At 52.6% G+C, this 55,632-nt stretch carries 58 protein-coding genes and 3 pseudogenes (1 of these 61 only partly in view); 38 read left to right on the top strand and 23 right to left on the bottom strand.

The features are described from left to right. Together EV294_RS22915 and EV294_RS31130 are read left to right on the top strand one after the other, a co-directional pair. Positions 1–282, top strand: partial view of an enolase C-terminal domain-like protein gene (locus EV294_RS22915; RefSeq protein ID WP_132311080.1) — the 3' portion only. Its footprint begins 870 nt before the window's first position; the window shows 282 of its 1,152 coding nt (coding positions 871–1,152); the start codon falls outside the window, past its left edge; the stop codon is at positions 280–282. 73 nt (positions 283–355) lie between these two features. Next, positions 356–990, top strand: a pseudogene (locus EV294_RS31130) (alpha/beta hydrolase). On the opposite strand, the gene EV294_RS22905 reads toward EV294_RS31130, so the two are convergent. Next, positions 987–1,382, bottom strand: a complete 396-nt coding sequence (locus EV294_RS22905; RefSeq protein WP_132311078.1) for a winged helix-turn-helix transcriptional regulator — start codon at positions 1,380–1,382, stop codon at positions 987–989. The pseudogene EV294_RS31130 and the gene EV294_RS22905 sit on opposite strands and share 4 nt — an antisense overlap. 145 nt (positions 1,383–1,527) lie before the next feature. On the opposite strand from EV294_RS22905, the gene EV294_RS22900 reads away from it, so the two are divergent. Both EV294_RS22900 and EV294_RS22895 read left to right on the top strand, forming a co-directional pair. Continuing rightward, on the top strand, positions 1,528–2,436 hold the full coding sequence (locus EV294_RS22900) for a helix-turn-helix transcriptional regulator (protein WP_132311468.1): 909 nt from the start codon (positions 1,528–1,530) through the stop codon (positions 2,434–2,436). A 69-nt stretch (positions 2,437–2,505) separates the two neighbouring features. Further along, on the top strand, positions 2,506–3,024 hold the full coding sequence (locus EV294_RS22895; protein ID WP_132311076.1) for a DinB family protein: 519 nt from the start codon (positions 2,506–2,508) through the stop codon (positions 3,022–3,024). Positions 3,025–3,092: 68 nt separating this feature from the next. Here EV294_RS22895 and EV294_RS22890 read toward each other — a convergent pair whose 3' ends face one another. Then, complete coding sequence (locus tag EV294_RS22890) at positions 3,093–3,428, bottom strand: alcohol dehydrogenase catalytic domain-containing protein (protein WP_243711762.1); 336 nt, start codon at positions 3,426–3,428, stop codon at positions 3,093–3,095. A gap of 460 nt (positions 3,429–3,888) precedes the next feature. On the opposite strand from EV294_RS22890, the gene urtA reads away from it, so the two are divergent. From urtA to urtE, 5 genes are all read left to right on the top strand, one after another. Beyond that, entirely contained in the window at positions 3,889–5,088 is a 1,200-nt protein-coding gene (gene urtA / locus EV294_RS22885; protein ID WP_243711773.1) for an urea ABC transporter substrate-binding protein, read from the top strand. Between the two features lie 102 nt (positions 5,089–5,190). Beyond that, complete coding sequence (urtB, locus tag EV294_RS22880) at positions 5,191–6,096, top strand: urea ABC transporter permease subunit UrtB (protein WP_132311072.1); 906 nt, start codon at positions 5,191–5,193, stop codon at positions 6,094–6,096. An 18-nt stretch (positions 6,097–6,114) separates the two neighbouring features. Then, the gene (gene urtC, locus EV294_RS22875) at positions 6,115–7,209 is read left to right on the top strand and encodes an urea ABC transporter permease subunit UrtC (RefSeq protein ID WP_132311070.1); all 1,095 of its coding nucleotides are present in this window, start codon (positions 6,115–6,117) and stop codon (positions 7,207–7,209) included. Further along, complete coding sequence (gene urtD / locus EV294_RS22870) at positions 7,181–7,957, top strand: urea ABC transporter ATP-binding protein UrtD (protein ID WP_132311068.1); 777 nt, start codon at positions 7,181–7,183, stop codon at positions 7,955–7,957. Before urtC ends, urtD begins: the two co-directional genes overlap by 29 nt. Further along, a complete protein-coding gene (urtE, locus tag EV294_RS22865; protein WP_132311066.1) occupies positions 7,935–8,636 on the top strand; it encodes an urea ABC transporter ATP-binding subunit UrtE in 702 nt (233 codons plus the stop codon). Before urtD ends, urtE begins: the two co-directional genes overlap by 23 nt. A 293-nt stretch (positions 8,637–8,929) precedes the next feature. On the opposite strand, the gene EV294_RS22860 is transcribed toward urtE, so the two are convergent. After that, positions 8,930–9,622, bottom strand: coding sequence for a Dph6-related ATP pyrophosphatase (locus EV294_RS22860; protein ID WP_132311064.1), 693 nt, complete (start codon positions 9,620–9,622; stop codon positions 8,930–8,932). A gap of 278 nt (positions 9,623–9,900) precedes the next feature. Here EV294_RS22860 and EV294_RS22855 point away from each other — a divergent pair, with 278 nt between their 5' ends. After that, complete coding sequence (locus tag EV294_RS22855) at positions 9,901–10,737, top strand: RMD1 family protein (protein ID WP_132311062.1); 837 nt, start codon at positions 9,901–9,903, stop codon at positions 10,735–10,737. A 65-nt stretch (positions 10,738–10,802) separates the two neighbouring features. Here EV294_RS22855 and EV294_RS22850 read toward each other — a convergent pair whose 3' ends face one another. After that, complete coding sequence (locus EV294_RS22850; protein ID WP_132311060.1) at positions 10,803–12,755, bottom strand: stalk domain-containing protein; 1,953 nt, start codon at positions 12,753–12,755, stop codon at positions 10,803–10,805. 243 nt (positions 12,756–12,998) lie between these two features. Between EV294_RS22850 and EV294_RS22845 the strand changes: the two genes are divergently transcribed. Together EV294_RS22845 and EV294_RS22840 are read left to right on the top strand one after the other, a co-directional pair. Continuing rightward, positions 12,999–13,628, top strand: a complete 630-nt coding sequence (locus EV294_RS22845; protein ID WP_132311058.1) for a 2OG-Fe(II) oxygenase — start codon at positions 12,999–13,001, stop codon at positions 13,626–13,628. A 234-nt stretch (positions 13,629–13,862) separates the two neighbouring features. Then, complete coding sequence (locus EV294_RS22840) at positions 13,863–15,419, top strand: ABC-F family ATP-binding cassette domain-containing protein (protein WP_132311056.1); 1,557 nt, start codon at positions 13,863–13,865, stop codon at positions 15,417–15,419. A gap of 29 nt (positions 15,420–15,448) precedes the next feature. Here the strand turns inward: EV294_RS22840 and EV294_RS22835 are convergent, their stop codons facing one another. After that, positions 15,449–15,997, bottom strand: a complete 549-nt coding sequence (locus tag EV294_RS22835; protein ID WP_132311054.1) for a hypothetical protein — start codon at positions 15,995–15,997, stop codon at positions 15,449–15,451. 93 nt (positions 15,998–16,090) lie between these two features. Here EV294_RS22835 and EV294_RS22830 point away from each other — a divergent pair, with 93 nt between their 5' ends. The 8 genes from EV294_RS22830 to pheA all read left to right on the top strand — a co-directional run bounded on the left by EV294_RS22830 (position 16,091) and on the right by pheA (position 26,404). Continuing rightward, positions 16,091–16,684 (top strand): TetR/AcrR family transcriptional regulator, encoded by a 594-nt coding sequence (locus tag EV294_RS22830; RefSeq protein ID WP_132311052.1) that lies wholly within the window; start codon positions 16,091–16,093, stop codon positions 16,682–16,684. Positions 16,685–17,008: 324 nt separating this feature from the next. Continuing rightward, positions 17,009–18,148 (top strand): hypothetical protein, encoded by a 1,140-nt coding sequence (locus EV294_RS22825; protein WP_132311050.1) that lies wholly within the window; start codon positions 17,009–17,011, stop codon positions 18,146–18,148. Positions 18,149–18,182: 34 nt separating this feature from the next. Next, a complete protein-coding gene (gene wsfD / locus EV294_RS22820; protein WP_132311048.1) occupies positions 18,183–19,718 on the top strand; it encodes a glycan biosynthesis hexose transferase WsfD in 1,536 nt (511 codons plus the stop codon). Beyond that, positions 19,715–21,289 carry a hypothetical protein gene (locus tag EV294_RS22815; protein WP_132311046.1) on the top strand — a complete coding sequence of 525 codons (1,575 nt, stop codon included), beginning with the start codon at positions 19,715–19,717 and terminating at the stop codon, positions 21,287–21,289. The genes wsfD and EV294_RS22815 overlap by 4 nt, the downstream gene beginning before the upstream one ends. Further along, positions 21,286–22,539, top strand: a complete 1,254-nt coding sequence (locus tag EV294_RS22810; RefSeq protein ID WP_132311044.1) for a glycosyltransferase family 2 protein — start codon at positions 21,286–21,288, stop codon at positions 22,537–22,539. The genes EV294_RS22815 and EV294_RS22810 overlap by 4 nt, the downstream gene beginning before the upstream one ends. Positions 22,540–22,557: 18 nt before the next feature. Next, positions 22,558–24,624 (top strand): cellulose biosynthesis cyclic di-GMP-binding regulatory protein BcsB, encoded by a 2,067-nt coding sequence (locus EV294_RS22805; RefSeq protein WP_132311042.1) that lies wholly within the window; start codon positions 22,558–22,560, stop codon positions 24,622–24,624. A 5-nt stretch (positions 24,625–24,629) separates the two neighbouring features. Then, entirely contained in the window at positions 24,630–25,481 is an 852-nt protein-coding gene (locus EV294_RS22800) for a diguanylate cyclase domain-containing protein (RefSeq protein ID WP_132311040.1), read from the top strand. Positions 25,482–25,579: 98 nt separating this feature from the next. Continuing rightward, positions 25,580–26,404 carry a prephenate dehydratase gene (pheA, locus tag EV294_RS22795; protein WP_132311038.1) on the top strand — a complete coding sequence of 275 codons (825 nt, stop codon included), beginning with the start codon at positions 25,580–25,582 and terminating at the stop codon, positions 26,402–26,404. Positions 26,405–26,406: 2 nt separating this feature from the next. On the opposite strand, the gene EV294_RS22790 is transcribed toward pheA, so the two are convergent. Next, a complete protein-coding gene (locus EV294_RS22790; protein ID WP_132311036.1) occupies positions 26,407–26,994 on the bottom strand; it encodes an NAD(P)H-dependent oxidoreductase in 588 nt (195 codons plus the stop codon). A 123-nt stretch (positions 26,995–27,117) separates the two neighbouring features. Between EV294_RS22790 and EV294_RS22785 the strand changes: the two genes are divergently transcribed. Next, the gene (locus tag EV294_RS22785) at positions 27,118–27,558 is read left to right on the top strand and encodes a MarR family winged helix-turn-helix transcriptional regulator (RefSeq protein WP_132311034.1); all 441 of its coding nucleotides are present in this window, start codon (positions 27,118–27,120) and stop codon (positions 27,556–27,558) included. A gap of 39 nt (positions 27,559–27,597) precedes the next feature. After that, positions 27,598–28,701 (top strand): MBL fold metallo-hydrolase, encoded by a 1,104-nt coding sequence (locus EV294_RS22780; protein WP_132311032.1) that lies wholly within the window; start codon positions 27,598–27,600, stop codon positions 28,699–28,701. A 60-nt stretch (positions 28,702–28,761) separates the two neighbouring features. Here the strand turns inward: EV294_RS22780 and EV294_RS22775 are convergent, their stop codons facing one another. From EV294_RS22775 to EV294_RS22755, 5 genes are all read right to left on the bottom strand, one after another. Further along, positions 28,762–29,019, bottom strand: coding sequence for a transporter (locus tag EV294_RS22775; RefSeq protein WP_132311030.1), 258 nt, complete (start codon positions 29,017–29,019; stop codon positions 28,762–28,764). A gap of 158 nt (positions 29,020–29,177) precedes the next feature. Beyond that, complete coding sequence (locus tag EV294_RS22770) at positions 29,178–30,395, bottom strand: cation:proton antiporter (protein WP_132311028.1); 1,218 nt, start codon at positions 30,393–30,395, stop codon at positions 29,178–29,180. A 3-nt stretch (positions 30,396–30,398) separates the two neighbouring features. Then, positions 30,399–30,893, bottom strand: a complete 495-nt coding sequence (locus EV294_RS22765) for a cation:proton antiporter regulatory subunit (protein WP_132311026.1) — start codon at positions 30,891–30,893, stop codon at positions 30,399–30,401. Between the two features lie 86 nt (positions 30,894–30,979). Further along, a complete protein-coding gene (locus EV294_RS22760; RefSeq protein WP_132311024.1) occupies positions 30,980–31,342 on the bottom strand; it encodes a hypothetical protein in 363 nt (120 codons plus the stop codon). A 107-nt stretch (positions 31,343–31,449) separates the two neighbouring features. Then, complete coding sequence (locus EV294_RS22755; RefSeq protein WP_132311022.1) at positions 31,450–31,929, bottom strand: HPP family protein; 480 nt, start codon at positions 31,927–31,929, stop codon at positions 31,450–31,452. A gap of 123 nt (positions 31,930–32,052) precedes the next feature. Here EV294_RS22755 and EV294_RS22750 point away from each other — a divergent pair, with 123 nt between their 5' ends. Then, positions 32,053–32,913 carry a LysR family transcriptional regulator gene (locus EV294_RS22750; protein WP_132311020.1) on the top strand — a complete coding sequence of 287 codons (861 nt, stop codon included), beginning with the start codon at positions 32,053–32,055 and terminating at the stop codon, positions 32,911–32,913. A gap of 57 nt (positions 32,914–32,970) precedes the next feature. Here the strand turns inward: EV294_RS22750 and EV294_RS22745 are convergent, their stop codons facing one another. Continuing rightward, positions 32,971–33,744, bottom strand: coding sequence for an SDR family NAD(P)-dependent oxidoreductase (locus tag EV294_RS22745; RefSeq protein WP_132311018.1), 774 nt, complete (start codon positions 33,742–33,744; stop codon positions 32,971–32,973). A gap of 68 nt (positions 33,745–33,812) precedes the next feature. Further along, a complete protein-coding gene (locus EV294_RS22740) occupies positions 33,813–34,388 on the bottom strand; it encodes a TetR/AcrR family transcriptional regulator (protein ID WP_132311016.1) in 576 nt (191 codons plus the stop codon). A gap of 426 nt (positions 34,389–34,814) precedes the next feature. Between EV294_RS22740 and EV294_RS22735 the strand changes: the two genes are divergently transcribed. Beyond that, the gene (locus EV294_RS22735) at positions 34,815–35,249 is read left to right on the top strand and encodes a MarR family winged helix-turn-helix transcriptional regulator (protein WP_243711761.1); all 435 of its coding nucleotides are present in this window, start codon (positions 34,815–34,817) and stop codon (positions 35,247–35,249) included. Between the two features lie 21 nt (positions 35,250–35,270). Continuing rightward, on the top strand, positions 35,271–35,639 hold the full coding sequence (locus EV294_RS22730; protein WP_132311014.1) for a VOC family protein: 369 nt from the start codon (positions 35,271–35,273) through the stop codon (positions 35,637–35,639). Positions 35,640–35,675: 36 nt separating this feature from the next. On the opposite strand, the gene EV294_RS22720 is transcribed toward EV294_RS22730, so the two are convergent. Continuing rightward, entirely contained in the window at positions 35,676–36,653 is a 978-nt protein-coding gene (locus tag EV294_RS22720; RefSeq protein ID WP_207918181.1) for an S-layer homology domain-containing protein, read from the bottom strand. 131 nt (positions 36,654–36,784) lie between these two features. Between EV294_RS22720 and EV294_RS22715 the strand changes: the two genes are divergently transcribed. The 3 genes from EV294_RS22715 to EV294_RS22705 all read left to right on the top strand — a co-directional run bounded on the left by EV294_RS22715 (position 36,785) and on the right by EV294_RS22705 (position 39,308). Next, positions 36,785–37,660: an SMP-30/gluconolactonase/LRE family protein gene (locus EV294_RS22715; protein WP_132311012.1), complete on the top strand. Its 876-nt coding sequence runs from the start codon at positions 36,785–36,787 to the stop codon at positions 37,658–37,660. Positions 37,661–37,782: 122 nt separating this feature from the next. Further along, positions 37,783–38,541 carry an IclR family transcriptional regulator gene (locus EV294_RS22710; protein WP_132311010.1) on the top strand — a complete coding sequence of 253 codons (759 nt, stop codon included), beginning with the start codon at positions 37,783–37,785 and terminating at the stop codon, positions 38,539–38,541. Positions 38,542–38,582: 41 nt separating this feature from the next. After that, the gene (locus EV294_RS22705) at positions 38,583–39,308 is read left to right on the top strand and encodes an MBL fold metallo-hydrolase (protein WP_132311008.1); all 726 of its coding nucleotides are present in this window, start codon (positions 38,583–38,585) and stop codon (positions 39,306–39,308) included. A gap of 67 nt (positions 39,309–39,375) precedes the next feature. Here EV294_RS22705 and EV294_RS22700 read toward each other — a convergent pair whose 3' ends face one another. Genes EV294_RS22700 through EV294_RS22690 form a run of 3 tightly spaced genes read right to left on the bottom strand, consistent with a single transcriptional unit; the run spans position 39,376 to position 41,883 of the window. Beyond that, complete coding sequence (locus EV294_RS22700) at positions 39,376–39,699, bottom strand: hypothetical protein (protein WP_132311006.1); 324 nt, start codon at positions 39,697–39,699, stop codon at positions 39,376–39,378. Then, the gene (locus EV294_RS22695; RefSeq protein WP_132311004.1) at positions 39,683–41,125 is read right to left on the bottom strand and encodes a radical SAM protein; all 1,443 of its coding nucleotides are present in this window, start codon (positions 41,123–41,125) and stop codon (positions 39,683–39,685) included. Before EV294_RS22695 ends, EV294_RS22700 begins: the two co-directional genes overlap by 17 nt. A 2-nt stretch (positions 41,126–41,127) precedes the next feature. Then, positions 41,128–41,883 carry a prolipoprotein diacylglyceryl transferase gene (locus tag EV294_RS22690; protein WP_132311002.1) on the bottom strand — a complete coding sequence of 252 codons (756 nt, stop codon included), beginning with the start codon at positions 41,881–41,883 and terminating at the stop codon, positions 41,128–41,130. 173 nt (positions 41,884–42,056) lie between these two features. On the opposite strand from EV294_RS22690, the gene EV294_RS22685 reads away from it, so the two are divergent. Further along, entirely contained in the window at positions 42,057–42,821 is a 765-nt protein-coding gene (locus EV294_RS22685; protein ID WP_132311000.1) for an SDR family oxidoreductase, read from the top strand. Between the two features lie 60 nt (positions 42,822–42,881). Here the strand turns inward: EV294_RS22685 and EV294_RS22680 are convergent, their stop codons facing one another. The 4 genes from EV294_RS22680 to EV294_RS22665 form a co-directional block, all read right to left on the bottom strand. Then, positions 42,882–44,981 carry a CocE/NonD family hydrolase gene (locus EV294_RS22680; protein ID WP_165930782.1) on the bottom strand — a complete coding sequence of 700 codons (2,100 nt, stop codon included), beginning with the start codon at positions 44,979–44,981 and terminating at the stop codon, positions 42,882–42,884. Between the two features lie 13 nt (positions 44,982–44,994). Then, entirely contained in the window at positions 44,995–46,155 is a 1,161-nt protein-coding gene (locus tag EV294_RS22675; protein ID WP_132310996.1) for a dipeptidase, read from the bottom strand. A gap of 12 nt (positions 46,156–46,167) precedes the next feature. Beyond that, positions 46,168–47,145 carry an ornithine cyclodeaminase family protein gene (locus tag EV294_RS22670; RefSeq protein ID WP_132310994.1) on the bottom strand — a complete coding sequence of 326 codons (978 nt, stop codon included), beginning with the start codon at positions 47,143–47,145 and terminating at the stop codon, positions 46,168–46,170. Between the two features lie 138 nt (positions 47,146–47,283). Next, complete coding sequence (locus tag EV294_RS22665; protein ID WP_165930781.1) at positions 47,284–48,183, bottom strand: GGDEF domain-containing protein; 900 nt, start codon at positions 48,181–48,183, stop codon at positions 47,284–47,286. Between the two features lie 430 nt (positions 48,184–48,613). On the opposite strand from EV294_RS22665, the gene EV294_RS22660 reads away from it, so the two are divergent. The 4 genes from EV294_RS22660 to EV294_RS22645 all read left to right on the top strand — a co-directional run bounded on the left by EV294_RS22660 (position 48,614) and on the right by EV294_RS22645 (position 50,895). Continuing rightward, positions 48,614–48,907, top strand: a complete 294-nt coding sequence (locus EV294_RS22660) for a hypothetical protein (RefSeq protein WP_132310990.1) — start codon at positions 48,614–48,616, stop codon at positions 48,905–48,907. Between the two features lie 16 nt (positions 48,908–48,923). Continuing rightward, a complete protein-coding gene (locus EV294_RS22655; RefSeq protein WP_132310988.1) occupies positions 48,924–49,856 on the top strand; it encodes an FAD:protein FMN transferase in 933 nt (310 codons plus the stop codon). Next, the gene (locus EV294_RS22650) at positions 49,853–50,476 is read left to right on the top strand and encodes a ferric reductase-like transmembrane domain-containing protein (protein ID WP_132310986.1); all 624 of its coding nucleotides are present in this window, start codon (positions 49,853–49,855) and stop codon (positions 50,474–50,476) included. The genes EV294_RS22655 and EV294_RS22650 overlap by 4 nt, the downstream gene beginning before the upstream one ends. Positions 50,477–50,607: 131 nt before the next feature. Next, complete coding sequence (locus tag EV294_RS22645) at positions 50,608–50,895, top strand: hypothetical protein (protein WP_012772611.1); 288 nt, start codon at positions 50,608–50,610, stop codon at positions 50,893–50,895. A gap of 160 nt (positions 50,896–51,055) precedes the next feature. On the opposite strand, the gene EV294_RS22640 is transcribed toward EV294_RS22645, so the two are convergent. Then, positions 51,056–51,259, bottom strand: a complete 204-nt coding sequence (locus EV294_RS22640) for a LysR family transcriptional regulator substrate-binding protein (RefSeq protein WP_243711760.1) — start codon at positions 51,257–51,259, stop codon at positions 51,056–51,058. Positions 51,260–51,292: 33 nt separating this feature from the next. Between EV294_RS22640 and EV294_RS22635 the strand changes: the two are divergent. From EV294_RS22635 to EV294_RS22615, 5 genes and pseudogenes are all read left to right on the top strand, one after another. Continuing rightward, positions 51,293–51,784, top strand: a pseudogene (locus EV294_RS22635) (adenylosuccinate synthetase); the annotation flags it as partial. Positions 51,785–51,874: 90 nt separating this feature from the next. Further along, the gene (locus EV294_RS22630; RefSeq protein ID WP_132310984.1) at positions 51,875–52,195 is read left to right on the top strand and encodes a luciferase domain-containing protein; all 321 of its coding nucleotides are present in this window, start codon (positions 51,875–51,877) and stop codon (positions 52,193–52,195) included. A 71-nt stretch (positions 52,196–52,266) separates the two neighbouring features. Beyond that, positions 52,267–52,440 (top strand): annotated as a pseudogene (locus EV294_RS22625) (small acid-soluble spore protein H); the annotation flags it as partial. Positions 52,441–52,652: 212 nt separating this feature from the next. Further along, the gene (locus tag EV294_RS22620; RefSeq protein ID WP_132310980.1) at positions 52,653–53,831 is read left to right on the top strand and encodes a hypothetical protein; all 1,179 of its coding nucleotides are present in this window, start codon (positions 52,653–52,655) and stop codon (positions 53,829–53,831) included. Between the two features lie 71 nt (positions 53,832–53,902). Next, the gene (locus EV294_RS22615; RefSeq protein WP_132310978.1) at positions 53,903–54,817 is read left to right on the top strand and encodes a DMT family transporter; all 915 of its coding nucleotides are present in this window, start codon (positions 53,903–53,905) and stop codon (positions 54,815–54,817) included. Here the strand turns inward: EV294_RS22615 and EV294_RS22610 are convergent. After that, positions 54,786–55,331 (bottom strand): HD domain-containing protein, encoded by a 546-nt coding sequence (locus tag EV294_RS22610; RefSeq protein WP_132310976.1) that lies wholly within the window; start codon positions 55,329–55,331, stop codon positions 54,786–54,788. The genes EV294_RS22615 and EV294_RS22610 overlap by 32 nt on opposite strands. Between the last annotated feature and the right edge of the window lie 301 nt (positions 55,332–55,632).

Here is a 55,632-nt window from a genome sequence, read left to right as displayed (position 1 = left end):
CATTGGCTGGAGCTCGGCGCGGAGCTTGACCGGGCTGGACTGAGGTCGGCGCCGCACTGCTACGGCAACGCATACGGCATTTATGCGCTTGGGCATATCGCCGCTGCGATTAACAACTTTGAGTTTGTCGAATACGACGATATAACCATAGAGGGAATGGACGCGTCCGCTTATCGGGTAGAGGACGGCAAGTTTTATGTACCGGATAAAGCGGGCTTTGGCCTCGAATTTGACGGGGAGCTGTTCGCAAGACAGGCTTTGGCGAATGGCTGGAGCCGTTAACCTAATAAACCGTAAGATCAGTGCCGCTAGCTTTTGCGGTTCTGGTCTTTTTTTGTAAGTAAGCCACTTAAAAGTGCCGTCTTACGGCTTTAACGCCATCTCCGATCGCGTTGAGCTGGCCGCGGCTACCGGTCATGCGATAATCTCCGTCGATTATCGCTTGGCGCCGGAGCATAAATTTCCCGTGCCCGTAGAAGAAGCCGTCTATGCGGCGCAGTGGGTGTATGAACAGGCCGCGTCGCTGGGACTGGATTCGAACAGAATTGCCGTAGCCGGGGGAAACGTCGGGGCAGCCTGGCCGCCGTTGTGGCGCAGCAGGCAGTAAGCAGGGGGAGCTTCTCCATTGCGGCTCAAATCCTGCTATGCCGGTTGATGGACTGGGCGGGAGATTATGCCTCGAAGCGTGCATACGGTGAGAGCTATTTCCTCGATTCGGCCCTGCTGGACTATTGCGCGGGACACTATTTGAACTCCGATGAAGAACGAATGAACCCGCTCGCTTCGCCGCTCTATGGAGTTGCCGCGGGCGTGGCGCCGGCAATCGTTGTGACGGCGGAATATGATCCTTTGCGCGATGAAGGGGAGCGATACAGCCGGCTGCTTATCGCAAGCGGGGTCGAGGTGACGCATAAGCGTTATGCCAGCATGATCCACTTGTTTTACGCCCTGACGGATGTATTCGAGGATGGGAATGACGTTATGCGTTAATTAATCAGGTGCTCGGCAGACTGAATAGGGGGACGATTGATGGCGTCGAAGGCTTTTCTTGCTCTTAGCACGGAATCGTAATGGGCGTCGGTCCATTGATGCAGTATCCGCATCGGGCCGATCAGGGTCTGGCCAAGAGGCGTCAGCTCATACTCTACGGTAGGCGGGACGGTTGGATGGACATACCGCACGACAAGGCCGTCCCTCTCCAGCTGGCGCAGCGTCTGGGTAAGCATCTTTTGCGTGACGCCCTCGACCCGTTTTTTCAGATCGCTGTACCGCCGTTTGCCCGATTCCAGCTCGTAAAAAACAAGCACCGTCCATTGGCTTGAGACAATTTCCAAGGCGCGTCTGTAATGGCAGGGAGACTCCGTCTCTTCAAATTCGTTCATACCATCCACTCCTGTCTGTCGAAATACGGTCATGATCGTTGACAAAGCTTATATCCTGTAATATATTGATTCCCTCTTCGGATGGAAACACCTGTTGGCTATTTTTTAAGAATATATAAACGAACGGACGGGCGGTAGATCCTTGATGAAGCTGGAGCGTTTGATCTCCATTATCTATAAGCTGCTGAATAACGATGTGCTGCCGGCCCATGTGCTGGCCGAAGAGTTTCAGGTATCCCAGCGAACGATATACCGGGATATTGACGTCATTTGCGCGGCAGGCTTTCCGGTTGTCTCGTATCAGGGGAACAAGGGCGGCTTTGGCATGATGGAAGGCTTCAAGATGGATAAAAGCCTGCTTGGCTCCTACGATGTAAATGCCCTTGTTACGGTGCTTAAGGGGCTGTCGACCGTCTTTGAAGACGAACGGGCGCAGGGAACAATCGAGAGGCTGCAAACCGTAGGAACCGAGCAGCGGATGCCAAGTCTAGCTGTGGATTTCGATACGCGCAAAACGGATCCCGAGACGCTGCCATTATTGCGTTCGGCGATTACGCAGCGAAAAGTGGTCCGGTTCGACTACATTAACGCGAAGAATGAACGGACCACCCGCGAGCTGGAGCCGGTCAGGCTTCATTTCAAATACGGCAGCTGGTATGTTTACGGCTATTGCTTGACGCGGTGCGAGTATCGGGAGTTCCGGTTGTCCCGCATGGTGGAGGCGTTCAGGACCGAACGCGGCTTTGAGCCTCATCAGGAGGTGCCGGAGGAGGCGGGTCCTTTTGCGGGGAATGAGAGCCTGGTTGAGGATGTCGTGGTTAAGGTAGGGCCGCAAGCGTTGGCGGATGCGATGGACCATTTCGGCTACGTCCCGAAAACCTTTCATTCCGATGGCGGCATGACGATGCGGATTCCCGTCTATAAACCGGCCGAGGCAAGCTGGCTGTGGTCGATTCTACTTGGCTTTGGCAGCGGCGCGGAGGTGCTTGAGCCCTCCGGGCTTCGGAGCATTATGAAAGAGCAGCTTCAACAAACGCTGAAGCTTTACGAGTAGTATGACACACTGTTGTCATACTACTTTTTTTATACTGGCTTCATAACCAGTTAAAAGGAGTCGATGATCATGAAAAATTATCCGGCGGAAATGTTGAACTACCACTTTTGGGCAAGCCAAACGATCCTGGGGAGAATGAAAGAGCTGCCAGCCGCGGTGCTGCATCAAGAAGTAAATACCTCTTTTCCGACCATTGCTCACGCTTTGAATCATATTTACGCGGTAGATAAAACATGGTATATGGTGCTCACGGGAGCGGATATGGGAGCGGCGCTGCAGGAATGCATGCCGTTAAGCGGCCGAATTCTGGAGACGGTGGATGAATATGTTAGTCTCTTTGCCGAGCTGGCCGGGCAATACAACGAGTGGCTCGGAAGCGGGCCGGACGCGGAGCAGGCTATCACGCTCAATAATCCCTATGCCGGAATCCGCGAGACAACTTTAGCGGAAATTATGCTGCATACGGCTAATCACGGGTCCTATCACCGGGGCAATATATCCACGATGCTGCGCCAGCTCGGTTATGCTTCCACGATGAACGACTATGCTCTTTACTGGTACCGGCAGCCTGTATCCGCTGCTTTGTAGAACCTTGTTGCAAACCGGGATCGCCTATCTGTCCGAGCTTTACGGCTTGGGGATGGGCGATCCGAGGTTTATTCGGGTAAACATACGTATTCCGCGTAAGTTCCGAAGCGACGGGGACTAATGCCGAATACCTCATCGCCTTTCTTGAACAACGTTACGTTCTTGCCGACCGTATCGATTTCACCGGCAAACTCGACGCCCAGAATGGGAAACTTGGGATTTCTAAGCCCATAGAGAAACCGGATGAAAAAAGGATCCGCTCTTCGGAAGGAGCAATCCGAGGGGGTTACGGCAGCCGCATGTATCTTTATCCGTATTTCATTCTCCTTGGGAACGGGCATCTCTACATCCTTGAACTGAAGGATCTCCGGCGTTCCGTATTTCTCGCATACAATCGCTTTCATAACAATTCCCCCTTTGCTGCCTTACCAATTTACGCATAATGTAAATTAAAGTATTCATTATGTCAAGTTAACTTTACACAAATGGGTCTGGATAGGCTTTCGCTTCCTTAGAAGGGTAGTCATACCTTCTATTCTATTGGTATAAGTATGGAAATTAACATAACACATTTTGTTAATTTAATGGTATAAACTACAAGATTTTGAGCTGATTAAATCATGAAAAATGCCGAAATTCATCGAAAAATACCCTTTTAAAACCGATTAATGAGGCGAATTTCCTCATTTTCTAATTTTAATGTCATGTATATTGACGTTAGGATTTGGCCGCCCCTATAATGAGGTTGCGAACAATGGTAACACATTCCAATTAAATGTTCGTAATTAGAAAGAAGAACTGGGGAGTGAAGAGATGAAAAAGAAATGGTTTTATCAGACGGGGCTTGTTGCGGTTGCGCTTAGCATGCTGCTTGCAGCCTGCGGCAACAATGAAAAACCGGCATCCACGACAACCGAGAGCAGTTCGGCGGAAGCTTCAGGAGATACGATTAAGGTAGGGGTCCTGCATTCCTTGAGCGGTACGATGGCGATCAGCGAGGTATCCGTTCGCGATGCGGAAATGATGGCGATTGAGGAAATTAACGCGGCGGGCGGCGTGCTTGGCAAGAAGATCGAAGCCATCCAGGAGGATGGCGCATCGGATTGGCCGACCTTTGCCGAGAAGGCGCGCAAGCTGCTCTCCGAGGATAAAGTCGCAACGGTGTTCGGGGGATGGACGTCCTCCAGCCGCAAAGCGATGAAGCCGGTATTCGAAGAATTAAACGGGCTGCTCTGGTACCCGGTGCAATACGAAGGGCTCGAGGCTTCCCCTAACATCTTCTATACGGGCGCTACAACGAACCAGCAGATCGTTCCTGCCGTGGATTGGCTGCTTGAGAACCGCGGCAAGAAATTTTACCTGCTTGGCTCGGACTACGTCTTCCCCCGTACGGCAAACCTGATCATCAAAGAACAATTGAAGGCAAAAGGCGGCGAAATGGTCGGAGAGGAATACACGCCGCTTGGCCATACCGACTACAGCACGATTATCAGCAAAATCAAAGAAGCAAAGCCGGACGTTGTATTTAATACGCTTAACGGCGACAGCAACGTAGCCTTCTTCAAGCAGCTGAAGGATGCGGGCATCACGGCCAAGGATATTACGACGCTGTCCGTATCGGTAGCGGAAGAAGAAATTCGCGGCATCGGCGTAGACGTGCTGCAGGGTCATCTGGCGGCTTGGAACTACTACCAAACAACGGATACGCCGGCGAACAAGACGTTCGTCGAGAATTATAAGAAGAAATACGGCGAAGACCGCGTGACGGCGGACCCGATTGAAGCGGGCTACACCGCGGTATACCTGTGGAAGGCTGCGGTGGAGAAGGCGGGCTCGACCGACGTGGATAAAGTCAAAGCGGCGGCGAAGGATCTCGAGTGGGATGCTCCGGAAGGCAAAGTGAAGATCGACGGCGAGAACCAGCATATTTACAAAACGGTCCGGATCGGCGAGGTGCAGGGAGACGGACAATTCAAGGAGCTGTGGAACTCCGGGGATGCCGTTATGCCGGATCCGTTCCTGAAAGGCTACGACTGGGCGGCAAGCATCAAGCCTACGGATTAACGAGCGGAGGCAGGCAATACGGCAAGGATGAAGGGAGAGTATTGGGCAGAGGTATGCTTCGGATACTCTCCTTTTGTATAACCCCGAAGGAGTTGAAGGCATATGGAGGTCATTACCTTGCAGCTGTTTAACGGGCTGAGCGTCAGCTCGATCCTGCTGCTGATTGCGCTAGGCCTGGCCATTACGTTTGGGCTCATGAAGGTCATCAATATGGCGCATGGCGAGCTCATTATGATTGGCGCTTACTCCACGTACTTGACGCAAAACATGTTTAAAGACAATTTGCCGAAGTCGATGTTTGACTGGTATTTCGTGCTCGCGATACCGGTCAGCTTCCTCATCGCCTTCCTATTTGGCCTAATCTTAGAGATGAGCCTGATCCGGTTTTTGTACGGCCGGCCGCTCGACAGCCTGCTTGCCACTTGGGGTGTCGGTCTGGTGCTGCAGCAGCTTGCGAGATCGGTCTTTGGCGCTCCTAACGTTGCGGTAACGAGTCCTACCTGGCTGGATGGCGGGGTCAGCTTCCTTGGCGCGGTTCTTCCCTATAAAAGGCTGTTTATTATCGGGCTTGTTATCGTTACGCTGCTTGCGATGTACTTCTATATTTACCGCAGCCTCGAGGGGCGCCGGATGCGGGCGGTTATGCAAAACCGCGACATGGCGGCATGCCTTGGCGTATCCACTCGCCGCGTCGACGCGATGACCTTCGCGATTGGTTCGGGCATTGCCGGCATCGCCGGCTGCGCGCTGACGCTGATTGGTCCGATTGGGCCATCGCTTGGCACTTATTATATCGTGGATGCGTTTATGGTGGTTGTGCTCGGCGGGGTCGGCAAGCTGGTGGGTACCGTGCTTGGCGCGCTCGGAATCGGCGTCTTTAACACGATGTTCGAATATTGGACGAATGCATCGCTTGGCAAAGTGCTCGTGTTCATCTGCATCGTGGCTTTCCTGCAATGGAGGCCGATGGGATTCGTCGCCATGCGTTCGCGCTCGCTTGATTCATAGAGAGAGGTGGAGAAGCAAATGTTGACGATGCGAAAACGTTCTCCCCAGCGTTTATGGCTGCTCGCCTGTTATGTCGCTGCTGCCGCTGCGCTGTTCTCGGCTCCGCTTTATTTAAGCGATTTCCGGTTAAACCTGCTCGCGAAGTTTCTGGCGTTTGCCATAGTAGCGCTTGGTCTGGATCTGATCTGGGGGTATACCGGCATTCTTAGTTTGGGGCATGGAATCTTCTTTGGATTAGGCGCCTATGCGATGGCGATGTATCTGAAGCTTGAGGCAAGCGGCGGGAAGCTGCCGGACTTCATGGGCTGGAGCGGATTAAACGAGCTGCCTATCTTCTGGAAGCCGTTCGAAAGCTTTGGCTTTGCGGTGCTGATGGGAATCCTCATACCAGCCGCGTTAGCGCTGTTTCTGGGTTTTTTCACCTTCCGCAACCGGATTCGCGGCGTGTACTTCACGATCTTGACGCAAGCTCTCGTCATTATCACGACAACGCTGCTTGTCGGACAGCAGGCTTATACGGGCGGGACTAACGGCGTTACGGGCTTCAGCAAATTATTAGGCGAGCCGATTGCTTCGCCGGATACGAAGCGGATGCTGTACGGGGTGACGGCGGCCGTGCTGGTGGCGGTGTTTATCCTATGCCGTTACGTGGTGAAAAGCCGGTTCGGGAAGGTGCTTCGCGCGATCCGGGACGGGGAGAACCGGGTCCGGTTCATCGGGTATAATCCGGCGGTCTACCAGATGGTTGTGTTTACGATGTCGGCGGCTATCGCCGGCATTGCGGGCATGCTGTTTGTACTGCATGTCGGCATTATCTCGCCTTCCATGATGGGGATTGTGCCTTCGATTGAGATGGTGCTGTGGGTTGCGATCGGCGGCCGCGGAACCTTGATCGGCGCAGCGCTTGGGGCGGTGCTGATGAATTGGGCAAAAAGCGAGTTCAGCACCACGTATCCGCAAGGATGGACGTATTTCCTCGGCGGCGTATTTATTCTGGTCGTCGTGTTCCTGCCTAACGGGGTGGCGGGCCTTGCCGCCAAGCTGAAGTTCCGCAAGAAGAAAGAGGAGAGGGGTGAGCCGGAGCATGAGCGAGTCGAGTATCCTGCAATGTAATGAGGTGACTGTAGCTTTTGACGGCTTCAAGGCTATTCAGGGAATGAGCTTGCATTTGCGGAAAGGGGAGCTCCGTTTCCTCATTGGGCCCAACGGTGCCGGCAAAACAACGATGCTGGACGTGATCTGCGGCAAAGTGAAGCCAACGGCGGGGACGGTTACCTTCAAGCAGTCCATCGATATCGCGAAGAAAAAAGAACATCAGATCGCCGAGCTTGGCATCGGACGCAAGTTCCAGGCGCCGTCGATTTTTCCGTCGATGACGGTGTTCGAGAATCTGGAGATCGCCATGCGCCAGAAGCGCGGCGTATTTACGGTGCTGTTCGCCCGGATGAAAGCGGAGGAGCGGCAACGGATCGAACGGCAGCTTGAGATGATTGGGCTGCAGGATAAGGCGGATTGGCGGGCGGGCGGCTTATCGCATGGCGAGAAGCAATGGCTGGAGATTGGCATGATGCTGCTGCAGGAGCCGGAGGTGCTGCTGCTGGATGAACCGGTTGCCGGCATGACGGACAAGGAGACGGAGAAGACGGGCGAGCTGCTGCTCGAGATCGCCCGGCAGCGTTCCATCGTGGTTGTGGAGCATGACATGGAGTTTGTCCGCAACTTTGCGAGCAAGGTAACGGTTATGCATGAAGGAAAGCTGCTGAAGGAAGGCTCGATGGAAGAGGTGCAGCGGGATGACCGCGTAGCGGAGGTATACCTGGGGAAAAGGCGGGATGCGGATGCTAGCCGTTCAACAGCTTGAAGCGGGATACGGGGAAAGCGTGATTTTGCGAGATGTGACGCTGAGGGTCGAGCCGGGGCAGGTCGTCTGCTTGCTTGGGCGCAACGGCGTCGGGAAGACCACGCTGATGAAGAGCATTATGGGGCTGCTTAAAGCGCGGAAAGGTACTGTTGCCTACAACGGGAATGAGCTGACAAGGGCCGCTCCCGGCCGCCGAGCAAAGAGCGGAATTGGCTATGTGCCGCAGGGGCGCGAAATCTTCGGGCAGCTGACCGTCTACGAGAATATATTGGTCGGCCTTGAAGCCGCGCGCGAGAAGAAGGCGGTACGCTCTATTCCGGAGGAGGCAATCGCCAAGTTCCCGGTGCTGCCCACGATGTATAGCCGGCGCGGCGGCGACCTGAGCGGCGGACAGCAGCAGCAGCTGGCGTTCGCGCGGGCGCTCGCGTCAAAGCCGGAACTGCTGCTGCTCGATGAGCCATGCGAGGGTATTCAGCCCTCTATCGTGGATGACATCCGAGATGTCATCCGCTCAATAAAGGCAGACGGCAAGACATCGATTCTGCTTGTTGAGCAGAGCCTCGATTTTGTGAAAAGCGTCGGCGACTACTTCTATGTGCTGGATAAGGGGGCAATTGCCTGGGAAGGCGGCTTGGAGGATTTGGGCGACGAAGTGATTAAGAAGTATTTGACGGTGTGAGGACGCGGAACAACAGTGCCGAAATTCCTTAACTATAAGGAAGGTCCTGCAGGCTGCAGGCTAACTGCTAGCTGGGGGACGTTGCACGATTTGCAGGATATTTGTTTAATTCGAACAGTCTTGACGAAAGAGATTGCACAGAATGCAGTATATTTCGCGAATTTGTAAGCAATAGGATCCATTTTCTACAATATCCTGCACTTCGTGCAGGATATTTCCCTTTATCGAGCTGGATCGCAAAATTTTACTGCACTCTGTGCAACGTAGGCGAACTGCTGTGTTTCTAGCATTCCTTATGCCTCTATCAGCTCCAAAGGCAAAAAGGCGTAATCGCCGTGCTTGACAATACTGCCTTTGCGGACCGGGATGGGATGCTTGAAGAGAGGGCCGTCGATGACGGTCGTATGGAATTCGCCGCCTTCGCCGCAAGGATCAACGCCTCGAGACATAAGCTCCTGGATGTAGTCGTGAGTCAACACGCGTCCTAAATCCTCTTCCTTCATTCCCAACGTTAAATTGACAGTGACGACTACGGAGGTAAATCCGAGATGGATAAACTCTTCGACGGCCTCTTGATGATCCATTTCCCATAACGGCATTCCCAGCTTTAGACCGGCGATTTGCGTAACCTTGTCATGCCAGCAGTCCTGGACAGGCATATCCAAGTCTCCCGTGACTAACGCTTCAGCGCCCTGATGCTTGGCCTTTTCCAGAAGGGCTATAAATTCCTTTTCGTAATCCTCCCAGCTTGCGGCGGCCGTATATACGGGCAAGCCGATGGATTCCGCTTGGGCGCGGATTAGCTTCGGAGGCATGCCGTGGGATCGGGAGCGTTTTCCTTCTTCCTCCATCATGACGATAAGTCCAATCGGCTCCCCAACCTGCATCGATTTGTACAACGCAAGGGTGCTGTCTTTTCCTCCGCTAAAAGAAGCTATGAATTTACGCCCATGGGCACCGTTTTTCCAGTTCACCGTTTCTTTCATGTACTTCGATCTCCTTTTATTGTGCTCAGTGAATTGTAACACAATCTGCCGTCCCGTATACGAACGCGGCCGCTTAGGTACGCTGGATTTGCCCCAGTGAAATCAGGATAAAGCTGGTATCTTTCAATATTTCAATGCAAGCTAGCGCATAGGCGGAAGAGGCTGGGATCCCGGATTCCGGCTTTTTTTAGCCGAGCGGAATGGGTTATAAGAAAAGAGGACAGGGAATAATGTGGTAATACGCCAAAATTTCAGTTCGACTGAAAAGAGTGATGGAAATGAAGGAAATGACCTTTAAAGCTTACGCCATAACGAATGAAATTGATTTGAATCAAATCGCGATCCATTGCGGCATTCCCAAGAAATACACCTGGGAGCAGCCTTTGATGTTGAAAGGGGACATACTCGCTTCCATCCTAAAGCATCCGGTAGCCGATTCGCAGCAGGTACTGGTGTTTTCCTTCGGCAGTATTGTATTCGTTAATCATTCACGTTCCGAAGATATAAAGAGCTGTATGAGCTACCTCCAGTCCTTCGAACCGGATATTGATCTATTGAATGCGGATCGGTATACCGATGACTACCGGCTTCATTACGGAGAGATCGAGACGTTCGAGCTGACCGATGAGTACGTGGAAGTGCCCGAATACGAGATTTTCCATCCCGAGCTAATTTCTACGGTGCTTGCGAAGTCGGTTGCGCTCGAGAAAGTAGAGGAGCAGCTCGGGAAAATTCATGACAAGCTGGAAACCATGATTGAGCGGCTGGAAAAAGGAAAGCTGAGAATCGGCAACAAAGAGCTAGCCAGAACAACGGCAATCATCTTGCGTTACGAGTACAACACCCTTGGCTATATCATGATTTTGGATAAGCCCGATATTACGTGGAGCAGCAGCCAAGCCGGCGAATTTTACGACAGTATGCTGGAGTTTTTCGAGCTGAATGACCGCTATAAAATATTAAAAAGCAAAACGGAATTTCTGCATCACATTATGGAAGGCTTCTCGACAATCAGCCATTCGATACGCGGATTGTTTGTTGAATGGATTATTGTAATCCTCATTGTCATAGAGGTTATTCTGACCGTGCTGCAAATTGCCGGCGTACTGCCATAACACCTTTCATGAATTACAAGCCAAAACCTCAGTTTTGAACAAACTGAGGTTTTGGAGTTGCCTATTTAGCTAGTATAAATTGAAGTTACTATTCCGTTAACGAAGGTCACGTAATTGAAGTAGCCATATCCCCATGTCTCAACGGTTATACCATTGCCGCTCAATCGGCTGGTTGATGCTGGTTGACCTATGGAGAGAAGGACTTGGTCCTTTGTCATCCCCGTTGCGACCTTCTCCTCTTTTATCAATGTCCATGTCGAAGTGGACCATTTGTATTTTTTGTAGGGGTCATAATTAAGGAAATAATAACTGCCCGTAAATAGATTAACCACATTGTCTCTAGCCATTTCATAACTTTTCAGTTGCGTGCCATTTTGTTTTTTGAACACAATTGTAAAGTAATAGCCTTGACTATCCGGAATGATATCAGTAATCGTTACTTTATTGAATCTCTCCCAGCCTTGGAAGTGATTGACCCAATAAGATTTGCCGATGTAAGAAGCCAAGTTCCCTTGCAATTCTTTTTTATATATTTTCGCAGTATCCGGCGTCTCTACAGATAAAGTTGCATTACCAAATGAGATATGTATGATTTTATATTTCGAATCCCACTTCAAGGCAGCGCCGAACACTTTGCTTAACAGAGCTGCAGGGAATACGGTTGTATTGTTCTCGCTTCGAACGGCTGCGTTCATGGTCAGATTGTTGCCGTTGACCTTCGCATTGGAATCGCCCTGCTTCAGTCTGATGGTAGTAGTTCCTACTTGAATATCAAAGGTTTTGCTGGAAGAAGTATAAACAACTGTCCCCCCAAGCGCTTTGAATACGGATTGAACCGGTAGGTAAGTAATACTGTTCCTCTGTATTGCATTAGAAAGATTGGATGGAAGGCTGATGGCTATCGTTAAGGTTTTGGTCAAGCTTCCCGATGTAACCGTAACTTTGGTTACTCCGACTGCCAGAGCTTTAAGCGTACCGTCTGAATTTTTCTTTAATAAGTAAGGTTTTTCAATCGTTGCATTCGCTTGACTTAAAGGAATTGTTTTCTTTGAACCGTTAGAATAGCTCTCGGTAATCGTAGCTTTTATGCTGTCTCCAACATAAGACTTCGTTGAGGAAACCGTGAAATTGATTCCTGACAAGCTGGGACTTTCAATATTCGTTATTACTCCATTCTCATATTGTTTCCAGCTCCCGTCCGATAGCTGGTATGCAAAAGAATTCTTGCCCTTCGCATTCGCTGTTCTCGTAACTCCGCTGCCGATTTCATGAATTTGATCCGTCAGTTTATAGCGGTCGTTATATTCACCTGTTACCCATACCGTTCCATCCTTTAATGTAACAAGCAGTAAATTATCTGTAGTATATTCAATATAAGCTGCGTTTTGCGTTATGACTTCGGGCAGGATGCTGATTGTGGAACCGCTCGTATCATAATGAGTGAGGTCATATTTGGTTACTGTCCCGCTGTTATTCAGCACAACGGTATCGCCGTGGGCAGCCACATCGATAGCAATGATGGAATTAATGCCCGTACCCGCTGCCAGAGGCATCTTAAGAGAGCTGCTTCTAATTTCACCGGTGTTCGATACGGTTGAGAACATACTGTCATTAGCGGCAATCAATGCGATTCCATCGTAGCCCTGTTGACGTTGTCCACCGGCCGACCATACCGTCCCATCTTGTTTCAGATAATATCCATTGGCAATTTGTTTAATTTCGGTTTGCTTGGTATCCACATGAGGAGCAGATATATAATCCCAAGTGACAAGCTCTCCGTTTTTGGTTACACCATAACCGTTATAGTCGTTGTCTCCCGCAATCGCGATTACGCCAAGATTTTTCTGTACGCTGCCATTCCTATTGTTGGCCCAGATTGAACCGTCATCCAGTAACATGCCTGAGTTTACGATGGATACAATATGAGCTCCGTTTGCGGCATTGATACTTTGTCCTTTAAACATTAACAATGTAATTATTAGGAAAAAAGACATGAAATACACAATAAATCTTTTCACTTCAGAAATCCCCTCTCTATTGTTAGGGCATAATATACCATAATAATTTAGAAGAATACTATTTCAATGATTGGAATAAAGGAGGTAATATTTTCAAATCGCTTGCTTTGTCATGATTATGAACAAGCCTGACATTGCATGAATATAAAGGGATTGCCGGTTAAGACGGAGAATTACTTAATCGACTGATTTAATGCCTAATCGAATACGTCCTCAGTATTCTATATTGGAGGAACTAAGGCGATGACCATTAAAGAGCAGACGATCGTAACGTCTTCGGGGAGCAAGATACTAACCAAGGACAAAGAGATTCGTATCGTTGGGAAGTTGGATGAACCGCTTATTTTGATTCTGGAAAATGTATTGAGTCCCGCGGAATGCGACTTGTTGATTGACTTGGCAGCAGCTAGAATGCAGCGTGCCAAAATTGGGAGCTCTCACGATGTCAGCGAAGTCAGAACAAGCAGCAGCATGTTTTTTGAGGAAAGCGAAAATGAATGCGTCGGACAAGTCGAAGCCCGGGCGGCCGAACTGATGAATATCCCGGTCTCCCATGCGGAACCGCTGCAGGTGTTGCGGTATCAGCCCGGAGAACAGTATCATCCTCATTTCGATTATTTCACGCCCGGCAGCAATAGGAACAATCGGATCAGCACGCTGATTATGTATTTGAATGACGTGGAGGAAGGCGGCGAGACGTATTTCCCTTCTCTTCATTTTTCGGTAACGCCTAAGAAAGGCAGCGCGGTATACTTTGAATATTTTTATAACGATACCCGCCTGAACGAGTTAACGCTGCATGCGGGACATCCCGTAGCAGCCGGGGAGAAGTGGGTAGCAACCCAATGGATGAGAAGACAAAGATATCGTTAAATCTGTAGCCGTATAACGAGTCGGATATCCGCTTAGGATGCCGGCTCGTTTTATTTTATAGCATCGTTTTTTTATGTCCCTATGCATGCCGCCATGATTCTGGAGGCTAAGAAACCTCGCTGTATCCGCTGCTGCCGGGAGTTAGATGAGCGGATGTGTGGTACAATGAATCGACTCATTCGAGAGAATGCGTCATCATTAAATATGTTCATACATGAATGGAGATAAAGAAGAATGAGTTTGTTGACGGTGGAGCAGTTATCGCATACGTTTGGCGACCGCGTATTATTTAAGGACGTGAATTTTCGGCTGCTTGAGGGAGAGCATATCGGCCTGGTAGGCGCGAATGGCACTGGGAAATCGACGCTTATGAATATTTTGACGGGCAAGCTGCTGAAGGACGAAGGCAAGGTGGAATGGACGCCCCGCGTTCGTTACGGTTATCTGGACCAGCATACGAAGCTTGAGGCGGGAAAGACAATCCGCGATGTGCTTAAGGACGCGTTCCTGCCGCTGCTTGTGTTAGAGGAGGAGCTTAACGAGATTGCCGCGCAGATGGGCGAAGCCGATCCGGACACGCTGGAGCAGCTGCTGGCGCGCATGGGGGAAATTCAAGAGGAGCTCGAAATCGGGGATTTCTATTTGATCGACGTGAAGGTCGATGAGATGGCTAACGGTCTGGGTCTGAACGCAATCGGCCTTGACCGTGACGTTACGGCGCTTAGCGGCGGCCAGCGGACGAAGGTGCTGCTTGCCAAGCTGCTGCTCGAGAAGCCTGGCGTCTTATTGCTTGATGAGCCTACCAACTATTTGGACGAAGAGCATATTAACTGGCTGACGAACTATTTGAAAAATTACCCTTATGCCTTTGTTCTTATTTCCCACGAGACCGGCTTTATGAACCAGGTCGTTAACGTGATTTATCATCTTGAATTTACGCGGCTGACGCGATACACCGCCAACTACGAGAAGTTTCTGGAGATGGCCGAGCTGAACAAAGCGCAGCATATCGACGCCTACGCGAAGCAGCAGGAGTATATTAAGAAGCAGGAAGAGTTTATTCAGAAAAATAAAGCCCGCGCATCCACGTCCGGGCGTGCGAAGAGCCGCGAGAAGCAGCTGGGCCGCATCGACCGGATCGACAAGCCGGAGGAAGCGGCGAAGCCCAGCTTCAGCTTTAAGGAGTCCAGAACAAGCGGCAAGACCGTATTCGAAGCGCAGGGAATGGTTATCGGCTACAATAAACCGCTCCTGCCCAAGCTGGATATGGTCATTGAGCGCGGCGATAAGATTGCGATCGTAGGCTGCAACGGCGTGGGTAAATCCACGCTTCTGAAATCGATTCTTGGCGTTATTCCGCCGCTGGAGGGCAAGACCTACCTTGGCGATTATTTATCGCCTGCCTATTTCGAGCAGGAGGCGAAGGCGCCGACAATGACTCCGCTGGAGGATGTATGGGATGAGTTTTCTTCCATGAACCAGCATGAGGTTCGGGCAGCGCTTGCCCGCTGCGGGCTCAAGAACGAGCATATTACCCGCCCCCTTAATCAGCTCAGCGGGGGAGAGCAGGCGAAGGTTCGTTTGTGCAAGCTGATGATGCGGGAGAGCAACTGGATTCTGTTCGATGAACCAACGAACCATTTGGACATCGTTGCCAAGGCTGAACTGAAGCGTGCGCTGAAAGCCTACAAGGGCACTATCGTTCTTGTTTCCCACGAGCCTGATTTCTATGAGGATTGGGCGACGAAAACATGGGATGTGGAGGCCTGGGCTCTGCAAAGCCAGAGATAAGATAGAGTAAAGCAAAGAAAGAGCATAGCTTAATCGCTATGCTCTTTCTTTGCTTTGCGCGGCCATAACGTGTAACTGAAGCTCATCAGAAAATCGATGGCAAGGATAATGGACCACTTCTGAATGACCGACAGAAGACTTGCCGTCCGGGTCTCGTCGCCGATCCATAGTATGATGCCGTACAGCAAAGCGCAGCCGATCAGCCAGGCAAGCAGATGACGCAGCCATCCTGTCCGCTCATTCCGCGCATGTTCCGCGCCATGCTTAACCTTAGGTTCCGGGGGAGGACCTCCGGCGAACCGATGAGCAAAGCGGATATCCGCCCAGCGGATCATCCGGCTTCCGAATGCAATCGAAACGCCGATATAAATGGCTGCGAGGCCATGAACAAAGCTGGCTTCTCCGCCTTGACGCAAGTCGTATGCGGTGGCGGCGAGCAGGACCAGATCCACAACCGGCGTGCAGGCCAGCAGAATGGCGCCCAGCTTCTTGCGGCGCAGAAGGTATCGGCATGCCAGACCCGCAAGCACGAACACCCAGAACGCCATTTCACAGCCGATAATGACAGAGACGACCATAGAGGTATGAATCCGCTCCTTTTTTAGCACAATTGTATTATTAAGATTATAACACAGTTGTGCTAAAAAAGGACGGGGGATTATAATAGAGCCATGCCTAAAATTGTCGATCATCAAGTACGCAAGGAGCAATTGGCGGAGGCAGCCTGGCAGGTAATCCGCCGGGAGGGCTTGGACAAGCTTTCCGTACGCCGCGTAGCCGAGGAAGCGGGCATATCGCTTGGTTCGCTGAGGCATTATTTCGATACGCAAGCCGAGCTGCTGACCTTCTCCATGCGGCTTCTGTCGAAGCGGGTGAATGAACGCATCCGGAAGCTGGACTATACCGATGATATGCGTCGCAATATGGAGATGGTTATCGCAGAGCTGCTGCCATTGGACGAAGAGCGTACGGCGGAAGCGGAGCTGTGGCTTTCCTACGTCGGGAAGACGATTTCCGACCCTGCTATTCGCGAGCTAAGTCTTGAAGTGCATGACGAGTTGTATGCCGGCTTTCGGCAAATGCTCGATACGTTGATTAGCCTTAATCTGGCCAAGGACGGAATTGATCCCGGAGAGGAGACGAAATTACTGCATGCCCTTGTGGACGGTCTGGTTGTGCACCGGGTAATGGTTCCGGAGCGGATTGACGCGGTGGAGATGGAGCGTATGGTTTCCCGTCATCTGGACCGAATCTTCAGAGGCTGATTCTCTCAAATGCGGCAGCCGTATAGAAGCGGAAATCAGCCCCTTGCCGGGGCCGGTTTCCGCTTTTTTCCTTTGTTGTTCTATCATTTGAAATAGATCGCGGGTCTGAAATAAATGAGAGCGTTTAACCCGGCCAAAGCTCAAAATTTAGTCAAAAATTCTCATATTTTAGCAACATTTATCGGTTATGCTTGAATCAAGTCCGTTTTTCGCGGCAATTGTTAAACTTCCTTTAATTGCTACTCGTCTTGGGAATAACGCAAAAGGTATGATATTTAAAATGGGAATAGAGTAACAGATTTAATATATACGGGGTTGAAGACGGTGAATAAACGATGGGGCTTTGCGGCCGTTATGCTAGTGATCCTGCTGGCCGCGTATTGGGCGTACAGCAGCAGGGACGGCGGGGAGGAAAATAGCAAAGACAGCGTGGCTCTGCCCTCGAAATTTGGCGATACGCCTCAGCTTATAACGCATCGGGAGGAATTGCAGCAATTCATCGGGCAGAAGCTCATGGGAGCAGCCGGCGTCTATACGAATTACAAGGAGACGGATGAAGCGGCGGAAACCGCTACCGGGCATGAGACGCTAAGCGAGTCGGCCGGCCTGCTCATGCGTTATTACGCCCTTACCGGGCAGAAGGAAGCTTTCGATGCCGTATGGTCGCGTGCTAAAGAAACCCTCGCAGCGGATTATGGCTTCAGCTATCGCTATAGTCCTCTTCACGATAAAAAATATACCGTTAACGCCGTCGTTGACGATCTGCGGATTATCCGCGCGTTGTACGAGGCCGAGACCGCTTTCGGCAGCGGCGGTAACTATGGGCGGGAGGCTGCCCGTTACGGAGGACTCGTCTATGAGCACAATGTCCAGGGGGGCAAGCTGTACGATTTCTATGACGAGGCCTACGGAACAACTAATGATTTCCTAACCTTATGCTACGCCGATTTCCGGTCCATCCGGCTGCTTGGAGCTCCGTCCAAGGATAAACGGGCATTGGAAGAAGGGCTGCTTACTATCGTTTCGGGCGGGTATTTATCTGATAGGTTTCCTTTTTACGAAACCCGTTACGATTACAAATTGGGCAAGTATAGCGATCATGAAGGAGAAATCAATACCATTGAGTCGCTGCTGACGGTATTGTCGCTCGCCGAAGTGGATCGGGAGCGTACCGCTAGCATTACGTATCTCAAGCAGGCAGTGGAAGCGGGAACGCTTTACGGACGTTACAGCCGGGACGGCAAGCCGGCGACGGATATCCAATCTACGGCCGCTTACGCGATTGCCGCGATGATTGGCTCGACATTGGGAGATCAAAAGCTTTATCGGGAGAGCATGGAGCGCATGGAGCAATACCGCGTGGAGGATCCAGCAAGCCCGATTGCCGGAGGCTTTGGGAATCCGGCAACGGAAGACGTCTATTCGTTCGATAATTTGACGGCTTTATTGGCGTATGCCTATTAAGACTTCATAGAGTGCGTAAGGAAAGGGGCATGGCATGAATAAGCTGCAGCGCATGAAGCTCGCGCAAACGATAATCGCATGGCAAAAGAACATATCTCCGGCCTCGTTGGCTGCGTTTGGCGTTGCGCTTATTTTGCTGATCGAGCTTTTCATTCCGCCTTATATCGGAATGGCGGATAACGGGGACTATTACCGGATCTTATACAGCAACGGGTTGTACTTCAGCGCACCCGAATATACCGGTCAGACGCTCGGATATTTTGTCAAAAATTTCGGAATTTTCCAATACTACAACGAGAACAGCGCCCTGCTGTATTCCTCTCAGACTCTATTCGTCCGTCTGTCGCTTATGATCAGCGAGTGGTTTGGTTATGACCGGCAGTTCGATATCCGGATTCAAGCGGCGTTATACGGCGTGCTGTATGTCGGTGCGGTGTACCTGCTCGTGAAGGCTGCCGCCTGGAAGGCTTCGCGCCGTGCGGGTTACGGATTGGCGCTTGGGGCTATTTTCGTATTCGGGGATATCGGATACCTTGCGTATTTTAACTCTTTCTATAGCGAAAGCGTCGTGCTGATCATGCTGATGTACCTGTTCAGCGCGGGGATGCTGCTGTACCAGCGGCAGTACAACGATTATTTCCTGCTGTTCCTCTTCGGGGCAAGCGCGATGATCCTCACCACAAGCAAGCAGCAGAATGCGCCCATCGGCCTCATTGTCGCGCTGGTGGCGGTCCTGTTTGTCTTCCTGAGGCGGGACAGGATCTTCCGTACGCTCGTCGGTCTGCAGGCGGTTGTCCTGATTCTGACCGCGGTGGGAACGTATGTCCTTATTCCGGAGCAATTCGTCAACATCAACAAGTACCACGCGATGACAAGAGGCGTATTGATGACCGCGGATAATCCGGAAAAGGCGCTCGATTTCTTCGGAATCGACAGGCAGTTCGCGGTGCTTACCGGCGCCATTTATTATGACCAATTCTCTCCAATTCCAGTCGAATCGGAAGAGATGCAGACGCAGTTTCTGGACAAATACGGCTTCCCTTCCATCGCCAGGTATTACTTGACTCATCCCGAGGCGGCGGGAAGGATTTTCGAGACGGCAGCGCACAATGCCTTCTCTAACCGGACCAAGCTCGGAAATTACGAGAAATCGGCGGACAAGCCGTTTGGCGCGCGCACGATAGCCTTCTCCGGTTATAGCTATTTGAAAGAATGGGCCGCACCGAAGACTTCCGGGTTTGTAGTCTTATGGATGATTGTCATTGTAGGGCTGTACAGCACATCCTTCTACAGGGCCGTGAAGGAGCGAACGCTGCGGCGGACTCTTCGGCTGTCGGTCATTCTCATGATGATGCTGTCGGGACTGTGCGCAATGGCGGTTTCCGTTATCGGCGCCGGGGACGCGGACCTCGCCAAGCATGAATTTTTATTTGCGGCGGCGTTTGATCTGGTGACCTTCTGGGTTATTGCGGACTGCGTCTGCCGCCGCTTATGGGGACCAAACGCGAAGAGGAATGCAGGCGAGGAGGACTCCGAGCCTTCCGCGCAGCTACAGGAGGGACGGCAATGAGATGGCTGGCAGGAATCAAACTGTATTTGTTGATCGCGCTTTGTCTTTCCCTGCCGGCGGCTGTGCTGCTCCGGGCGCCGGTACCGGCAGCGGCCGCGCAGGATTCGGTCAAAGCGGCCAAGGTGCTGCTCGTCTATGACAGTCTGGGGGTGGATACTCCCGCGGCGGGTAATATAGAGACTTTGCAGCGGCTGCTGCTTTCCTTGGGCGCGACGGTGAAGACAGTCTCTTCGGATGCTTATAAGCCCGAAATGGCCGAAGATTATGCGAAGCTGATTACCGTATGCAACACGGAGGATTTATGCGGATCCATGACGCGCGATATAACGTCTTTTGCGGGCGGGTGGCTTCATATTGGGCCTAACCCTCCCGAAATGGTTCGCGGGAAGCTTGCTCTAAAGACGGATATGGCGAGCAGGCAGTCCTTAAAGCTGTCGGACGGCGGCCTGTTCGAGGAGCATATCTACGTTAATCGTCTTGCCTACATAACGGAAGGAAATGGCGAGACTTACGGACAGATGACCTTCTCGGAGGGAGCGCTTCAGTCTCCATTTGCCGTATCGGCGGGCGGTTATGCTTACGTACCGTATTTCCAATCGGGCAACCTGAGCGAATTGGCGGTTGCTTCCGTTCTTCGCGCTTGGCTTGGGGTAGAGGCTCCGACGCAATCCTATCTGCTTGTTCGCGGCATCACGCCTTTCATTGATCCGGACAAGCTGGAGGCGCTATCGGAGCAGCTGTATAATGCCGGAATTCCGTTTCTCGTAAGCGTAAGCCCGTTGTTTCAAAATACGGATTATCCGGCGATGCAGCGATATTTGGCTGCTCTGCAAACCGTCCAGTCCTACAACGGCAGCGTGCTTGTGCAAGTGCCGACGCCAACTTCGGCGGGGCAGGATCCTTCCATTCTGAAGTCGCAGATGAACGGCTTTCTGAATCATCTGGCCGATGCGGGTATTGCCCCTCTCGGGATGACGGGAGATGTGAAGCGGGCACAGGAGAAGGAAGGACGGGAAGCGGGGTTTGCGTTCTCGGATACGACCATCCTGTTCGCCAATGAATCAGGGGGAACGGCCGGGCAAACGGAGGCCGTTCGGCCTTTTGCGGCATCCCCGTATACCATTCCTGCGAAGGTGCTGCTCCGGATCAGCCGCGAGAACAAGATCTGGCCGGCGTTTCCCGTAAATCTGGCCGTGACCTTTGACTGGTTCGGGAGCGACGCCAGTCAAGAGGAGGCCGTGCGGGAGGCTGCCGGCAGCTGGCTGCCGTTTGCGGACTTCAAGTCGGAGACGCATAGCCTCAGCAGCAGCGCGCATAAGGCCGAGTCGCGCAGCGGAGCCCTTCTGCTGGATGGCAAGCCGGCCGATCTGCAGGAGCAGGCGGAGCCGGAAGAGCAGGCTGCCGTCGTTACGAGGCCGGAGCAAAAGGTCACGTTTCATGGGTTGTTTTCGGTGCAGAGCCGGATCCTCATTGTCCTTATCGTTACAACCTTGATGCTGTTCGCCGTGTTCCTCTTGATCGGATACCGGCTTTATAAGAAAAAATATTACAAGTCGGGAGGTGGCCTATGACGATACCGGATATATTAATGGTCATTTGCGTGCTCTGTATCTGGTCTCTGCTGCTCGTTAATATTGCGCTGATTATCGCCGGCTACTTCTACTATATAAAGCTGGAGAACGAGAAGCCGCCCGAGCTTCCTCCGGGGGAAGAGCCTTTCGTGTCGATAATGGTGCCGGCCCACAACGAAGGCAAGGTTATTGTCAAAACGGTAGAGTCGCTGCTTGCCCTCGATTATCCGCATGACCGTTACGAGATTATCGTCATTAACGATAATTCCTCGGACAACAGCAGCGTGCTGCTGGGTCAGCTGCAGGAGAAGTATAAGGGGCGCAATCTGATTATCATCAATACCGATAACATTACCGGAGGCAAAGGCAAGTCCAACGCGCTTAACATCGGCTTCACCCGAAGCAAAGGCGAGCTTATCGCCATCTACGATGCGGATAATACGCCGGAGCGGACGGCGCTTCGTTATCTGGTAGCCGAAATCGTCAATGACGACAAGCTTGGGGCGGTGATCGGCAAATTCCGGACGCGGAACAGGGACCAGAACCTGCTTACCCGGTTTATTAACATCGAGACGCTGTCGTTCCAATGGATGGCGCAAGCGGGCAGGTGGAAGCTGTTCAAGCTGTGCACGATTCCGGGCACGAACTTCATCATGCGCCGCCATATCATTGAGGCGATTGGTGGCTGGGATACGAAAGCCATCGCGGAGGATACCGAGATCAGCTTCCGGATCTACATGATGGGTTACCGGATCAAGTTCCAGCCGAAGTCGGTTACCTGGGAGCAGGAGCCCCAGACGCTCAGGGTGTGGTTCAAGCAGCGGACGCGCTGGGCGAAGGGGAATATTTACGTCATCGTCAAAAACGTCCCGCTGCTCTTCCGGCCGGAAGCGCGGCGAATCCGCTTCGACATCCTTTATTTTCTGGCTATTTATTTCTTGCTTGTCACCTCGCTCTTAACGTCTGACGCGCTGCTCATTCTGCATGCGCTCGGTTACGTGCATACCACGATTGAGGGACTAAGCTTCTACTTATGGATACTGGCCATTACCTTGTTCGTGGTAGGGACGTTTATCACGCTGATCACGGAAAAAGGCGAAATGCACCCTTCGAATCTCGGCATTATTTTGCTTATGTACGTTACTTACTGCCAGATGTGGATGCTTGTTGCCGCCAATGGCATGTTCCAATATTTGAAGGACGTGATTTTTAAACGCGAGGCCAAATGGTATAAAACAGAACGGTTCTGACCGGAAGGAAGTGAATTTATGAGAAAAGCCGGATTTACGGTTATCGCACTGATTGTAGCGCTGCTGGTCCTTGGCGCGGGGACGCTGTCCGCTGCTCCGGGAGTGCAGAAGACTTACGAGACGCCGATGTCGGAAACCTCGCTTCTTGGCACCAATGCGTATGCGCAGCAGTTTTTCCAGGTGCCGGATTACTGGAACGTGGAAAGCGCCACGTTCAGGCTGGACTATAAAGTTTCCCAGCTTACCCTTAATGATTTATCGGTTGTTACGCTTAAGCTGAACGGCAAGCCGTTCTACACGTTAAAGCCCGGCACCGAGACGAATCAGAAGGTCACCCGTTCAATCGGGCTCCCGCTTGAGTATTTGAAGAGCGGCGTTAACGAGCTGACCATTGAGGGCGTTATTCAGACGAGAAACAACTCGGATCAGATGTGCGTTCCTACGCAGGATCAGGGCAGCTGGCTGCAAATTTTCGACAGCTCGGGCGTTGACGTGAAATACTCGGCGAAGCCGGTAGGCGCGAGCATTAGCGATTTCAACCGCCATTTCCTGGGCCTCGACACCATTCAGGATGGACAAGCCGGCGTCTTTGTGCCGGAGGAGGGCGACCTGAACGAGACGGAAGCTGCCGTCTACGCATTATCCGGATTAACGGGCGTTAGCCAGGATACCTCGCATCCGATTCCTCTCCTGCCGTACCAGACGAGCAGCCTGCAGGGGAAAACGCTTCGTATTCTGGTAGCCTTGTCCCAGCATCTTCCCGCAGACATTCGCTCGAAGCTGAGCGAAACCGCGCTGCGGGATAAGGCATTGATTCAGCTGATCCAGAACGATCAATCTTCCTTGCTGGTCGTGACCTCCGATAATGCGGATATGCTGAAAAAAGCCGGACGGTTTATCGGCAACCCGGCCTTGATGGAGCAATTGCAAGGATCGTCGAAGCTGGTGGACGAGTCGACCGAGGTGAATACGCCGGCTCAAAGCATCAGCCGGTATTATCCCCTGACGGATTCCGGCGATAAGCTGACGGGCCCGTCGCACCGGGAGAAAAGCTACTTCATTACGCTGCCGAGCAACCGCTCCATTGCGGAAGCGAGCAAGCTGAGTCTGGATTTCCGCTATGCGACGAACCTGGACTTTGACCGTTCGATGGTGACGGTTCTGGTGAACAACGTTCCGATCGGAAGCAAGAAGCTGTCCGCGGAGCTTGCGGGCGGCGACAACCTCGAGCTGACGATTCCGAAGAACCTTGGTATCTCGGGCAACTTCACGATCACCACGGCGTTTGACCTGGAGATCAAGAACGCGGTATGCACCGGCAACCAGGACCAGATGCCGTGGGCCTTTGTCTCCAAGGATTCCGTGCTTCAGCTGAACACGAAGGACCGTACGGACATGCTGTTCAACAACTATCCTTATCCGTTCCTCCGGGACGGCAGCTTCAACCGGGTAGCCGTTGTCCTGCCGCAAACCCAAGACAACTACACGTATGCGGCGCTCTCCAATCTGTTTAATCTGATGGGGCAGTTCGCTACCTCCAACACGGGCGAAATCCGTTTTTACAAGGACGATGTCAAGGACAGCGAGCTGAAGGACCGGCAGATTATCGCGATTGGTTCCTATGCGGATAACCGGTACATCCGGGAGAATAACGATAAGCTCTATTTCCAATACGACAAGCAAGGCGAAGGCTTCTTGTCCAATGAGAAGATAAGCATTGAAGAAGGCTACGGCAAGCGAATCGGAACGCTGCAGCTGATCGACTCGCCATACGGCAAGGGGCATGGTTTCCTGGCTATTACGGGCAGCAGCTCCGAATACGTCTATCTGGCTTCGAAGCTGGTCGGGAATGCCGGCAGCCTGTACAAAATATTCGGAGACGGGGCCATGGTAGACAAGGACGGCGAGGTGCATGCCTTCCGCTTCAAGAAGGAAGCGGTATCCGAGGCGCCTGCCGTCGTAACGCAAGTGCTGGAACGCGGCGACGTGGTAAGCTTTATGATCGCGTTTATGCTTGTGCTTGCTCTGGTGCTCGTATCGCTTGTGCTTCTTGTCCGCAAGCACCGGAAGAAGAGAAGGGGGTAGGAATCATGAGGCGTAACACAAGCTTGATGTCGGACGGCGGCTTTCTGCTGCTGTTCATCGCGTGCTTTGTCTGCATCGTGTTTACAGCGCGTGATCCTAATCTTTATCTGCATAACATCATTTTCCTGAACGTCGCGTTTCTAATCGCGATTGTCACTTATTTTACGACGATTACAACCGGGCTCATCTTGAATATCGCGTTTGTGTTCGGATACGGTACGTTCACCATCTACCAGACCGTCGTGCAAGGGGGCGTGGTGACCAGCCAAAGCTATTTCTGGCTGATCATGACGCCGGTACTCACCGCGATTACCTGGATGTTCACGCTGGCAAGCAAGCAGCTGCAGGAGGAGAATGAAGCGCTGCAGAAGAAGAATGCTTCGCTCGCCACGATGGATGAGAGCACCAACCTGAAAAACATGCTCTCCTTCCAGAAGGACACGACGGTATTTATGGCGTTGTCCGACCGGTATAAAATTCCGCTGACGCTGCTTGTCCTGAACGTAAAGTACTGGAACGAGCTGAGGCGGATGATTGGCGAGGAGCAGCTGAACGCTGCCGTCTATAACATTACGGCGATCAGCCAGACCAGCATTCGGGCGAATGATTCGCTCTACATGCTGAGCCAGGAGAATCCGACCTGGGGCCTTCTGCTCTTCACGGACCGGGACGGGGCGGATATCGTCATGAATCGGCTTCGCAGCAGGCTGGCGGAGATTAACGAATCGGAGAGGTCGACCAGCAACCGCTTCGAGCTCAACCTGAAGATGGGCGCTTACGAATACAACCGGGAAGAAACGCCAACTCCACTGGAGTGGATTACACGGGCCCGCAAGGAATTGGAGTACGACGTATAACGGCAAGAACCGGAACAGGCAGATGCGCGAATTCGCATGCTGCCTGTTTTTCTATTAATATGAAGATAGATATGAGAACGATTAAAGGAGCTTGAAACATGAACAAAGTGGCTTATTTAGGACCTAACGGCACCTTTTCCGAAGAGGCGGCCTTGAAGTTTTTCGAAGGAACGGATACGCAGTGGGTGATGCTGAGCTCGATTCCGGACGTGCTGGAGGCGGTCAGCCGGGATGAAGTAGACAAATGCATGGTGCCGATTGAAAACTCGATTGCGGGCAATATTCATATGACCATCGACGGTCTGCTGCTCTATAACCTCAGAATTGAGGCGGATGTCGTCTTTAAGGTATCGCTCCATTTGATCGGAAATCCCGGCAGCACGATGAGCGGTATCCATACGGTAAGATCCATCATGCCTGCCATTAATCAATGCCGCCAGTTCATTAAGGAGCATGCTTTGAAGCTTGAGTATGCGGACAGCACGGCCCATGCGGCCTTGTCGGTCAAGGAATCCGGCGATGCCGGAACGGCCGCGATCGGCTCGGCGTCGGTGGCCGAGAAGTACGGCCTGCAGATTCTGGAGATCGGCGTGCAGGACCATTCGGCGAATCATACCCGTTTTATCGTGGTGAGCAAGAAGCCTTCCGAGGATACGGGGCAAAAGAAAACGATGATGCTGATTACTCCGAACGAGGAGTATCCGGGCGTATTGTCTTCGATTCTAAACGTGTTTTCCGCTCTTGCGATCAACTTGTCTTGGATCGAGTCGCGGCCAACCGGGCGAAAGCTCGGCGAATACAGGTTCCTCATCGAGACGGAAGCCGGAGGCAATGAGCAGCGGATGGATAAAGCGATTAAAATTATCGAAACCTTTGGTCATGACGTTCATGTGCTGGGCAGCTACGCAACGACGATTTTGTAGCGCTACTGCGCAACGGTTTTGAAATAACGATAGATTCGCTCGAGCTTCTGCTCTTGCTTGCCCTGCTTCTTCTCCATGCCGCCAAATTCGAAGAATTTCACTTTCTTGATGCCGACAAAGCTGAAGAGGGCTTTGCGCATAAGCACCTTATGGGCATTGTTCAGCCAGAACAGCGGATAAAGGGCCGGACCTTTCATGGTGGATATGCATACGACCGATTTACCCTTTAAGAGGCCTTCGGGAAGGAGCTTTCCATTGTCGCGGTAAGCGAAGTTGGAAGCGAACATCCGGTCAATGTAGCCAAGCAGCATCGCCGGCGGCCGTCCCCACCAGATCGGATAGACAAACACGATTTTCTCGGCCCAGAGCAGCTGTTTGCGGTGTTTGTCGAGCTCCGGATCGGCATGCATATCCCGTCTTCGTTTAGTCTCGTTAAAGACGAGCAGCGGGTCGAAGGATTCGGCATACAGGTCAAGCACCTGTATCTCTTCGATATGCGCGTTTTCCTGCAGGCCTTGGATCGTTTTCTGCAGGAAGGAATGGCTGAGGCTGTTAGGATTCGGATGCGTGTAAATAATAAGGGTTTTCATCTGACACCTTCTTTGTTATCATTTGATAAGAAGTTAACACGCTTTGAAAATAGTTGTCAATAGATAATTGTTATTTGATAACAAATTATTGTCTTCAGCCCGGATTTAAGGAGATGGTCCAGCATGGATTCCAAGGATAAAATATTCCGGCAGATGGTGTCCCATATCGCAGCTTCCCACCAATTGCATTACGACATGACGAAGGGAATGCCGATGGACGATATCACACCCCTGCAGTATGAGATATTGGAGTTTCTGACGGTGAAACAGCCGATTACATTAAGCGAAATCAGCGAATGCAAAGGCATCTCGATGCCGAATACGAGCCGGGAGATTCGCAAGCTGACGGAGAAGGGGCTTTGCGAGAAGGTCGAGGACCCCGAGGACCGGAGGAAGCAGTACATCCGGCTGTCCGCGCTTGGCAAAGAAAAAATGGGAATGGCCTTCGGTCATATGAGACAGCTGTTCCTGCAGCAAATCGAGCATGTGCCGGAGGCGGATTTAGCCCGGATTTCCGAGGCGCTTGAGGTGCTTGAAGCGACGATCTTCCGCGCGAATTCATAAAGTCCGATTCCTATTAAAACGTAAGAGGTGATAGTCATCATGGCCGTGTTTATCTTCATTGCTGTAGTCGTCATTCTTCTTGTTGTCTTGTTCTTTGGCCTGTATCCGGTATTTGGCGGCAAGCCGGGGGAGCAGACGCTGGCGCGCATGAAGCGATCCCCTCATTATTCAAACGGTAAGTTTGAAAATGTATTGCCCTCCGAGATGTCCATGTCGCTGCGCGAGAATCTTGGGCTTCTATTGGAATTTGCCCGGGGCAACAAGCTGGCTTCGCCGGAGAAGGAATTAGCCGTAATACCTTTGCATCCGCAGTCGTTTAAGGACAAGGCTGCCGGACAAGCCAAGGTGACCTGGTTTGGCCACTCGGCGCTGCTGCTGGAGCTGGATGGCAAAAGGCTGCTGCTCGATCCGATGCTGGGCCGCGCTCCGTCGCCCATTCCGTGGATTGGCGGCAAACGGTTCAGCGCAAGCCTGCCGATTGAAATCGAGGAGCTGCCAGCCATCGATGCCGTATTGCTGTCCCATGATCATTACGATCATTTGGACTACGGCTCCATTAAACGTCTGAAGGACAAGGTAGGCCGCTTTTTTGTTCCGCTTGGCGTTGCCGCCCATCTCGAGCGATGGGGCGTTGCTCCGGACCGGATTGAGGAATTTCATTGGTGGGAGGAAACCGTTTGGGAAGGGATTCATATGGCCTGCACGCCCGCCCGTCACTTCTCGGGGCGTGGTTTGACGGGCCGGAACGGTACCTTATGGTGCTCTTGGGTTCTGCATGGCCGGGAAGCGCGGATTTTTTTCAGCGGGGACAGCGGTTACGGTCCGCATTTCCGGCAGATTGGGGATCAATACGGCCCGTTTGACCTTACGTTAATGGAATGCGGGCAATACGATAAGCGGTGGGCGGCCATCCATATGATGCCCGAGGAGTCCGTGCAGGCCCATCTGGACGTAAAGGGCGATGTCATGATCCCCATTCATTGGGGAGCGTTCCGGCTCGCTATGCATGATTGGCGGGATCCGGCGGAGCGTGCGCTCAAGAAGGCCAGGGAGCTGGGCGCCAAGCTGGCTACTCCTCGGATAGGAGAGCCCGTCCCGATCGGAACGGGAACCTATCCTTCCGACGAATGGTGGCGTTCGTAACCATAAGCAAGACCGTGTTCCAGCATAAGGAGGAACACGGTCTTTTTAATTGGCGGGTTCTTAAAACAAGGTAGGTATAGGAGGGCAGGAAACAGCCTCAATCAGTCTGCTGTCTATACCGTAATAAAGCCACGTAAAGCCATTCCATCTAAAGCCGGACACGCCGAAGGATTCAACGCTTGTTGGAAAATACCAGAACTGCTGGCCGTCCCGAAGCCACACATAAGTATAATTATTTATGCAGTCGATGACGTAGGAAACAGCAGGTTTGGGAGGAACATAGGGTGGAGGAGCTTGTAAGAATTGTCTTGTCGTCATACCTGTTTCACTCCTTATTGCTGAATGACAGTCTGCTTCGTACTTATGTTACGTAGGTTAATGTTCCATCGCTTGTTTGAAAGCCTACTGCCTTGCCCCAAAATCATGAGCGAAAGCCGTGCTCCAGATTGAAACACGGCTTTTTGCTGCGTCTATTTTTATTTCGACTGCGACGTGCTCGCCTGCTTGCGGTCCCACCGGAAGAGACGGTTCAGCAGATGAAATATCACCTTGTTTTCTTTGGTGAGAAGAGGTCCCAGAATGGCCAGAATCAGAACGTATAAGGCGGCAAACGGCTGAATGACAGCCATAAGGGCACCCGCTTTAGCCATATTCGCCATAATGATGGAGAATTCTCCGCGCGATACGATGGTCAATCCGATATTAACCGAGGCTTTGGGAGACAACCCCGCGCTTCGCCCGGCAAGCATGCCTGCCGTCAGATTGCCGATCAGCGTGACGGCGACGGCTGCCAGCGACAGCCATACCGCACCGCCTAGGGCGGTGGGATCTATGGTTAAGCCAAAGCTGAAGAAGAAGACGGCTCCGAAGAAATCCCGGAAGGGGAGGATCAGCTTCTCGATCCGCTTCATATGCTCGGTCTCGGCCAGCACAAGGCCGAACAATAAAGCGCCAATCGCTTCGGCAACGTGGATCGTTTCGGAGAGACCAGCCACGAGGAACAGGCCGGCGAAGATGACAAGCGCAAACAGCTCGTTGGACCTGATATTGAGCAGCTTATTCAGCATGGGCGCCGCTTTGCGGCCGAGGGTAAGAAGAGCAAGCATAAAGACCAGCGCGATAACCGTGGATAGAATAATGCCGCCAATCGAGGTCGAACCGCTTAAGATAAGGCCGGACAAAACGGAAATATAGACAGCCAGGAATACATCCTCGAACATGATAATCCCAAGAATCATCTCCGTCTCCGGATTGGCCGTGCGCTTCAAATCAACCAGCACCTTGGCGACAATAGCGCTCGAGGAAATCGTGGTAATCCCGGCCACAACAAGCGTCTCCTGAAACGGAAAGCCGCTTAGCCATCCGAACAGGAGGCCTAAGGTGAAGTTGATGGCGATATAGATCGTGCCGCCGACCGCGATTGAGCGGCCGGATTTAATCAGGCGTCCAACGGAGAACTCCAGTCCAAGGTAGAAGAGCAGGAACAGGACGCCAAGCCTGCCCATAAACTCGATGAGCGGAGCGCTTTCGATAAAACGGAAGTCGAAATGCCAGAACTCCACCGAATGGGGACCAACGGCCATCCCGATCAGAATATAGAACGGAATGACGGAAAAACGGATTTTTGCCGACAGCAAACCAGCCACGGCGATTAGCGCGATGGCGAGGCCAACCTCAAGTATGATGTGATCCATCCATTAATCACATCCATTCATGAGGATTTTTTTCAATTCTTTATGCTGAGCTCGTTCTCCGGCAACAACAATCGTATGATCGGCAGCCAGAACAATCTCGGGACCGGGATTAATCTGCTTAGCGTGATTGGCGGCGAGCAGGGCGATAACGGTTGTTCCGGTATTTTTGCGGATGTTAAGCTCCCCGATTGTTTTGCCGATGCAGGCATAGTGGGACTCGAGTTTGTACCACTCGATAATTAGCTCGTCGAGCGCGACCTCGATGGTCTCCAGCATCTTAGGCTTATACGTCATCCCGCCGATCATGGCGGCAGCCATCCGGGCTTCATCGTCATCAAGCGTAATCATGGAGATGCTGCTCTCCGGATTTTCGTGGTGGAAATGATAGCATTCCCTGCGGCCGTCGTTGTGCACGATAATAACCAGCTGGTCGCCGCTGCGGGTATTCATCTGAAATTTTTTTCCGATGCCGGGCAGATCGATTTCACGGATATTCATAAGGGAAGTACCTCCTCGAGTATGATCGAAATCTATTCCTTTGTTTCATGGACAGCACAAATCAGACGGAAGAGATGGGATGATCCTTAAACGATGGAATAAGAAGTCGTCAGCTTGAGGGGCATGAGCAGGCGTTTGAGCCGCTCCAGGAAGAAGAAGGGGAGTAAGAAAACGCGCTTCGCCAGGAAAAACCGGCGGGGGTAGCTGACCCAGCTGTAGATCACGGCCAGCAAAGCAAGCATGGCGAAAAGCTTGGTGGCAGGAGAGATCGTTACGCGCTTAATGGCCTTCATGCTGTTCGGCAGGCTGTGCTCGATATGCGTGCGGCTGGATTTCGATACGTCGAAATGGCCGTTGCCAAGCATCATCGTTGGCATGCTGAACAGAACGAAGGCGCCAAGCAGGAAGAGAAGAAGCGTCATGCGACCGGTGGAACGGTATGTTTTCATGGTTGACGCCCTCCTTTGCGAATAGATTCTGCTCTGCCATTACGAAGCTTATGCGTGAATCAGGCTTTACCTGTTTTACGCGATTGCCGCAAAAGAGGTTTCACCCATTATTTGGAATCTGCGCTCGCTTTGGTCTGCTGAATTTGAGAGGATTGAAGAACAAAACGGTATGCGGCGCTTAATCCGACGAGAAGCAAAGCTCCGGCGAGTACGGGCGTAAGGAGGAAGGACCAGCCTGCTCCGGCCAGAATGACGACCAGGGGGTCCGCGCCGGCCGGAGGATGAATGGTTTTCGTTACTTGCATGAGCACAATCGACAGCGCAACCGCAGCAGCCAAGGTCCAGGCATGCTGGCCGAATGCATGCAGGAATGCCAGCCCGGTAAACGTGCTGATAACATGGCCTCCGATCACATTGCGGGGTTTTGCCAGCGGACTGTCCGGAAGGGCGAATACGATAACGCAGGAGGCGCCAAACGGGGCCATTAACAGCGCAAGCCCGGTCGTATTTTCAAACAGGAATAAGATGAGGACGGCGGCGAAAGCGCCAATAGCCGGCCATAAGAAGCGGATTATACGGTTAATCATGAAGCATCGGTTCTCCTTTACGATTGAATGCTTCGATGGTATCATGTGCTTAACCATTTGAAAAATGAATATATACGATAATAATCATTTCGAAATAAAATATCTTGGAAGGCGGGATATCGCGTGCTGGATCAATGGGACGGAAGATCGCTGCGTACTTTCTTGACGGTGATGGACGAAAAGAATTTCAGCCGGGCCGCGGATAAACTGGGCTATGTGCAGTCTACCGTGACGACTCATATCGCGCAGCTGGAAAAGGCAAGCGGCAAGAAGCTGTTCGACCGTCTGCCGAGAGGCGTGGAGCCAACGGAAGCCGGGGCCGCGCTGGCCCGGTTTGCAAGACAATTTGCTGCTTTAAGCGAGGCGTTGGAGGAGGATTTGCTTCGCACGGAGCAGCCGCGAGGGGTGCTGAGGGTCCGTGCTTTGGAGGCGTATTGCGTGACAAGACTGCCCGAGCTGCTTGCTTCTTACGCCGAACATTACCGGGAGGTCGATCTGCAGCTCTCGACGGGCTTTATGGAGGATATGTGCGGCAGGGTTCTCGATCAGAAGGATGATCTGGGAATCGTCCCCCGAGACCCGGGGCATGACGGTCTCGAATTTGTCCCGCTGGCCGTTGAAGAGTTAGTGTGGGTAGGGCCTACGGAAGGCAAGGCAGGCGCTAAGCAGGTGTATATCAGCTATGGGAATGCCTGCTTGTATCACGAGCTTGGCGAGTCGTCCCTCCGTGAAGCGGGGTACACGCTGCATGACCGCAGAAGCTTCCCGAGCGTGGAATTGATTAAGCGTATGGTTCAGTCGGGTTTCGGGATATCGTTATTGCCGAAGGCGAATGTAGAGGAGGAGCTGCGGACTGGGAAGCTGACCGTATTGGATTTTCCCGTGCCAAAGCCCGTTCATCAGGGGTTTATTTATTTGAAGGGCAAGCAGCTTCGTCCGGCTGCGGCAGCTTTTATCGATTGGGTCCGTACGGGCTTGACTTAAATAAAAAAGCCGTTTCCGGGAAGGCCTTCATCGGAAACGGCTTTTTGGGCAAGACTGTTATTGAAGGTAGATAGGAGCGCCTAATGGAGCTCCGTCGGCACCGCCATCCACTTGAAGCTGGGCAGCTTGGACGAAGGAGGACTCATCCGAGGCGAGGAAGAGCACGGCATTGGCAATCTCGTCCGGCTCGCCGAGACGGTTAAGCGGAATGGTGCGGGAGAGACCGGCTTCCAGCTTCGCCATCTGCTCCGGCTCGGAGGCTTTCCAGATCGGAGTTTTCGTAGCTCCCGGCACAACCGTGTTGACGCGAATGCCGCGCGGAGACAACTCGGAAGCGAATACTCTGGCCATGCTGGCGACGGCGCCTTTGCTAGCCGCGTAAGCCGCCCGCGTTGCTGCGCCCGTTGTGGCAAGCACCGAGCCGACGAGAATGATGGAGGCGCCTGCTTGCAAATGCGGTACGGCCGCCTGCACCGTAAAGAAGACGCCGGTCACGTTTACCCTCAGAATCTGTTCGAAGTCTTCCAGCTTCGTATCGCCAAGCGGCGTGCCGCCGGAAATGCCCGCATTCGCGAAGACGATGTCCAGCTTGCCGAAGCGTTCGATAGCTGCCGCAACCGCTTTTTCCGAGCCGGCCGGATCCGCTGCTTCTGCCTGTACGGCGACTGCGTTTTCCTCGCCAAGCTCATTGATCGCCGCCGTTAACGATTCCTGATTGCGTCCCGTGATAACGACCTTTGCGCCTTCCTGAACAAACCGTTTCGCCGTAGCGAGCCCGATACCGCTGTTGCCGCCTGTAATTAAAGCTACTTTACCGTTTAGTCTTGTCATTGTAATCACAACTCCTTATTATTTTATTTCTTATTTTGAGAATGATCGTTCTAAAATATTCAAAAAAATTAGTCTAGAATCGACATGGTTGTCCCAATAACCTGTTTTAGTTTCTCTGTATGGTTTTGCGTCTTCACCATTACCCGCAACCCGATGAGCGCGTTGTTTAGGTAAGGGGCTATAGTGTCCGCGTCAAGCGAGGCTGACAGCTCCCCGGTTTGCTGGCCTTTCAAAATCAGCTTGCGAAAAAGCTCTTCCGTGCCGGACCAGCTCTCGTTAACATATCCTTTAAGCTCGGGATCATGCAGCGCAAGCTCCACAGCGGTGTTGACCATGAGGCAGCCTTTTGGCCGTTCCTCATTCTGCTCGATAACGGCTTCCATTACGGAACGAATCGCAGCTTTCGCAGACAGGGAGGACTGCGCCTTTTGCTCGATGGAACTCCAGACGGTGTCGCCGTAGCGCTTTAAGGCCATTAAATATAAGGCATGTTTATCGCCAAACGTATCATAAATGCTTCTTCTGTGAATGCCCATATGCTCGACAAGATCCTGCATGGAGGTTTTCTCGTAGCCTTGCGACCAGAACAGCTTCATTGCCTTCAGCAGGACGGCATCTACATCAAATTCTTTGCTTCTGGCCAAGTGTTCACTGCCTCCTTTCTGAACACAGCTTACCATATTGAGAACGATCGGTAAAGAATTATTTTTTACTGACCGTTCTTGAAATAAGGCGAAGGCACCAGGATGTCCAATAATATGTTTGTATATATTCTTGGCGAAGCATGTGATTTGGCATGAAGTTTATTCGGTCTAGCCATTGTTCTTATTATGAATTTTCTTGCGCAAAATCTCCCGGTCGTAGGCGTAACGACAGGAGAAATTTAATCTTATTCATGGGCAGCATTGTTATTTGTGCTTGACCTATATACGGTGTTTCGCAGCAGACGAACGAGGCTTTAGTGGCCTCTTTTCCGGATATATTATTTAAAATAGTTGCAATAACATTCTAATTAATGTATGATTCAATTAGTTGCAATAACATTCTATTTATGAAGGGAGGATACTCCATTGAGCGGACAATCCGAATCTCACGGCCAGTATATTTCGGCGATTTACCGTCATATGCAAGTGCTGATCTCGGCTGAACTAGCGCCATACCGGATCGGGAGCGGACAGTATATTTTTCTGATGGCAATAGCAAACACGCAGCCGGCTACGCAGAAGGGATTAAGTGAAAAGCTTTTTATTGATAAGACCACAACAGCAAAAGCGATCGCCAAGCTAGAGGCTGAAGGTTATGTGCGAAGAGAGCCGGATCCTTCGGATAACCGTTACCATTTGCTTTACTTGACGAAAGAGGGTCAAGAAGTAGTCCCTCAAGTCCAGGAGGCTTTAAATCGGGTAAAGAGCAAAACCAGGAGAGGAATCAGCGAAGAGGAGTACGACATATTGTTAACGCTGTTGAAGAACGTGCTTTACAATTTGACCGATCATGTCAATTAGAATTGGGGAGGATGAATAGCCATGCTTGCACAGCCGTTTATCGTAGTGGAGAACTGCAAGGAGGAAATCAAATTTTATCAGAGCGTATTTGGCGGTGAGGTTGTGGTATTGCGTAAACAGGGCGATACCGTTCTTAATGCGGATCTGCATGTGGAGGGGACTACTCTGAAATTTGCGGATACAGCTGCGGCGAAGCCTATGACGAAAGGCGACTATGTTAGAGTGTTTTTGAAAATCGATACCGAGGCGGCTTTCCGACGGATCTATGGAGAATTGGCAGTGAACGGAATCGTGCAGACGGAAATGTATGAAGCTCCGTTTAACGGTTTACTTGCTATCGTAACGGACCGGAACGGTGTGTGCTGGGTTCTATCGTTTTATCGGGAATAGAGAAAAGGTGCGGGAGAAGCTCCCGCACCTTGATCGTTATGGCATTGGTATGCACATAGAATCATAGGGGTCACAGTTAGGGAAGCCTCCGCCACCGCCAGATGGGATGTCGCCGCCGGTATCACCGCCAGTATCGCCACCGGTATCACCGCCGGTATCACCGCCGGTATCACCGCCGGTATCACCGCCGGTATCACCGCCGGTGTCGCCAGTGTCGCCGCCGGTATCACCGCCAGTGTCGCCACCGGTATCGCCGCCGGTATCGCCGCCAGTGTCGCCACCGGTTTCGTTGCTAGGAGATGGTGTAGGCGTAGGCGTAGGCGTCGACGTCTGCACCGGAGTTGGCGTTGGTGTCGGAGTTGGCGTTGGCGTAGCCGGCGGCACGTATTGCTGCTTCGCCTCATACGCCCCTGTCAGAAGCAGGTCGCGCGTAGCGTTGGTTTGTCCGCCAAACTTTCCGTCCGCGCCGTTATTCAGTATTTTTAATTCGAGAGCCAGCGCGACGTAGCCTTGCGCCCAATCGGATACGGTCGTATCCGCCCCTGTTTTTGTTTTGGCGTCATCGTTTTTGCCAAGGACTCTGACCAGGAAGGTTGCCAGCTGCTCCTTGGTCACTTTGCCTGCAGGGTCGTAAATGCCGGCTCCATAGCCCTCCGTAACGCCCGCTGCTTTCAGCGCTTCAATGTATGGAAGGGCGTATCCGTTAGCGGCATCATCGGCCTTCACATCCTTGAAGCTGGACGTCTTCAGCGAATCATCCGTTTTGAGCCCCATAATAAGCGAGGCCACCTTCGCGAACTGGGCCCGGTTCATTTCCTCCTTCAATCCAAAAGTGGTGTCGGAGACGCCGTCGAAGATTCCCGCGCTGATCATGGCATCAAACTTGGCTTTGGTTGCCGCGTCCAGGTCCTTCAAGTCCGTGAAATCGGCGGAAGTCTTGCTGTTGGCAAAGCTTAATGAAGCGTAGGAGCAGAGAAGTATAACTAAAGCAATGCCTGCGATTTTCTTTTTCATCACTATCATTCCTTTCCCTAAGAATGCAATCCTTGCCGTTCAGACAATCAATTGCAAAACCCCATCATCCGGGTTCATACTGTTTATATCGGAATTGTGAAGTCATTCTTAGATACGGGCGGAGGATAACAATGAAAAAATATGAGGCGGAATGCCTATTGGAAGAGCGGAATGAGCTGGGGGAAGGCCCGGTATGGGATGAACGGCTTCAAGAACTGCTATGGGTCGACATAGAAGGACGTCAATTACAACGGTACCGTCCAAGCGATGGAAGAAAGCTGCGGGTCAAGGCGGAGAAAAAAATCGGCGCGGCGGTTCCGGCAGAGGATGGCACATGGTTAATCGCTCTGGAGGACGGCTTTTACCGGTTGAATCTTGAGACGGGCAGCGTTACCTTGATGACCCGCACGGAGGAAGAGACGGCGACGAACCGGCTGAATGACGGCAAGTGCGACCCGGCAGGGCGGTTCTGGGCAGGGACCATGAGCTCCACGACGAACCGGAACGGGCATCTCTACGTGCTGGAGGACGGCAAGTTATCGAAGCGTTTAGACGGGATTGGATGCTCCAACGGGCTGGCGTGGACAGCGGACGGAACGGTGATGTACTACATCGATACCTTCGAGAACAACGTATACGCGTTCGATTACGATGCTGCCAGCGGAGATATCGCTAATCGGCGGATTGCGATCCGATTCCCGGAAGGGGATGGCAGTCCGGATGGCATGAGCATCGATTCGGAAGGGATGCTGTGGATTGGACATTGGGGAGGCTGGCAGGTCGGGAGATGGAACCCCTTAACCGGCGACAAGCTGGCCACGATCCCGATCCCCGTGCGGAATGTTACTTCCTGCGCATTTGGCGGCGAAGATTTGGACGAGCTGTACATTACGACAGCCAGGATCGGCAATGACGAGGAGCAGCTGAATAAACAGCCTCTTGCGGGAGCCATTTTCCGCGCCAAGCTGGACGTTAAGGGATTGCCCGTGCAGCGGGCGAGAGGATAACTCGAAGGGCAGGGCTTGCGGGAGCCTTGCTCCTTTTGTTTTGTTTTTTCGCATACTGAAACAAAGGGACCTTTCGTTGAAGGGATGGACGGGCTGTTTTATGCTGATTAAGGGGGAACAACATGCCGGGCTACGAGGTCTCGAGCTTGAAGAAGGGGCTGCAAATGGTCGATTTGCTGAGGGAGCGGCGCCGTCTCAATCTGACGGATATTTCCAAAGCAATCGCAGTGAATAAAACAACGGTATTCCGTCTGCTGCACACCTTGGAAGAAATGAAATACGTCATCAAGCTTGGCAAGGAGTATGAGCTTCACCCCCGGTTGTTTCAGGAGAGACAGTCCGTCAGGGAGACGATCAAATGGTCCAAGCTGCAAGCCCTTTGCCGCCTGGGTGAGCAAGCGAAAAAGGACGTATTCGCAGGCACGCTTGAAGGAGCCGCCGTAATGGTTCGCCTGGCGTATGAAGCGGAAACCGGACAATTGGCGGATCGCGAAATAACAGGCCCGGTACCGGCCTGCCAAACGGCTGCGGGCAAGGCGATATTGGCCCAGCTGAGCCGCTCCGAGCAGCTTAGGCTATTCACGGCGTGCGAACCTGGGCAAGCAACGAAGCATACCTTCACGGACCCGGATTTGTTTCTTCGCCATTTAGCGGTGATCAAGCAGCAAGGCTTCGCCGCGGATTACGAGGAGTATTATCCCGGCTTGTTATGCGTGGCTTCGCCTGTATTCTGCAAGGACAAAGCAGTTGCTTCCATCGCGGTTGCGGACCGCCTAGACGTCATGCCGAAAAGCGAAATGAGAAGCTTAACGCGCAAAGTTATCAATGCCGCTAAGGAAATCACGAGAGAACTGAATACGTACGTCAGTTCTTTAGAATAACCGTGGGAGGGATTGGGCTGCGTATAGCACAAGGAATGGACATGCTGGAGATAAAGATGAAGCTGGCCGGGCGCATGATGCCGATTCATCCCGTCGTCCTGCTTGACGAAGAAAGTTGGGTGCTGATTGACACGGGCATGATCGGAAATGCGGAGGATATCCGTGCCTTCGTGTCTGTGCAAGAGGAGATTTCGAAACTGCCGCTCAAAGCGGTCATTCTTACTCACCAGGATATTGACCACATAGGCGGTCTGTCATCCTTCCTGGAGGAAGAGGGTAAAAAACGGCCATTCGATGTATACGCCCATGAAGCGGACAGAGCCGTCATTGACGGGGAAGCGCCGCTGCTGAAGTTTCCTGCCGACCGTTTGGAGGCGGAGCTCGAGGCATGGCCCGGCAGCTTAAGCGAGCAGTATAAAAGAGTGCTCGGGCAGCCGTCCCGGCCTATCGTAACCCGCTTGATGGCGGAGAGGGAGATCCTTCCGTTTGGAGGCGGCTTAACCGTCATTCATACGCCCGGCCATACGCCGGGACATGTCAGTCTTTATCATCAGGCAAGCAAAACGTTAATTGCAGGCGATGCGCTTGTCATTCATAACGGCGAGCTGCTGCCGTCTTCACCGTATTCGACGGTGGATATGGAGCAGGCTTTGCAGTCCGTGAAAAAATTGCAGGCTTATGACATTGAAGCGGTCGTTTGTTATCACGGAGGCCTGCTGCGAGGCGGGATAAATAAGCGTATAGATAAATTAGCCGCTTTGGTATAGGCAAAGGCCGGGAGTCTCCGCTAAGGAGGCCTCCCGGCCTTTTTTCAACCGTCACAGAGAAGTTCTCTTAAAGTGAGAGATTGCCGCTGACCAGAAGGCCGAAGCAAGCCGCATTCACCAGAAACGTAATGCCGGCGCCGATGAGCAGGCCTTGAACGATGCCGGTTTTTTTGCGAAACACGAGTATAGCCGGAAGCAGGTAGACAAGCTGGGCAATGCTGATAAAGAAGAAGCCGATCGGGAAAAGGAACAGCAGGCAATGCAGCACGGCCAATATTCCGATCCCCAGAAATACGTGCTTCACATGGTGAGGCGATTTTTCGTAAGGCGATTTGTTTGGGCTTCCCGGTTGCCGGTTATCCCCGTTATCCCCGTTATTGACTCCAGTCATAGAGCTTCCCTCCCGGACGCATATCGAATTCCTCTCTCAACTCAGCGAGCTTCTGCTCCTGCTCTGCCGTTCGGTAGAACATATTGTAGGTATCAAACGGAATGATTCTGCCGTCCGGATGCGCGATATGCACGCAGGATTTTTTGACCGAACGGACATCGAAGTTGTACGGATCCAGAAACTGCATGATGATGACCCGGAATACATTGTCGTAGCCGATAGGCTCGGGCACGGAAACGAGCGGCAGGCAGCAGAGCAGGCTCTTCAGCGATAAAGCGGAAGAAGTAGGCGAATGAGCCGTCGAGAACAGCTCGAAGATGCGCGACTTCAGCGTTTCGTCCTGCTCGAACACGATGGTGTTGCGGCCGCCGTCCAGCAAAATTTGAGGATCGATTAGCCCCGTTAACGGAATAGCCTCTCCTCCAAGCTTTAATGCATACCCCATCGCAAGGCAATCCGGATGGCAAGGAACAGGAATGACATCCTCCGCGCGGAAAATGCCCGATTGATCAATGATGCCCTGCCGCACCTCGCTTAGCGTAAGGCGGTCCTTGGCAGGATCGAACTCCTCCAGTCTTCCCGCAGCCTGGATCGGCTGAAACGTTACGCCGCGCACGGCGCGCTGCTTCAAGCCGAACTGGATAATGTCGCCAATCTCGTGATCGTTCAGGCCTTTCTTCAGCGTAACCACCAGCGTGGTCGAAATGTTGAACTCGTTCAAATGCTCCAGCGCTCTGCGCCGCACATCGCGAAGGTCCACGCCGCGCAGCTCCCGGAGCGTCTCTTCCTCGAAGCTGTCGAACTGCAGATAGATTTCAAAGCCCGGCATATATTGGGCAAGCCGTTCGGCGAACTTCCTGTCCTGGGCGATCCGCAGACCGTTGGTGTTCACCATGACATGCTTGATGGGCTTGCTCTTCACCAGATCCAATATTTCGAAAAACTGCGGGTGGATCGTAGGCTCGCCGCCGCTGATCTGCACGATATCCGGCTCGCCTTCGTTACGGACGATCGCGTCCAGCATGAACTCGATCTGCTCAAGCGAACGATAGGAGCCCGCATGCGGGGAGGATTCCGCGTAGCAGATCGGGCACTGCAGGTTGCAGCGCTCGGTAATCTCGAGCAGCGTCAGGCAGCTATGCTGTTCATGGTCGGGGCATAGCCCGCAGTCGTAGGGACAGCCGTAGCGGATCGGAGTGTTCCATACCTCCGGCATTTCCGCGGGCTTCAGAAACTCCCGGCACTTTTTGTAATACTCGGCATCGCTTGCGATTAGTACCTTTTCGCGGCCGTGCTGTCCGCAATATTTCAGAAGGAATACCTGATTATCCTCAATAATCACTTTCGCTTCAACCTTGCGAAGGCATTTGGAGCATACGCTGTTTGTCAGCTCGTAGAAAATATAAGGTCTGTTTTTAGTTGTCATCGTTACAATTCCTTTCTATGTGAGCGTTGCGGCCGTACAAGCCACTTGGATAAGAGAACGGCGTAATAGATGAGTCCGGCGATACAGGCAAGCTGAATATTGTTTAGCCCTAGATAGAAGTGCGGGGTTGGCTTAATGAAATCGATAACGAAGCGGAACAGCAGATAACCGGTCATAAACAATTGGAAGATGGCTCCGTCCGGCAAGCTGCCTTTTCGGTGGAAGAGGAAGGCGCCAAGCAGCAGGAGAAAAGCAATCTCGTACAGCTGCGTCGGATGCCGGAGCACCCCGTCGCCGAAATCGATTCCGGTGATCCAGTTGGTAGCCACGCCGTACGTATGATCGTCAAGGCCGGTCAGGAAGCAGCCGATTCGCCCGATGATCATGCCGACGATCAGAGGCAAAGCCATGTCGTCGCCCGTGGAGCGGGAATAGCCAATGCGCTTCTTCGTCCATTCGACGCCGATAAGGCCGCCAAGCAGTCCGCCAACGATCGTTTTGCCCTCCATGAGATAGGTGTAGCTGTTCCAGTTCTCAAGCGTCAGGCGAGGGTCCTCGAACCAATACAGCAGCTTGGAGCCAACCGCCGCGCCCATGATGGCGCCAACGATGACCCACATGCCCTGCACGATCGGGATTTTGTCTTTGCTTCTTGTGTAGAGGTAGACGCGGAAGCCGATAAAATAAGCGAGTGTTTCAAATACCGCATGGGGATGCAGCTTTACAAATCCAAGATCAATCCAGACAGGGAAAGTCATGATGCGCTCCAATCTATCGTATTGGCTTATTTTGTATAGATTCGCTTATCGAGACAGAAATCCCTTTCGATTTCCATAAGCTTTCCTCGGCCCCGGAATGAGACCGCAACATTACAAAACGGCTCCTATGGTACAAATAAGGATGTAAAAAAAGGGAGGAGCTGAACAAGGGAATGAGCAGATTAAACGGAAAAATCGCGCTGGTAACCGGTGCGAGCAGAGGGATTGGCCGCGCTATTGCGCTGCGGCTTGCAGAGGAGGGGGCGACGGTAGCCGTTCATTACGGTTCCAATCACGATGCGGCGGCCGAAGTCGTGCGGCAGATCGGGCAAATGGGAGGAGATGCCTTTGCCATCGGTCAGGAGCTTGGTACGGCTGCCGGCGCTGCTAAGCTTCTGGAGGATTTGGACCTGGCTTTGGAGCGGCGTACGGGAGAGAAGTATTTTGATATTCTCGTCAATAATGCAGGCGTGGCACTTGTGACCGCTATCGAGGAAACAACGGAAGCCGCCTTTGACCATGTGATGAATACCAATGTAAAGGGGCCGTTTTTCCTTATTCAGCAAGCGTTGCACAGGTTAAGAGACGGCGGAAGAATTATAAATTTGTCCTCTGCCGTAACGCGGATTTCCTTGCCGGGAGTCGCGGCGTACAGCATGAGCAAAGGGGCTGTCAATACGCTGACGTTATCGTTATCTACCCAGCTTGCTTCCCGCGGGATAACCGTTAATGCCCTGCAGCCCGGATTTGTCGCCACGGACATGAACAAAGCTATGCTGCAGGATGAATCGGGCTATCAATTCGGCGCCGGGTATTCGAGCTTCGGCAGATGGGGGGAGCCGTCGGATGTTGCGGATGTCGCTGCGTTTCTCGCTTCTTCCGACAGCCGCTGGATTACGGGGCAATGCCTGGATGTAAGCGGCGGTTCGCATTTATAAGTAGGAGAAGAAAGGCCGGGAATCTCTCTCTCTGGAAGAGAAACCCGGCCTTGTTTCGTATTATTCGCCAAGTACGGGAAGCAGTACGTGGCTTGGGTATTGTTCGGAGTGATAGATCGTCTGCGTAGCCGGGACCGGCTCCGGATCGTCATACGGGTTCAGACCCGTATTGGAATTCGGGAATGCAACAAGCTTGCTGGACGACGTGATCGAGAAGCGGACGCGGTGTCCGGCAGGGAACTGATGCGCGATATTCGGAAGGAAAATATCGAATTTCGCTACCTCGCCGGGCGTCAGCAGCTCCGGCTTGTCATAGCCGTGACGGTATTTGGCACGGACGATGTAGCTGGAGAGCAGAATGGAGTTGCCCGCTTCATCCACGTCGCTGAGCGCGACAACCCAGTCGGTATCGACCGCCGAGCTCGCCGCGTAGAGCACGGCGGACAACTCGCCGGCAATCTTAAACGGCTGCTCCAGCTTGTCGCCGGTATAGCAGAGCACGTCCTGGCGCAGTTCGATCGTGCGGCGGTTTTCCGGGATCCGTTCCCCGGAATCCACGACTGGATCCGCCGGGTTGTAGACATAAACGTCCGGCGTGCTGCTTTGCTGTGGGCGCTGCAGCGTAAGCTTGCCGTCGCCAAAGGCTGAGTTCGCCCGTCCGCCGCCTCCGAGATAGAATGGCGTTACCGTTGATTCTGCCGGCGTCCAGTCCGCCGAAGTCCGCCATTTGTTCTCGCCTACCACGTAGTAGCGGGCACGGGGCTCCTCGTTAATGCCGTTTGGCATCCCCTTCAGGAAATGGTCGAACCAGCGGAGGACGTTAACGTCGTAGTCGTAGACAACGGCATCCTCGCCAAAGGCGGTGCCCTCCAGGTCGCGGGCGCGGTTTGGACCGTGCTCCCAAGGGCCAAGCCAGATTTTCCGGTTCGGAACGTCGTATTCGGATAGCAGGCGCCACGTTTCCGATACGCCGGGACTGTCGCCGTCATACCAGCCGGAGATGACAAACATCGGAGCTTTAATCTGATCCGCGCGCTCCGAATGGGTGCAGTTCTTCCAGTATTCGTCGTATTCCGGATGCTGGCTCCAAAAATCCCACGGCCCGGAATTTCTGCCGATCATCTGCTGCGGAATCTCTCGGATCGGCCGCGCTTCAACGGCTTTGAAAGGGTCGACGGTAATGCCGCCGAAGATTTCGAAGTCCGTCCGGGTGCCAACCGACTGGGCAAGCGTCCAGGAGAGCAGTGGCCAGGAGCAGACGGTGCCGCCGCGGCGGACCGTGTCGACAAACGGAGATCCGACGTTAACCTCGTTCACAACCGCCTTCAGGTTCGGATGTCCGCTGGTGGAAGCCGCCATTACGACGTAACCGAGGTAGGAGGCTCCCCACATGCCGACATCGCCGTTCGACCATTCCTGGGAAATAATCCAGTCGATCGTATCGCTGCCGTCTTCGCGTTCGTAATAGAACGGGACAAGCTCGCCTTCGGAGTCGGCGCGGCCCCGGACATCCTGGTTCACAACGGCATACCCCTTATTCGCCCAGCGCAGGAAATGCTCTTTCTTGCCGGCCCGGTCATAGCAGGTGCGGACGAGAATCGTCGGCAGCTTTGCGCCAGGCCGAATGCCTTCCGGCAGATAGACGTCGGTTGCCAGCTTCAGCCCGTCACGCATCGGAACAAGGAACGTGCCGAGATCGTTTACGCCGTATTCGGGCTTGGACAGCAGGGGATCGTCGTACACGGCAAGCGGGGTGAGCTTCTCCAGCCCTTCCTGCACGATAATCTCCATGCCGTAGCGATTCGGGCAGAGGAAGGCGATAACGGCGCCGTCCAGCGTTACGATATCTACGGCGGTGTCTTTCCGTTTGGCCCATACCTGCGAAGCGCGTCCCTGCTCATCGGTGTAGGTAAGGTGACGGTGATAGATTTCGCCGTTAGCGGTCATAACGCGCTCTCCGGACCATTCCGCTTGGTTGTAGAACGGGAGGTTCTCGCGGATTTGCTGAAGCGGGAGAATATATTTCGCCTGCGGGTCCAGGATATGCTCCTGCATCCGCGTGCGCCGTCTTCGGTCTACTCTTGCATGCATCACTTTATCCTCCGTGAATCGAATCCTGCCCTCGTAAACGCCTGCGCAATAAAAGCTGTAAGTCGTCATTTTGCCGCTCCTCCTATCCCCATACCTGTTCGAAAATACGCAGCCAGTTGCCGCCAATGATCTTGCTGACCTCTTCATCGGAATAACCTCTCGCGACAAGTCCGCGTGTAAAGTTAATGAACAGGCCGTATTGCTCGAGTCCGTCAACAAGCTCGGTGGACGGTCCGTCTCCTCTGGCAAAGCCAAGCTTGGGGGCGATATGCTCCTTGAAATAGACAAGGGACCAGTCGACGTCGCTCATGGGCCAATCGGTACCGATGCCGACATGGTCCACGCCAACCAGGCGAACGATATAGTCGATGTGATCGAGCACATGGTCGATAGTTGTGGCATGCGGATCGCCATGAACGAACCATGGCATCGCAAATACGCCGATTACGCCGCCCGTGGCGGCAATCGCGCGAAGCTCGGCATCGCTTTTGCAGCGGCGGTGAGGATAGATCGCATGGGCGCCCGTATGGGAAGCAATAACGGGCTTGGCGGAGAGACGGCAGGCATCCAGCGTTGTTTGCTCGCCGCAATGGCTGGTATCGACAACGATGCCCAGCTCGTTCATGCGGCCGATAAACGTCATGCCGAAATTGGAGACGCCGCCGTTGGCCAGCTCCATGCAGCCGGATGCGATGGCGTTCTGATTATTATAGGTTAATTGAAGCACCCGAAGGCCAAAGCCGTGAAGAGCCTCGAGCAGGTCGAGGTTCTTGCCGAGACCGCCCGGATCCTGCGACGTGACGATGCCGGCTTTAAGCCCTTTGCGCTTGGCTTCGCGGATATCGTCCGCCGTCAAGGCCTTCACAAGCCAGTCGAAGCGGTCGAACTGCTCCTGCATTTCGCCCATGCTGGTTATCATGGCTTCCGGGCTGGACAAGTCCACTTCCCGATTGCCGGCCGTAATCCCGGAGCGGTACCACTCCTCCTTGAAGGCGGGCAGCTCGCCGCGAACGGACATTTGCCGCAGACGTTTGGCAGGCAAGGCGCTGTACGCCATCGGGTCGTCCTTGAGCGCTTCGCATTCTTCTTTGATTTGCGCCGATACCTCTGGAGGAACAACGCGGGGGGAAAGAGGCCCCTGGAACAGCAGGTCGATCACGATGCTGCGTTCATGGATGCTGAGTGCCCGCTCTTCTTGCTCCGGGGTAAGTTGAAAGTCGTACAATCTTTGCTGCTCCTTCATGATGACACGCTCCTAGATTGCGATAGTTATGCCTTTGCCTTGAAGCTTGGCCTGCTTATACAGATAAGCCGCCGCGGCCAAATCCTCAACGGCTAGGCCAAGCGATTTGAATAAAGTGACGTCATTGTCCGACGATCTGCCCCGGGCGCGGCCAAGAAGGACCTCGCCGAGCTCGCCGATGATATGATCGCTGCCAATCGCCCCTTCCCGAAGAGGGATCAGATAGTCTCCGGCTTCGTTTACGGCCGATTCAAGCCGGTCGACGTACAGTTTCGCCCGCCGGACAACGCTTGTTGCCAGCTCCCGGTCGGGAGCCCGGCAGGCGCCAACGGCGTTGATATGCGCGCCTTCGGGTACCCATTCTCCCTGCAGAACGGGAGTTGTTGAAGAGGTGAGGGTGCAGATGATATCGGCATCCGCAACCGCCTGCTGCGCGGTAGCCGAGATGTCAAACTTCAGCTCCGTATATTTTGCGGCCATTTCCTGTTGAAATTTGGTCGCATGTTCCAGATTAGGGCTCCATACATGGACAAGCTTAATCGGGCGGACGAGCAGCAGCGCCTCGAGATGAGTCCGGGCTTGCTCGCCTGTTCCGATTAACGCAAGAACCCGCGAATTTTCTCTTGCGAGAAGCTTGGTCGCGGCCGCGCTGACGGCGGCGGTGCGTATAGCCGTTACGTTACGGCCGTCGACAATGGCGTTCATTGCGCCATTCTCCGCGTCGAACAAGGCAATAACGCCCTGATGGGAGGGAAGGCCGCGGTTATGGTTGTGGGGGAAGACGCTGATCAGCTTTGCGCCAACGACCTCCTGCGAGGCGAGGTACGCCGGCATTAATCCCATCAAGCCGCCTTGGCGGACGGGAACGACGGACCGGAGCTGCTGCTCGGCTTGTCCGGCGGACAAATCGGACAGGACGTTTTCCATAAGCGGAATGCAGGCTTCCATCGTTAATAGTTCGGATACAACGTTACGGTCAATGACTAACAAAATGCGCTCACCTGCTTGCTCTCTAATGTGAATCTATTTTATTTTACCTCAAAAATATTAGGGAGGGTAACCGCTGCTTGGCACAGCGAAAAAAGAGCCCGCCGGTTATCCGGCAAGCTCTTTTGCGAAAAGCCGGCTCTAGCCGAACCGGCTTCGGTATATGCTGTTTCTTCCGTTTCTTTTGGCCGTGTAGAGGGCCTGGTCGCATCTCGTATACATCGACTCCATATGGGTGTTCTGATCCGGGACGACGGTGAGCACTCCCATGCTTATGGTGTAAGAGACCGGCAGGCTGGTCGGCGCGGATTGCAGCATGATCTTAATTCGTTCGGCCAGCGCGCTTGATTCCCGCTCGCCCTTGCCGGGGAGCAGGATGCCGAACTCGTCCCCGCCGTAACGCACGAACAAGTCGTCCTTGTCCAAGTAATGCCGGATTCGTTTCGTTACGTCCTGCAGCACGAGATCGCCGATAGGATGGCCGTATTTATCGTTAATGTCCTTAAAGCTGTCGATATCAAACAGCAGGTACGAGACCGCTTCGCCTTTTTTGGCATAGCGATTCAGGTAGCTTTTGGCGCTGGCCATGAACGTTCTCCGGTTTAAAGCGCCGGTCAGATCGTCGTAGCTTGCGTAATAAAGCAGCTCCTGATTGGTTCTTTCCTTCCACAGCAGCATAAAGCCCATAATCCCCAAAATCGTAAGGATATAGATCGTCACCAGATAGAGCAGTTGGTAGATCCCCGGCGTGAAGAAGCTTGCGGGAATATCCGTGAAGAGTGCGGTTGTTCCCCGGACCAGATTGGCCGCAACCACAAACAGATAAATATAGCCTATAACCTTCATCAACGGGGAGGGTCCTTTGATCAGCCGGTACATGGGGGCAAGTATGATGGCGAGAGCGGCAGAGCAATAGGCGATCCGGGCGTCCTCCTCGTTATGGATAAGCATGACGAGATGAAATCCCGCAATGCTGAGAGGGATAGCCAGCCTGAACATGATTTTATAGCGTGTCCGCCATTCATTTCGTAATCGTAACATGGAGATGGTCTCAAGAGAGGCTCCGACAAACATGAGGGAATTGGCAACGGAGATGGTCAGAAAGTCCGGGATATCTCCGCGCAATACAACAAGAAACCAGGAGCAGGATTGAAGGCATTTGGCCAGGAAAAAGATTCTGACCGGCAGGGCCTTGATCACATCCCGCCAATAAGCGCTTATTAGTATGAATGTGAATAAATAGGCAATTCCAAGAAAGACAAGGATTGTTGTCGAATCCAGCAGTATGTTAATGGTGGTCACCAGCCTGACGAGAAAAATATCCGTTACTGCCGATTATAGAAGGATGCAGGAAACGGTTGAAAGACGCTATTCGTAAAATTACTCTTAGATCTTATTTCAGCTACGTTTAAGGAATAGGAGATACACTGTCCATTATAGGACATCTGATGGGTGTAGAGGAGGCAATATGATGGCAAATTCCAAATGGGTGAAATGGGTTGTCGGGTTTTCCAGCGTAGCGTTATTTACGGGAATGGTCGGCGTTATTAATCACTCATCATCGGCAAATCCAACAACGGCTCCGGTCAGCAGCGACGTTTTAAATAACAGTCCATCCGATGGAGGAATCCAGGGTAATGACGGCACAGGCTCCTTCGAGCAAAGGCCGTTTGGCCGCGGACGCGGCATGGGACAGGATTTTGGCTCGGGAACGGACTCCGGAACAAGTTCCGGCGACGAAGGCATGCGGACGCATGCTTCCTAGCAGGGAGGGATCATAGATGGCATTGCATAGATTTCGGGCGATGAATTCGCCGTTTTTCACAAAAGGACTGCATGAAGGAGCGCAGGCGATGGCGGAAAGCTGGATCACCGTCGTAGAGGAGAAGCTGAGCCGGTTCAACCCGCGCAGCGAGTTGTCCAAGCTGAACCGTTCAGCAGGACAACCTTTTCCCGCCTCCACGCTGCTCTATGAAGTAATGGCTGAAGCCAACCGTTACCATGAAGCAACCGACGGTCTGTTTAACCCTTATATGGGACATGACATTCACCGGCTTGGCTACTCCGGGACGTTTGAGTCCTTGGCGGAGAGACCCGCGCATGTGAACCCGGTGTTTACGACTAACCCCTTTGATTGCGAGTTGCCTTTGATTCTGGATCCCGATACAAGAGCGTTAACGCTGAATGCGAAGCTTGCGGTTGACCTGGGCGGATTCGCAAAAGGATGGAGCGCCCATCAGCTATCCCTCATGATTCAGCATGCGGGCGTGCGTTCCGGCGCGATCGGAGCGGGAGGCGATATTACGCTGTGGGGTGTACCGGACGAAGGCTGGTCGGTGGGCATCGGGGACCCTTGGGAAGCTAGCCGGGATCTGATGACGCTTCGGGTAAGATACCCGGCGGGCATCGCCACAAGCAATACGGTTAGACGGCAATGGAAGGACAGCTCCGGTCAAAGCCGCCATCATATTATTCATCCGCGCACGGGAGCGCCGGCCGAATCGGATCTGGCCCAGGTGACGCTGTTTGCGCCGAATCTGGCGGATGCCGAGGTATACGCGAAATGCGTCCTTCTGCTCGGAGAGGAGCAGGGCTTCGATTGGCTTGCCGGCAACCATCCGGCTTGTGCGGCGGTAGGCGTGCTTCATGACGGATCGATCCGGACGGTTGGCGCTATCGGTCAGTATGTGGAGGAAAGGGGATTATGCGTATGAATGAAATCATAGATGCCTTAAGTGTATGGACGACAACGCGAGCCTCGGGCATAACGTCGTATTTGTTCCTTTTTCTGTCCACGATTGCCGGCATTGCGATGGGATCGCGTCTGATCGCAAATAAAGCCAAAGCGATTGTACTGACCATGCATCAATCCGCGGGCTGGTTCGGCTTTCTGTTCGGCATGATGCACGGCGCCGTGCTGCTGTTTGACCAATATGTGGGTTATTCCGTAAGCGGTCTGCTAATCCCGTTCACGGCAGAGTCGCATCCCGTCCTGACGGGCATGGGGACGCTCTCGTTTTATATGGCCTTCATTGTTATCCTGTCTTCAGACATGATGAAGAAGCTAGGAAAGAAAGCATGGAAGATGACGCACATGCTGGCATTTCCCGGATACTTTTTGGCTCTCCTGCACGGCCTTCTGATCGGCTCGGATTCAAGCTATCCTTGGGCGCAGGCGATGTACGGGGCGACAGGCATTATGGTTGTCGCGCTTACGGTCTACAGGTTATGGACGGTCAAAAAGGATAAAGGCGAGGCTCCGAAGAGCGGGCGGGTACCCTATCCGAATGCGAAGCCGATTATTATCGAGACAAGCGAATATAAGGTGCGATAAGGCCCTGTAAAGGGTCTTCTTTATTTTTCAAAGAATATGTCGATGATACAGGCTATTGAAGGAGACAACTTTCGCACCTCCCGCATAAAATGTAAGCGTATCACATTCCTCGAATTCGGAGGTGATGAAAAGTGCTAGGATCGCTTACACTTTGGATGGAAGTAGCTTTGTGGGTCGTGCTGGGCTCGATGGGTGCAAACCTGTTGGTTGACTTGTTCAAAATGGTAACAGGCGGCAAATTCTCGATGGACTTCGTATTGGGCTACCTGAAAGACCTGTTGTACTACGTGATGCCGCTGCTTCTTCTTGCGGGACTTTCCTTAATGGACGTAACGGGCTGGGTCGTTCTGGTTGGTTATTACTTGGGCGCGCTCGCAGTGCTCCTGAAGTATCTCATGGACTTGAAAGGAAAATTATAATCCATGGTGGATGCAGCAGTCGGCAAGCCGTAAAACAAGACTGAGCATCTTCGGATAGGATAGGCCGGGGCTTCTTACGGGAGGGCTCCGGCCTTTGGTTTTGTAGAAGCCAGACCGCTGAAGCCGCATGAGAACCAATCGTGTCCCCGATAAGATTCGCTTAAGGCAGTAGAGCCAGGAAGGATTTCGTCGCCGAGGACATAGGAATCCCGCGCGGCGTTGCGATGCCAATCCGTCGGACGGGCAAAGGCTCGGCTAGAGGGATTTCGAACAGCTCGCCCCGCTGCAACTCTTCCATGACGTAGTTGCGAATAACAAAGGCCAAGCCAAAGCCGCTTTTGGCGAATTGGACGAGCAGGTCCACGCTGCCGAGCTCGAATTCAGGGGTATACGCGATGCCGTGACAAAGGCCTATTCCAGCTGTGTGGGCGCCGGACCGTTTGTATCCGAGCTGCATGGCGCACAAGCGGAGGAGCTTAGGAAGCGGGGCGGAGATGCAGGAGAGTACGGCGTAACGACCGGCAGGCCCAGACGCGTCGGATGGTTTGACGCCGTCGCTACGCGATACGGCTGCCGTCTGCAGGGAGCAACGTCCGTCGTATTAACGAACCTGGATGTCTTGGGTTATTTAGACGAGATTCCGGTATGCATCGGCTATGAAACATCGGAGGGGGTTATCGACGACTTTCCTATGACCTCCAAGCTTGAACACGCAAAGCCTGTGTATAAATCCATGCCCGGCTGGAAAAGCGGGATCTCCGAGATAAGACAATTCGATGAGTTGCCTCTTGCGGCCAAACAATACGTAGAGTTTGTGGAGTCAGAGATAGGCGTTCCGATTGCGACGATTTCCGTTGGACCAAGACGCGATCAGGTCATTACGAGATAAGTGAAAGATAAGTGAAGGGGCAATTCTCCGGGGATGCCGGAATACGATTGAAGTAAGGCTCTTTTCAACGTGGATGACGGAGGTGGGCTTATGGGGAGCAAAGCTGTTTTGGAGGAGCTGCTGTTATCTTGGCCGGGCGTAACGTCGGGTCCTCACCGATTCGGCGGTATCGAATTTGCGGTGAACGGCAAGGAGATCGGACATCTTCATGGCGAGCGGCTGGTGGATCTGTTATTGCCGAGGGCCAAGCGGGATGAGGCGGTAATGGCCGGAAAAGCCAGGTCTCACCATATTCTGCCGGAGTCGGGCTGGGTCTCCGTTTATTTGAATACGGAAGACGATCTTGCCCATGCTATCGAACTGCTGCGCTTTAACTATGAACGGTTTGTCCGGGGAGACGCCGTTCCCTAACGTCTTGGGTGCATATTCCATTCCTCCTTCGCTCATACTGTAAGGAGCTTGCAGCAGAGGAGGTTTGTACGATGGATATTAATCGAGCGAAGGAAATTGCCGCCTCTCCGGTTATGGAGGACGTTAGATATAACGGGGTTCCGATCTATATTCAACATGTGGATGATGCGAACGAAACTGCCCGGATCTATCCGCTTTCCGAACCCGAACAGGAGATGGAGGTACCGCTGCGCAGCTTGGCAGAGGCCTCGTCCGCGATGGCGATGGAAGTTGATGAAGTGGCTTGCCGGGCATCCTTAGACGGAAACTGAATAATTGGTTTTTGTAAAACAAAGCATGGCGGGTTACCGCTGTGCTTTGTTTTTTTGTCAATTATACATGAGTAGATTGTAAGCGAAGGGAATGTGAATTACGATAAAAAGGAATATTTTACTAAGTTGCGCAAGGGGTAGATTTAATGGGTTCTTCTTTTGCGAATATTCAATTAAAAGCAGCAAATGCCCTTTCTGTCGAGCAAGTGGTGCAGGTCATTACGGAGTTGATGGAAAATAACCTTTTCGAGAAAGTGGAAGAACCTGAAGACCGCAGTATCGTTTTTTCCTGGGATGGCTCTAGTCCGTGGTTAACGATTTATGACGAGTTTAGCGACGACGGCGATCAAGATATATTAGATGCCTTGGCAGAAGCTTTATCACTGAAGCTGGGTACTCTTGCCGTAAGCAATTCGGTATATGACAGCGATTTGCTTTATATGAAGCTGTTTAATCAGGGGAAATGCCTTGATACCTTTGTGAATGACGTCGATATATATAACGAGATGACGGAAAGCAAGCGAAGGAGACAAGGGGTTCCTTCAAAGTGGGCTTCGCTTGCGGAAGAAATTTCGAAAGAAGAGATAACAAGGATATGGGGAGAAGAAACCGTCTTTGCAGAGGACACGCTCTGGGAATTATCCAAGCTTTATAGCTGGAATACGGACCGTTCTTGCACAGGGTTCAGATACAAGAAGGACGTAGGCTGGGGTGAAGGGGATAACGTGCTGCATTTCCGGGATAACAATCCTGCAGGGAAACTATTCGAGGAACAAGGACCAACGCGATTGGAGCTTGTCTCTTATCAGTCCTATTTGGATTGCTCCACAGAATCGGAAGAAACGACTTACTTTTCCTATTCGAATACCGGACGGTCTGCTGTGGGGATAAGCATAATGATGTGGGGCAGCGCTATTAGCGGCAATTGCTTTGAAAGTATGGAGGCATGCTTGATTTTGCATGATGGCGCAAGGATTTCCGGCCAAATGGAAGACATTGAATTGCATTACCCGGATCTACCGGACAAGCCATTCCTTGGCAAAATGCTTAGGTTCGACGAGCTAGTTATTCCGGCGGGAGCTACGCTGCTTCGGGAAGCCTCCACTCCAAAGGAGATGACTACATTATTGGAAAGAAACAGCCATAGTCGCATGCTGATGAAGTATACGTTTAAACCGGTTAATAGCGGTGTGTATGAGTGGTGTTTTTCGGTAAGACCAAACACTGAGCCTATGAACGGGGTTACCCACGTCGTCAAAGTATTCATCGATATCCCGAAGGAAGAGGAAAGGGCAATAAAAAAAGAGTTTGGATTCTATGTTTGAAGCAATGATTTACTTTTCGGAAGTCTTATGATTAGATGATGTAGCAATCATACATCTAGGAGACAACTATCATGAGTCAATCACTCAAATCCAGTTTACTGTTAATACTCGCCGCCTTTATATGGGGATTCGCTTTTGTCGCCCAGCGGCAAGGGATGGAGCATACGGGACCTTTTACTTTTAATGCCGTTCGATTTGTACTAGGCGCCTTGTCTTTATTGCCGCTTATTTGGATCATGGACCGGAAATCCGGCCAGACCCAGGCGCAGCCTCTAGGTTCCTTTAAGACTGCTTCTATATACGGAGTATGCACGGGACTTATTTTGTTCATTGGAGCTTCCTTGCAGCAAATCGGGCTGATGTATACGACCGCGGGAAAAGCGGCTTTCGTTACGGGACTCTATATTGTTATCGTCCCGTTCTTCGGCCTGTTTCTGAAGCAGCGGCTTGGCGTGAACAGCGGCATAGGCGCCGTTCTGGCGGTTATCGGCCTGTATTTATTATGCATGACCAATGATTTGACGTTGGGAAAAGGGGACCTCTACGAGCTTGTCGGGGCCTTATTCTGGTCCGTCCACATTCTGATGATCGACCGTTTCTCCCGCAAGACGGACGGGTTAAAGCTGTCGCTCGTACAGATTCTAACATGCTCGGTCATGAGCTTTATCGCAGCCTTCTCTACGGAAAAGGTGGAGCTGTCCGGTCTGTTCGATGCCATGATTCCGTTGTTATACGGCGGAATATGTTCGGTGGGTATCGCGTACACGCTGCAGATTATTGGCCAAAAGAACGCGCATCCTACCCAGGCTGCCATTATTCTGAGCCTGGAGACGGTGTTTGCCGCCATCGGCGGCTACCTGCTGCTGGACGAAGTGCTTGGCGTCCGCGCGGGGATCGGCTGTGTGTTTATGCTGGTCGGCATGATTGTGCCGCAGCTTCCGCCGCTTTGGCGGGTTAACCGTAAAAATCGTTCACTTCTTGAATAAACAACGCAAACAGGGGATGCGAGGAGCTGTCTTCGGGCTTAGCGAACGCTTCGGCCAAGCTTTTGTAGTACCAGGCCTGCTCTTTTTCTCCTCTTTTGAACCGGGACCAGAAGGAAGGGCCGGATGTTTCGAACTCCCGTTTCATGCTGCGCAGGTTATGAAGCTTGTCGGCACAGGCTACCAAGCGGATTTCCAGCGAAGAAGAGGGGAGATTCTCGATCGTATGGGTTTTCCGTTCTTCCCAGCTCAAGGATTTATCCGGCTCGGAGCAGCCCTGCACAATAAACGTGATCTTGGGACCAAATAGATCGGTTAATTGCTGCTCGGTCGTATCCGTATCCTCAAGCACGTCATGGAGTAGGCCCGCTATAATCACTTCTTCACTATAGTTGTATGAGGACAGAAGCATTGCCACTCCAAAAGGATGGGAGATGTAAGGGATCCCGGTTCCCTTGCGGTATTGGGCCTTATGGGCGGTTGCTGCAAACTCGATCGCGATATCCAGTAAGTTCACTTGATCAGCTCCTTTAATGGTATTGACTATATTATACGGAGAAAGAGCAAGTATTACGAGCAACCCGGCTTATGAAGCGCTCCAGGCAAGCAGGTACTCAGAAAGCTTAACGATATGCGATATCGTTAAGGCGAGAGAAAAGCGGCTATAGTGTGGTCTTAACGATGTGCCTGCAACTAGAATAAAAAGTGGACACCCTCTAAGAACAGGTAGATAATAAACACAAAAAAACCGAGGTGTCGTCCACATGAAAGAGAGCAGGCAGCATTACAGTGAAGAGTTTAAAGAAAACACCGTTAAA

The organism is Paenibacillus sp. BK033, from assembly GCF_004345425.1.
In the GTDB taxonomy this organism is placed as follows: Bacteria; Bacillota; Bacilli; order Paenibacillales; family Paenibacillaceae; genus Pristimantibacillus.
This window is presented reverse-complemented; position numbering and strand designations above follow the sequence as displayed.

Excerpts from the sequence above, each read along its gene's own strand:
- EV294_RS22905 (WP_132311078.1), bottom strand. The coding sequence starts at position 1,382 with ATGAACGAATTTGAAGAGACGGAGTCTCCCTGCCATTACAGACGCGCC.
- EV294_RS22900 (WP_132311468.1), top strand. The coding sequence starts at position 1,528 with ATGAAGCTGGAGCGTTTGATCTCCATTATCTATAAGCTGCTGAATAAC.
- EV294_RS22895 (WP_132311076.1), top strand. The coding sequence starts at position 2,506 with ATGAAAAATTATCCGGCGGAAATGTTGAACTACCACTTTTGGGCAAGC.
- EV294_RS22890 (WP_243711762.1), bottom strand. The coding sequence starts at position 3,428 with ATGAAAGCGATTGTATGCGAGAAATACGGAACGCCGGAGATCCTTCAG.
- urtA (WP_243711773.1), top strand. The coding sequence starts at position 3,889 with ATGCTGCTTGCAGCCTGCGGCAACAATGAAAAACCGGCATCCACGACA.
- urtB (WP_132311072.1), top strand. The coding sequence starts at position 5,191 with ATGGAGGTCATTACCTTGCAGCTGTTTAACGGGCTGAGCGTCAGCTCG.
- urtC (WP_132311070.1), top strand. The coding sequence starts at position 6,115 with ATGTTGACGATGCGAAAACGTTCTCCCCAGCGTTTATGGCTGCTCGCC.
- urtD (WP_132311068.1), top strand. The coding sequence starts at position 7,181 with ATGAGCGAGTCGAGTATCCTGCAATGTAATGAGGTGACTGTAGCTTTT.
- urtE (WP_132311066.1), top strand. The coding sequence starts at position 7,935 with ATGCTAGCCGTTCAACAGCTTGAAGCGGGATACGGGGAAAGCGTGATT.
- EV294_RS22860 (WP_132311064.1), bottom strand. The coding sequence starts at position 9,622 with ATGAAAGAAACGGTGAACTGGAAAAACGGTGCCCATGGGCGTAAATTC.
- EV294_RS22855 (WP_132311062.1), top strand. The coding sequence starts at position 9,901 with ATGAAGGAAATGACCTTTAAAGCTTACGCCATAACGAATGAAATTGAT.
- EV294_RS22845 (WP_132311058.1), top strand. The coding sequence starts at position 12,999 with ATGACCATTAAAGAGCAGACGATCGTAACGTCTTCGGGGAGCAAGATA.
- EV294_RS22840 (WP_132311056.1), top strand. The coding sequence starts at position 13,863 with ATGAGTTTGTTGACGGTGGAGCAGTTATCGCATACGTTTGGCGACCGC.
- EV294_RS22835 (WP_132311054.1), bottom strand. The coding sequence starts at position 15,997 with ATGGTCGTCTCTGTCATTATCGGCTGTGAAATGGCGTTCTGGGTGTTC.
- EV294_RS22830 (WP_132311052.1), top strand. The coding sequence starts at position 16,091 with ATGCCTAAAATTGTCGATCATCAAGTACGCAAGGAGCAATTGGCGGAG.
- wsfD (WP_132311048.1), top strand. The coding sequence starts at position 18,183 with ATGAATAAGCTGCAGCGCATGAAGCTCGCGCAAACGATAATCGCATGG.
- EV294_RS22815 (WP_132311046.1), top strand. The coding sequence starts at position 19,715 with ATGAGATGGCTGGCAGGAATCAAACTGTATTTGTTGATCGCGCTTTGT.
- EV294_RS22810 (WP_132311044.1), top strand. The coding sequence starts at position 21,286 with ATGACGATACCGGATATATTAATGGTCATTTGCGTGCTCTGTATCTGG.
- EV294_RS22805 (WP_132311042.1), top strand. The coding sequence starts at position 22,558 with ATGAGAAAAGCCGGATTTACGGTTATCGCACTGATTGTAGCGCTGCTG.
- EV294_RS22800 (WP_132311040.1), top strand. The coding sequence starts at position 24,630 with ATGAGGCGTAACACAAGCTTGATGTCGGACGGCGGCTTTCTGCTGCTG.
- pheA (WP_132311038.1), top strand. The coding sequence starts at position 25,580 with ATGAACAAAGTGGCTTATTTAGGACCTAACGGCACCTTTTCCGAAGAG.
- EV294_RS22790 (WP_132311036.1), bottom strand. The coding sequence starts at position 26,994 with ATGAAAACCCTTATTATTTACACGCATCCGAATCCTAACAGCCTCAGC.
- EV294_RS22785 (WP_132311034.1), top strand. The coding sequence starts at position 27,118 with ATGGATTCCAAGGATAAAATATTCCGGCAGATGGTGTCCCATATCGCA.
- EV294_RS22780 (WP_132311032.1), top strand. The coding sequence starts at position 27,598 with ATGGCCGTGTTTATCTTCATTGCTGTAGTCGTCATTCTTCTTGTTGTC.
- EV294_RS22775 (WP_132311030.1), bottom strand. The coding sequence starts at position 29,019 with ATGACGACAAGACAATTCTTACAAGCTCCTCCACCCTATGTTCCTCCC.
- EV294_RS22770 (WP_132311028.1), bottom strand. The coding sequence starts at position 30,395 with ATGGATCACATCATACTTGAGGTTGGCCTCGCCATCGCGCTAATCGCC.
- EV294_RS22765 (WP_132311026.1), bottom strand. The coding sequence starts at position 30,893 with ATGAATATCCGTGAAATCGATCTGCCCGGCATCGGAAAAAAATTTCAG.
- EV294_RS22760 (WP_132311024.1), bottom strand. The coding sequence starts at position 31,342 with ATGAAAACATACCGTTCCACCGGTCGCATGACGCTTCTTCTCTTCCTG.
- EV294_RS22755 (WP_132311022.1), bottom strand. The coding sequence starts at position 31,929 with ATGATTAACCGTATAATCCGCTTCTTATGGCCGGCTATTGGCGCTTTC.
- EV294_RS22745 (WP_132311018.1), bottom strand. The coding sequence starts at position 33,744 with ATGACAAGACTAAACGGTAAAGTAGCTTTAATTACAGGCGGCAACAGC.
- EV294_RS22730 (WP_132311014.1), top strand. The coding sequence starts at position 35,271 with ATGCTTGCACAGCCGTTTATCGTAGTGGAGAACTGCAAGGAGGAAATC.
- EV294_RS22720 (WP_207918181.1), bottom strand. The coding sequence starts at position 36,653 with ATGAAAAAGAAAATCGCAGGCATTGCTTTAGTTATACTTCTCTGCTCC.
- EV294_RS22715 (WP_132311012.1), top strand. The coding sequence starts at position 36,785 with ATGAAAAAATATGAGGCGGAATGCCTATTGGAAGAGCGGAATGAGCTG.
- EV294_RS22710 (WP_132311010.1), top strand. The coding sequence starts at position 37,783 with ATGCCGGGCTACGAGGTCTCGAGCTTGAAGAAGGGGCTGCAAATGGTC.
- EV294_RS22705 (WP_132311008.1), top strand. The coding sequence starts at position 38,583 with ATGCTGGAGATAAAGATGAAGCTGGCCGGGCGCATGATGCCGATTCAT.
- EV294_RS22700 (WP_132311006.1), bottom strand. The coding sequence starts at position 39,699 with ATGACTGGAGTCAATAACGGGGATAACGGGGATAACCGGCAACCGGGA.
- EV294_RS22695 (WP_132311004.1), bottom strand. The coding sequence starts at position 41,125 with ATGACAACTAAAAACAGACCTTATATTTTCTACGAGCTGACAAACAGC.
- EV294_RS22690 (WP_132311002.1), bottom strand. The coding sequence starts at position 41,883 with ATGACTTTCCCTGTCTGGATTGATCTTGGATTTGTAAAGCTGCATCCC.
- EV294_RS22685 (WP_132311000.1), top strand. The coding sequence starts at position 42,057 with ATGAGCAGATTAAACGGAAAAATCGCGCTGGTAACCGGTGCGAGCAGA.
- EV294_RS22680 (WP_165930782.1), bottom strand. The coding sequence starts at position 44,981 with ATGACGACTTACAGCTTTTATTGCGCAGGCGTTTACGAGGGCAGGATT.
- EV294_RS22675 (WP_132310996.1), bottom strand. The coding sequence starts at position 46,155 with ATGAAGGAGCAGCAAAGATTGTACGACTTTCAACTTACCCCGGAGCAA.
- EV294_RS22665 (WP_165930781.1), bottom strand. The coding sequence starts at position 48,183 with ATGTTACGATTACGAAATGAATGGCGGACACGCTATAAAATCATGTTC.
- EV294_RS22660 (WP_132310990.1), top strand. The coding sequence starts at position 48,614 with ATGGCAAATTCCAAATGGGTGAAATGGGTTGTCGGGTTTTCCAGCGTA.
- EV294_RS22655 (WP_132310988.1), top strand. The coding sequence starts at position 48,924 with ATGGCATTGCATAGATTTCGGGCGATGAATTCGCCGTTTTTCACAAAA.
- EV294_RS22650 (WP_132310986.1), top strand. The coding sequence starts at position 49,853 with ATGAATGAAATCATAGATGCCTTAAGTGTATGGACGACAACGCGAGCC.
- EV294_RS22630 (WP_132310984.1), top strand. The coding sequence starts at position 51,875 with ATGGGGAGCAAAGCTGTTTTGGAGGAGCTGCTGTTATCTTGGCCGGGC.
- EV294_RS22620 (WP_132310980.1), top strand. The coding sequence starts at position 52,653 with ATGGGTTCTTCTTTTGCGAATATTCAATTAAAAGCAGCAAATGCCCTT.
- EV294_RS22615 (WP_132310978.1), top strand. The coding sequence starts at position 53,903 with ATGAGTCAATCACTCAAATCCAGTTTACTGTTAATACTCGCCGCCTTT.